Origin of the sequence: Bacillus sp. KS1 (assembly GCF_020075515.1) — a bacterium.
In the GTDB taxonomy this organism is placed as follows: Bacteria; Bacillota; Bacilli; order Bacillales; family Bacillaceae; genus Bacillus; species Bacillus velezensis.
On sequence record NZ_JACAWW010000014.1, the window covers coordinates 114871 to 170933 of the forward strand.

Sequence of the window (56063 nt, forward strand, 5' to 3'; positions counted from 1 at the left end):
ATTTATATTGATGGTGACATGATAACAAATATGTCAAAAGACCAGCTCCGGGAAGTGCGCCGGAAAAAAATCAGCATGGTCTTTCAGAAATTTGCGCTGTTTCCGCACAGAACGATTCTTGAAAATACGGAATACGGTTTAGAGCTCCAAGGCGTCGACAAAAAAGAGCGTGAGCAAAAAGCGCTTGATTCGCTTAAACTTGTCGGTCTTGAAGGCTTTGAACACCAATTCCCTGATCAGCTCAGCGGAGGAATGCAGCAGCGTGTCGGACTTGCGCGCGCATTGACGAATGATCCTGACATTCTTCTGATGGATGAAGCTTTCAGTGCGCTTGATCCGCTGATCCGCAAAGACATGCAGGATGAGCTTTTAGACCTTCATGACTCTGTCGGCAAGACGATCATCTTCATCACGCATGATCTTGATGAAGCATTGCGCATCGGCGACAGAATCGTGCTGATGAAAGACGGTAACATCGTTCAGATCGGGACGCCTGAAGAAATTCTGATGAGCCCGTCCAATGAATACGTTGAGAAATTCGTTGAGGACGTTGATTTATCCAAAGTTCTGACAGCGGGTCACATCATGAAGCGCGCTGAAACCGTGCGGATTGACAAAGGGCCTCGTGTAGCGCTGCAGCTCATGAAGAATCTCGGTATTTCTTCTATTTACGCCGTTGATAAACAGAAACAGCTTCTCGGCGTCATTCACGCGGCGGATGCGAAAAAAGCGGTGGAATCCGACTTATCGCTTCAGGATATTCTAAATACTGAATTTACGACTGTAAACGAAAGCACGTACTTGACGGAAATTTTCGATGTCGTGTCTGATGCGAATATTCCGATCGCCGTCACGGACGATAAGGACCGCATGAAAGGCATTGTCGTAAAAGGCGCATTAATCGGCGCGCTTTCAGGAAATAACGATTATATAAATGTTGAAGATTCTGCTGAACAAGCTCAGGATTCTTCTGTTCAGGGGGTGAAGTAAATGGACAGATTGCCTAGAATTCCGTTAGCAGATATCGTTGATCGGTTTGTTGACTGGCTTACCATGACGTTCGGAGGTTTCTTTGACGGAATCTCAAACGGTTTGGCCGCTTTCGTAAACGCGATTGTGAGCGGTTTGGGTTTCATCCCGTCTATTTTATTGACTGTTATTTTTGCAGCTCTCGCTTGGTGGATCAGTACGAGAGGAATTGCACTTTTTACGTTAATCGGATTCCTTGTTATTGATTATTTGGGTTATTGGTCGCCGATGCTGCAAACGTTGGCGCTTGTCGTCACATCTGTTTTGATTTCCATTATTATCGGGGTTCCGATCGGCATTTGGGCGTCTCAGAAAGAAACGGTCCGCCGCATTGTCACACCGATTCTGGATTTAATGCAGACCATGCCGGCTTTCGTATATCTGCTGCCTGCCATTTTCTTCTTTAATATCGGGGTTGTGCCAGGCGTCGTGGCATCTGTTATTTTCGCGATGCCTCCGACGATCCGCATGACGGTTCTCGGTATTAAACAGGTTCCGGCTGATCTGATTGAAGCGACGGAAGCATTCGGTTCAACGACGTCTCAGCGTCTGTTCAAGGTCCAGCTTCCGCTTGCCACAAAAACAATTCTTGCCGGTATTAACCAAAGCATCATGCTTGCTTTGTCAATGGTCGTTATCGCGGCCATGGTCGGTGCGCCGGGCCTCGGTTCTGAAGTATACAGCGCCGTCACACAGTTGAAAACCGGTGTCGGAGTGGAAGCGGGTATCGCGATCGTTATCGTAGCGATTACACTCGACCGTATCACGCAAAACATTAAAGTGAAGAAGAAGAGCAGGGGGAATGCCTGATGCTTAAGAAAATCATCGGTGTCGGCGTTACCGCTGCGCTGGCTCTTTCTTTGGCTGCCTGCGGTTCGCAGACTGATGGTAAGGCAACGGCTGCGGACCAGGTGAACAAAACCATTATCGGTATTGATCCGGGATCGGGGATCATGGCCCTGACGGATGAGGCCGTGAAGGATTACGGATTGAAAGACTGGAATGTCGTCACGGCGTCAAGTGCTGCCATGACGGCGACATTGAAGAAATCATATGACCGGAAAAAGCCGATCATCGTAACGGGCTGGACGCCGCACTGGATGTTCTCCAGATACAAGCTGAAGTTCCTTGATGATCCGAAAAAAACGTATGGAACTGCCGAGCAGATTCATACGATTACTAGAACCGGCTTCAGTAAGGAACAGCCTAACGCGGCCAAAGTTCTCAGACAGTTCAAATGGACGCAGGACGATATGGGAGAAGTCATGATTGCCGTTGAGGAAGGCGAAAAGCCGGCCAAAGCCGCAGCTGAATATGTGAAAAAACACAAAGACCAAGTGGCTCAATGGACAAAAGGCGCCCATAAAGTCAAAGGGGATAAAATCAACCTGGCTTATGTGGCATGGGACAGTGAAATCGCAAGTACGAATGTAATCGGAAAAGTATTTCAAGACCTCGGCTATGACGTGAAACTGACGCAAGTGGAGGCAGGACCGATGTGGACTGCGATTGCGACAGGCAGCGCGGATGCGTCATTGTCTGCTTGGCTTCCGAATACCCATAAGGCATATGCGTCTAAATATAAAGGCAAATATGAAGATGTAGGAACGAGTCTGACAGGCGTCAAGATGGGTCTGGTCGTTCCTCAGTACATGAAAAATGTCAATTCAATTGAAGATCTGAAGAAGTAATGAAGAAAAGCAGCCCTGTAACGGGCTGCTTTTTTTATGCTTCAAACGATTTGAGGACGGCGGCCGTTAATATCTCAACGCCAGTAAAGATGGCGCTTCGGTCAAATGTCATTTGGGGATGGTGAAGTCCCGGCTCCAGACCGCATCCCAGGCCGAGCATCGTCGTTTTCAAGTTCGGCACCTTTAACCCGTAAAAATGAAAATCCTCTCCACCGGTTGTCACAAGAGGTTCATCCAGATGTTCTTCTCCGAGAATGCTGCTGATCGCAAATGCCATGATGGCTTCCGCCTCCTTGTTTCGCTCGGCTGCCGGGAGGCTGTGTTCTTTTTGCAGTTCGATTTTTGCGCCGAATGCGGCAGCCGCCGCCTCACAGGCTCTTTCGGTTTCGGCGGTTAATTTCTCCATGGCGGCATTGGTTTGTGCGCGGAGATCAAGGCTGAACGATGCTTTTCCCGGAATGATATTGGAACTCTCTCCGCCTGCCTGAAGCTTTGTCATCTTCACGGAATGCGGGATGCCGGGATCAAGATGAATGAAGCTGAGTTTTTGGACGAGAAGAGCGGCGATTTCGATACTGTTAAGGCCGAGATGCGGTCTCGCGCCGTGGGCTTCTTCTCCGATAATCAGTCCTTCTATATGCTGGCTTGACCCATGCAGAATGGACGGTGCGCATCGGCCGTTTGCCGTTTCCTGTACGGGGCGCACGTGCACGCCGTATAAGAAGTCAACATCATCCAGTACGCCTTTTTCAATCATTTTCAGCGCTCCGCCGCCTTTTTCTTCCGCCGGCTGAAAAATAAAGCGGATGGTGCCCTTCGGAAGTTTCGGCTGACTCTTTAAAAGCATCATCGTACCGAGCGCCATCGTCATATGTGAATCATGTCCGCATGAATGGTTCGCCTGAAACACACCGTCCACTTCCTGCCACAGCGCGTCAATATCCGCCCGGACAGCCACAACGGGCGAGCCTTCTCCGATTTCGCCGACAACCCCGGTACAATCATCAAACGTGCGGGTCCGGCAGCCGGCCTCTTTCAGTTTTTCAGTCAGATATTCAGTTGTTTGATATTCTTTCCAGCTTACTTCGGGATTGGCGTGCAGGTGGTCAAAAATGTCCATAATGACTTGCTTTTCATGCGCTGTGAGTCTGTTCATGCCGTAAGTCCTCCTTCAAAAGCTGTCTGTTTTTTATTTTTTGATATTGAAAACAGGCAATCGGTCTGTATATAATATAGCACATATCTGTATTTTCTGAATAGTTTATAAATTTAAAGCGGGATGGTGATGTTATGGCTGTGCCGAAGGCCGAACCTGTATTGAAAAAGAAGAAATTGTTTGTGATGCCTGATGCTTATGTGCTGCTGTTCATTGTCGCTTTACTATGCGCGATAGCGTCGTACATCGTTCCCGCGGGAGAATTTGACAGGGTGACAAAGGGCAGTGTGACGTCCGCCGTCCCGGGAAGCTATCATTCTTTAGACCAGTCTCCTGTCAGCCCGATCGCTTTTTTTACCGCGATTCAGGAAGGGATGACAAGTTCCGCGCCGATTATTTTTTTAATCCTGTTTACGGGCGGCACCATTGCGATTTTGGAGAAAACGGGCGCCATCAATGGATTGATCAGTAATGTCATCACTACGTTCCGCACAAAACAGCTGCTGTTTATTGCGATTGTCGGATCTCTGTTTTCGATCCTCGGCACAACCGGCATCGTCGTTAATTCCGTGATCGGTTTTATTCCGATCGGCCTGATCGTCGCCCGCTCGCTGAAATGGGACGCCGTGGCCGGAGCGGCCGTCATTTATATCGGCTGCTATGCCGGGTTTAACGCGACGATTTTATCACCTTCACCGCTCGGGTTATCACAAAGCATCGCGGAGCTGCCGCTGTTTTCCGGTATCGGCCTGCGGATTGCCGTCTACATTTGTTTTCTGTTATCATCTATTTTATATATTTATCGGTATACGAGAAAACTCAGAAAAGCAAAGGACGCCAGTCTGCTGGGGAACGATTGGTTTCCTGCGGCAGGTTCACTCCCGCAGGTTTCTGAGCCGGAGGACAAGCATGTCCCGTTTACCGTCCGCCATAAATTGATTCTGGCTGTCGCGGCTTTGTCGCTTGCAGGCTTTTTGTACGGCGCGCTTACTCTTGATTGGTCTGATTCAGAGATGGCCGCCGTGTTCATTTTTATCTCAATCGTGTCAGGCCTGATTGCGGGAATGGCGGCAAATGATATCGCAAAAACGTTTATTACAGGCTGTCAGGGGCTCGTTTACGGCGCGCTGATCGTCGGAATGGCGAGAAGCATTTCCGTTATCCTGGAACATGGAAAGCTGCTTGATACGGTAGTCAATGGACTTGCGTCACTGCTGCATGGTTTCAGCCCGATGGCAGGCGCCATCGGAATGTATATTTCCAGCGCCCTGCTTCATTTTCTGATTTCATCGGGCTCAGGGGAGGCGGTCGTATTTATTCCGATCTTGGCGCCGCTTGCCGATCTGATGGGTATCACGAGACAGGTCGCGGTTGAAGCGGTTATGCTTGGGGAAGGCGTCGTAAACTGTGTCAATCCGACTTCCGGCGTGCTGATGGCCGTACTGGCTGCCAGCGGCATTCCGTACGTAAAGTGGCTTCGCTTCATGATTCCGCTGGCGCTGATTTGGTTTGTCATCGGCCTTGTGTTTATCTGCATAGGCGTCCTGATCAATTGGGGTCCTTATTAACATTTTTGTCAATGATATTTCGGTTTATCATTATGAATCGGCAAGATATAATGGGAGTTGTAAGCCATTCTTAATAGTACGGGAGGAAGTCATGAATCAGCGTCGGAACAGACTTTCAAACGTGAATGGAAAGAGTGAGAGTGTGAAAGAGAAAGAACGAATGATTTGGTCAGAAGTCGGAATGCTTGTGGGCACACTGTCTTTGCTTGACATCATCGTACGCGGACTTGTTCTGAACTGTCCGTTTAGGGAATGGGCCGGAAGCTTGGCGGTTTTCTTCATTATAATTGTTTATTATTGTATCAGGGCGGGAGCGTCGGGAATGCTCATGCCGAGAATAGACACCAAAGAAGAACTGCAAAAGCGGGTGAAGCAGCAGCGGATAGATTCAATTGCGGTCACTTTTGCGGTAGCGGCGATTACGATGTACGACAGGGGGTTTCCCCATACATTCTTTGCTTGGCTGAAAATGATCTTTCTTTTTATCGTCTGCGGAGGCATTCTGTTTCTGCTTCGGTATGTCATTGTGAAGCTGTCTTACAGAAGAGCGATAAAAGAAATAAAAAAGAAATCATCTTGACAGGTGGTTTCTTTTTTTGTTTGAAAGCGGGAAGTCTTTTTAATTGATAGGAAGATAGATTTGAATTCACTCTGTCACGTTGCTTTGATAGAGAGAGTGTGATAAGTTGAAATGTAAGCGTTAACAGAATTCTCCAGTCTTCACAACAGTTGAAAGGAGCTGAAGAAAGAGTAAGAGGAATTTTTGACTCCGCAGTCAGTCTTCAAAAATGAAATAAGGAGTGTCAAAAATGTTTGAAAAACGATTCAAAACCTCTTTACTGCCGTTATTTGCCGGATTTTTATTGCTGTTTCATTTGGTTTTGTCAGGCCCGGCGGCTGCAAACGCTGAAACTGCAAACAAATCGAATGAGGTGGCCGCGTCATCGGTCAAAAATGGGACCATCCTTCATGCTTGGAATTGGTCGTTCAATACGTTAACACAAAATATGAAAGAGATTCGTGATGCGGGTTATGCAGCCATTCAGACGTCTCCGATTAACCAAGTAAAGGAAGGGAACCAAGGAGATAAAAGCATGAGGAACTGGTACTGGCTGTATCAGCCGACATCGTACCAAATCGGCAACCGTTACTTAGGCACTGAACAAGAATTTAAGGACATGTGTGCAGCCGCGGAAAAGTATGGCGTAAAAGTCATTGTTGATGCGGTTATCAATCATACCACCAGCGATTACGCTGCGATTTCTGACGAGATTAAGCGTATTCCAAACTGGACCCACGGGAACACACAAATTAAAAATTGGTCGGATCGATGGGACGTCACTCAAAATTCATTGCTTGGGCTGTATGATTGGAATACACAGAACACTGAGGTGCAGGCCTATCTGAAACGTTTCTTGGAAAGAGCATTGAATGACGGAGCAGACGGGTTCCGCTATGATGCCGCCAAGCATATAGAGCTTCCGGATGATGGGAATTACGGCAGCCAATTTTGGCCGAATATCACAAATACATCGGCGGAGTTCCAATACGGAGAAATCCTGCAAGACAGCGCATCCAGAGATACTGCTTATGCGAATTATATGAATGTGACGGCTTCTAACTACGGGCATTCCATCAGATCCGCTTTAAAGAATCGTAATCTGAGTGTGTCGAATATCTCCCATTATGCATCTGACGTGTCTGCGGACAAGTTAGTCACATGGGTGGAATCACATGATACGTATGCCAATGATGATGAAGAGTCCACATGGATGAGTGATGACGATATTCGTTTAGGCTGGGCAGTGATTGGTTCGCGCTCAGGAAGCACGCCTCTTTTCTTTTCCCGGCCTGAGGGCGGAGGAAATGGTGTCAGGTTCCCTGGAAAAAGTCAAATAGGCGATCGCGGGAGCGCCTTATTTAAAGATCAGGCGATCACTGCGGTCAATCAATTTCACAATGAAATGGCCGGGCAGCCCGAGGAACTCTCGAATCCGAATGGGAACAATCAAATATTTATGAATCAGCGCGGCTCAAAAGGCGTTGTGCTGGCAAATGCAGGATCGTCTTCTGTCACCGTCAATACTTCAACGAAATTACCTGACGGCAGGTATGATAATAGGGCCGGCGCCGGTTCATTTCAAGTAGCGAACGGCAAACTGACAGGTACGATCAATGCCAGATCCGCGGCTGTTCTTTATCCTGACGACATTGGAAATGCGCCTCATGTCTTTCTTGAGAATTACCAAACAGAGGCAGTCCATTCTTTCAATGATCTGCTGACGGTCACCCTGCGTGCAAATGCGAAAACAACAAAAGCCGTTTACCAAATCAATAATGGTCAGGAGACAGCATTTAAGGATGGAGACCGATTAACGATCGGGAAAGAAGATCCAATCGGCACGACATACAACATCAAATTAACCGGAACGAACGGCGAGGGTGCAGCGAGAACCCAAGAATACACGTTTGTCAAAAAAGACCCGGCCCAAACCAACATCATTGGCTATCAAAATCCGGATCATTGGGGCCAGGTAAATGCTTATATCTATAAACATGATGGAGGCAGGGCCATAGAATTAACCGGATCGTGGCCGGGGAAAGCCATGACCAAGAATGCAGATGGAATGTACACGCTGACGCTGCCTGAGAATGCGGATACGGCTAACGCCAAAGTGATTTTTAACAATGGCAGCGCCCAAGTGCCCGGCCAGAACCAGCCCGGCTTTGATTATGTGCAGAATGGTTTGTATAACAACTCCGGTTTGAATGGTTATCTTCCGCATTAATGAATAGAGACATCATCACATCAAACCCTTGCTTCTGTTAGGAAATCAATCACGCTGAAAAGATGACAACATCCTAAAACGGTTCCGTTTTAGGATGTTGTCAACAATCTGGAAACCATCACCGATATTTTTTTGTCCAAAAATCAAACTTTTCTCTTGCAAAAGTTTGTGAAGTATTGCACAATATAAATGTGAAATACTTCACAAGTTAAAAATAGACACCACGAAACACTGGAGGATGAGCATACATGATGAACGAACGAGTGAACAAAGTAGCATTAATCGGAGCAGGTTTTGTTGGAAGCAGTTATGCATTTGCGTTAATTAACCAAGGGATCACAGATGAGCTTGTGATCATTGATGTAAATAGAGAAAAAGCCATGGGAGATGTCATGGATTTAAATCACGGAAAGGCGTTTGCGCCTCATCCGGTCAAAACGTCTTACGGCACATATGAGGATTGCAAGGATGCCGATATCGTGTGCATCTGTGCAGGGGCCAATCAAAAACCGGGCGAAACGAGACTTGAGCTGGTCGAAAAAAATCTCGCCATTTTTAAAAGTATTGTCGGTGAAGTAATGGCAAGCGGATTTGACGGCATCTTCCTCGTTGCCACAAACCCGGTCGACATTCTCACTTATGCGACTTGGACATTCAGCGGCCTGCCGAAAGAACGCGTCATCGGCAGCGGCACGACACTGGATTCTGCGCGATTCCGTTATATGCTGAGCGAATACTTCGGAGCCGCTCCGCAAAACGTACACGCCCACATTATCGGCGAGCACGGCGATACCGAGCTTCCTGTATGGAGTCACGCCAATATCGGCGGAGTGCCGGTGCAGCAATTGCTGGAGAAAAATGCAGCTTACAAACAGGACGAGCTGGATCAGATCGTTGACGATGTGAAAAACGCGGCCTACCATATTATCGAGAAAAAAGGCGCGACATATTACGGAGTGGCGATGAGCCTCGCCCGCATCACAAAAGCGATTTTGCGTAATGAAAACAGCATTTTAACCGTCAGCACATATCTGGACGGCCAATACGGTGTAAACGACGTCTTTATCGGCGTTCCGGCCGTCGTCAATCGGAACGGCATCGCAGGTGTGACGGAACTTGAGCTGAATGAAACAGAACAGGCTCAATTCAGCCGCAGCGCAAACGTGCTGAAAGATATTCTCGCTCCGCATTTCGCTGGGTAAACAAAAAAGCAGTACATGACAAACGCCATGTACTGCTTTTTTTAATTCGCTTTTTTCGCCATTTCCTGAGAGGTTTTTACTCTCGCTTTTCCCATAAACAAAATGGTAACGGCCGCAATGACGATCGGCGCCAGCGCAAGCGTAAATACATATGTGATGCTTTGCGACATGGCGTCAATAATGCGATCCAGAATGTGCGGCGGAATTTGAGCGCGCGTGCCGGCCTGGAAAATCTCCTGCGGATTTCCGATGTTCTGCATCGCGCCGCCCGCTCCTTTCATGCCGCTGAATGAATCTGTGAGCTTATTGGTAAACACATTCGTCTGGATGGTTCCGAAAATCGTCACACCGAGCGTCATACCGAATGATCTCAAAAACGAGTTTGTTGAGTTGGCGCTTCCGCGGTAACGCGGCTCCAGATCGTTCATGGACGCGGCAGGCAGCAGTGAGAAGTTGAAGCCGACGCCGAATCCTGAGATCAGCATGAATACCGTCAGCATCATACGCGCCGTATCCGGTGTCATATTGGAAAGCAGCAGCATTCCGATAAAGAAAGCGACCACGGAAATCAGCATTAAATTGCGGAACCGCACTTTCGTCTGGAAAATTCCGCCGATCATACTTCCGATAACAGAACCGATCATCATCGGCGTCAAAATAAAGCCCGCGCTTGTCGCGGTGCTTCCGTACACAGCCTGAACGAAGATCGGGATAAACACCGCTAAAATGACGAACGTGGCTCCGTAAAGGAACGCCAGAATCTGTGCCGTGGCAAATAAACGGTTTTTAAACATCCAAAATGAGATAATCGGTTCTTCCGCTTTTCTTTCCACAATAAAAAAGGCGATAAAGAACACGGCGAACACAGCGAACAGACCGATGATCTGCACGGAGTTCCAATCATACGTTTTTCCGCCGAGCTCAAGAGCGAACATCAGACCGACAATGGAAACCACCAGCGTAATCGCGCCGGCCCAGTCGATTTTCTGCTTCCTGTGTTCAAGGGATTCTTTATAATAACGAAGAATGAAAAACAATGATAAAATACCGATCGGCACGTTGATGTAAAACACCCAGTGCCAGCTGATGGAGTCGGTAATGAGCGCGCCTAAAAGCGGCCCGAGAACGCTGGACAGGCCGAAAACGGCACCGAACATGCCCGACATTTTGCCGCGTTTTTCCGGCGGAAATAAATCAAAAATGATCGTGAAGGCGATCGGCATCAGCGCGCCTCCGCCAATTCCCTGAATGACGCGGTAAATAATGAGCTGATCCATTGTTTGGGCGATTCCGCATAATGCAGATCCGATTAAGAAAAGAATAAGACCGAATAAAAAGAAACGTTTGCGTCCGTACATATCGGACAGTTTTCCGTAAATCGGCATACCGGCCATAACGGCTACCATGTATGATGCCGTCACCCACGCGAACTTATCGAAACTTCCGAGGTCCGCCACGATATTTCCCATCGCAGTGGCAACGATTGTATTATCCATAGCCGACATTAAAATGCCCAGTAAAAGACCGATGACGACATACTTCGTCGAGGCGTCCTTCGCGGCTGTTTGTTCCATGCTTTTTCCTCCCATACTTACTTTTGATCATTAAATTTGCTATGATCATATTAGATTTGCCGAAAATTATCTTGATCGTCAAGATAAATTGATTTTATAGGGAGGCCTGTCAGTTGTCAACAAGAAATACCAGAAGCGAGACGGAGGAAACCGCGATACAGTTATTCCGGAAGATGGCCACAAGGACGATCCTGTTTCATCAGGCGGCCGCTCAATCTCTCGGTCTGTTTCCGACCGATTTGAAATCAGCTGATATCTTAAATGAAGCAGGCCCGATGACCGCAGGCGAGCTGGGGAAAAAAACCGGCCTCAGCACAGGTTCGGTAACGGCGCTCATTGACCGGCTCGAAAAAGCGGGATATGTCATGAGGAAAAAAGACCCCGAAGACAAACGTCGGGTGATCATCGTGCCGCTGACAGCCGGAAAAGCGAATGTGAAGCAATTGTTCAGCTCCTTATCCCAGTCCACGATCAGCCTTTGCCGACAATATAAAGAAGAAGAACTGCGGCTGATATTCGATTTTTTAGGAAAAGCGACGGACATGATGGAAGACGAGCTTGAGAAATTAAAATAATGTATCATAGCACGGCCCATTCATGAATAACTTGTACAAGTTGCATGAATGAGGGGGAAGCCAATGAACATTTTTTTAAGCTACATCGTTCTCGGGCTGTCATTGTCAGCACCTGTCGGACCGGTCAATGCGGCGCAAATTGACAAAGGCATCAAAAACGGCTTTTGGCATGCATGGATTTTCGGTCTTGGCGCCATGGCCGCGGACGGGCTGTATATGATTCTGATCTATTTCGGGCTGTCTCAATTTTTGACCGCTCCTTTTGTAAAAACGTTTTTGTGGCTCTTCGGTTTTTTTGTGCTGACCTATACGGGAGTCGAAACGTTAAAAAATATAAGGGAAGCCATGAATGTCAGAAGCGGAAAAGGAAAACCGGCTTTTTACAAAACATTCGGCGCGGGATTTTTTATTTCTCTTTCCAATCCGCTGAGCATTTTATTCTGGCTCGGCATATACGGCAGCATCCTCGCAAAAACCGCTGAATCCTTCGATGCGAACCAGCTTTTGATTTACAGCTCCGGCATTCTTCTCGGCATTTTGATCTGGGATTTCTGCATGGCGATCGCTGCGAGCACTTTCAGAAATCTCCTTCATGAAACAGCGCTTCGCTGGCTGACGGGAGCGGCGGGTGTGTCTTTGATCGTTTTCGGATTTTATTTCGGCTGGCAGGGGATTCAAATGCTCATCTCATAAATAGAAGGACTGTCACCCATCGCCTATCTCCGTCATAACGTATCATGACGATACTGGAGGTGGGCCGATGGCAAGCGGGCTGTACACAAAAAGTTGCCTTGAGGAAAAGTTATTGGATCTGCCAAATTGGCAGAGAATCGCTTTTGAGCTTCTATCAGAAAAAATAGGCGATAAAGCGGATACGTTTCCGTGCATTCCCGGACGTCAGGGATTTTTGACAGATCAGCTCCGGATATCCTTTGCGGGTGATCCCCGCGAAAACGGAACCCCGGAGGAAGTGGGGGTGCTGCTGTCCGAGTACGGAAAGATCTCAAGGGATACCGGAAGATACGCGTCGCTGCTTGTGATTTTTGATACGCCTGAGGATTTAGCTGAGCATTATTCCGTTGAGGCGTATGAAGAGCTGTTCTGGTCTTTTTTAAACCGGCTGAGCGGCTGCGACCCGAATGACTGGCCGGAAGACATGCCGGAAGACCCTGAACATTATAAATGGGAGTTTTGCTTTGACGGCGAGCCGTATTTTATTCTGTGCGCGACGCCTGCGCATGAAGCGAGACAAAGCAGAAGCTTCCCGTTTTTTATGCTGGCGTTTCAGCCGAGATGGGTTTTCGAAGGATTAAATGATTCAACCGCGTTCGGACGAAACATGAGCCGGCTGATCAGAAAACGCTTAGAGGCGTATGATGAAGCCCCTCTTCATCCCCGATTGGGGTGGTACGGAGGAAAAGACAATTTAGAATGGAAGCAATATTTCCTCCGTGATGATGAGACGCAAGTGTCAAAGTGTCCCTTTTCTTATTTGAAAAGACTGTTTAAACCGACGAAATAAGCTATGATCCGGCAGGGCTGTGTCCCTGCTTTTTTTGTACGATCCATGTCACGATCGCAATGACGGCGAGAAAACAAAGGCTGACCAGAAAACCGGGCCGGCTCGATTTCTCAAACAGCGTCCCGGAGACGGCCGCGACAATCAGCACAAGGGCGATAAAAATCTGTGCGGTTCCCATCTTTGTCGTTTCGAGCAGTTTCTTGCCCGAGAACAAAATGAACAGCCACGTATAAAGAAGCATCAGACCCGCCGCGGTTGTCATGTGTTCATATATATTTTTCGGCAGCACCAATGACAGGATGATGGAGACGATGAGTCCGGCAAACGTCAATCCGAGCGCAGGCCAGCAGATTTTTTTGTTTTCCTTTAACCTGAAGCATTTCGGCGCATCCCCGTCATCGGCCATTGTACAAAGCAATGTCGTCACGGCAAACAGCGAGGCGACGAGTGTGGAAAATCCCGCAATAATAAAAATCCCGTTAAAAATATCAAGAATGATATCTAAATGAAAACCCTTCAGCGATGTAATAAACGGGCTGTCCTGCTCGGTGAATTTGCCCAGCGGCACTAACAGCAGCGCCAGGCCGAGAGAAATGACGTAAATCACCGCAAGTACGGCAAGCATCAGCCGGCCTGATTTTGAGGCTTCCTCCGGTTTTTTCAAGTGTACGGTCATCAGCCCCAAGACTTCAATTCCTCCGAAGGCGTAAAACGCATAAATCAGTCCCGTCCATAACCCCATCGCTCCGTGCGGGAACAAATCCTTTGATTCGTTCGGCACCTGCACATCCGGTTTATGAGAAAATATACCGCACAGCGCCAATATGGCGATGACGATAAACATAAAAATCGCCGCCGTCTTGACAACAGCGAGCACATTTTCCGTTTTTTGAAAAACGGACAGCCCCGTAAATATAATCAAGAGACCGAGCACCGCATAGATGGAGGCGAAAATCCACAGCGGCACATTCGGAAACCAATGCTTCGTAAACAGCGAGATCGCTGTCAGCTGGCTTCCCGTGATCAGCATCTCGGACGACCAGTACACCCATCCGTTGCTGAAACCGGCCCAATTGCCGAAAGCCTTTCTCGCATAAGCGCAAAAAGACCCCTTTTCGGGCTGTTTAGCCGAAAGCTTCGCGAGCTGTTCAAAGACAAAATAGGTGCCAAGCCCGGCAATAAGAAATGAGATCAGCGCGGAATATCCGCTTTTGACAATAGCGATGCTGGACCCGAGAAAAAATCCTGTCCCGATTGTGCAGCCGACGCCGATTAAGGAGAGCTGCCACCAAGCGAGATTCCCTTTAGGCTGGTCCTGTGATTTACCCATGAAGTTCAACCCCTTTATCAAAGCTTAGATTGCGGCCGTCAGAAGGGGAATATACATCCAATAAATTGCTTTACATGAAACAAACGGCCGGAGTTCATAATAGAAGAAAAAAAGGAGCAGTCTGATGACACAGCAATTTATCGTACCTCCGAAAAAAGGGCTCGGCCTGAAGGTTCACAAAGGGCAGATTATAAAAGTAGTCGATGTGGAAGGGCAGCAGGTGGCTGATTTTACGGCGTATCATGCCAAGGACTTCTATGAACATCTTGATCAGGGCGCGACGATTGATGCCAACCAGTCCATTCATGTAAAAACGGGTGATCATATTTATTCGAATTTATACAAGCCGATGCTGACGCTGATTGAGGATACAGTCGGCAAGCATGACCTGCTGCTTCCCGCCTGCCGTCCGGATATGAACAGGCTTTTATACGGAAAGCATAAAGATGAGCTCCAGGATACGTGCTATGACAATATGAGCGGAGCGCTTGAACCATTCGGGGTGCCGCGGCCGCATATGCATTACCCATTCGCCATTTTTATGAACACGGTGCTCGATGAGAAAGGGAACTTATCAGTCGAAACGCCTCTATCTGACGCGGGTGATTATGTACGGCTCCGTGCGGAAATGGATCTCGTCGTGGCGTTTTCATCCTGTCCGATCGAAAAAGGAAAATGCAACGGAGACAGCATCACGGCGCTGCGGGTGGAAATCAGCTGATCCCGGTGTATTTGATTCACTTAAAATCTGCACCTGTGCTATATTTAACAGAGAGTCGTACATAGTGGCATGATTCATTTTCAGCATGAACGGGAAATGGATTATAAAGAAACAATGCAGGAGGAGTGATTGGGATGAGCATCCAGAAACAAATTATGAATGATCTCCATGTAAAGCCCTCAATTGATCCGAAACAAGAAATTGAGGACAGAGTGAACTTTCTGAAACAATATTTGAAAAAAACAGGTGCCAAAGGCTTTGTGCTCGGCATCAGCGGGGGGCAGGATTCCACGCTTGCGGGACGCCTCGCCCAATTGGCGGCGGAGAGCATCAGAGAAGAAGGCGGAAATGCGGAATTTATCGCCGTCCGGCTTCCGCACGGCACACAGCAGGATGAGGATGACGCCCAATTGGCGCTCAAATTCATTAAACCTGATAAATCATGGACATTTGATATTAAGTCCGCTGTCAGCGCGTTCGCTGATCAGTACAAAAAAGACACGGGCGATCAGCTGTCTGACTTTAACAAAGGAAATGTAAAGGCCAGAATGAGAATGATCGCTCAATATGCCATCGGCGGACAAGAGGGGCTGCTTGTCATCGGAACCGACCATGCGGCCGAGGCGGTGACCGGTTTCTTTACGAAATACGGTGACGGCGGAGCTGATCTGCTGCCGCTGACCGGATTAACGAAACGACAGGGCAGACGTTTATTAGAAGAGCTCGGTGCGCCGGAGCGCCTGTATTTGAAATTACCGACGGCCGATCTGCTTGATGAAAAACCGCAGCAGACTGATGAGACCGAACTCGGCATCACATACAATGACATTGATGATTATTTAGAAGGCAAGGACGTATCTTCCGAAGTGATTGAGGCGCTGGAAAAACGCTACCTCAGTACGGAGCACAAGCGCCAGGTGCCGGCATCGATGTTTGATGATTGGTGGAAATAGAATGAAAAAAACCTCCCTTTTGAAAGGGAGGTTTTTTGTTTATCTCATTTTTATTTATCTACACTTTCATAAATCCCTACCCAATACCCTTTACTGCTGTCATAGTATTTGCTTTTGAAAATCCACTTTGTTCCATCTAAAACGAAAGAAGCAGCGAAGTTGCCGTTAGGGCTTTGAACGAGCTTGATGGCATTAATGCCGGCATCTGCTTTCGTTGAGATTGGGCTGTTTTCCGCAGATGAAGATGCTGTTGGTGATGCGGCAAAGGCAGGAGCGGCAGACATCAGTAAGGCAAGAGACAGCGCAGAACCGGTTAACACTTTTTTGAATTTCATTTCGAGCACTCCCTTTTCAAATGAAATGTATTACAGTGTTAATAATTAGATGATTATCCATAAAATTCCTTCTGTGTTTCTAAAATTTTTTTCTTAATTTGAAAAAACATCCCCTCTGAAGGGATGTTTTTTATTTCTTAAAGCAGTGCCTGATCTCATTCAGAGATTCTTTCATATGCGCTTCAGCATGATGACCGAAGTATTCGAGTGACACAAATCCGCCGTATTGCCTGTTCAACAGTTCTTTCAGAAAGGGTTCCTGCCGTAAATCGCCTTGCAGAACAGACACCGGCTTGCTGAGATACCAGTTGTCAAAATTCCAGTGATAGTTTTTCAGATGAATGTGGCTGACGGTATGATACAGTTTTTCTAAAGCGGACATTTGGTCAACGTGATTAACGTGTAGGTTGGAGCCGTCAAAAATGGTGCGGACCCGCGGATGTCCGACATCCTCCAAAAATGCCAGCGCCGCCTCCGGTGTATCCGCGTACGTATCGTAATGAATCTCAAGCCCGATATCGACTTCATAGTCATCTGCGAGCCGTGCCGCCTGCTGAAATTGATCAACCGCACGCTGCCACTTTTCCGGTGATGTCCGATGCGAAGGAAGATTGCCGGCAAAGACTCTGATCAAGGGACTGCGCAGCTGTCGTGCCGCGCTTAATGCCCTTTGAACATCTTTTAACGCCTGCCTTTCATCCTGAGTGGCGAAGTCAGTGTACAAACTGACGGCAGGCACCCCGATACCTTCCTCCTGAAGCTGCTGATCAAGCCTGTCGAGGGGGCCGATTTCCTCTATATATTGTTTAGCGTGTCCGTACCACAGTTCGATTCCCTCAAAGGAGTGCTCCTTCGCGAAAGAAATGACGTCGAAAATATGCTTTTTTTTAAATCCTGTCGTGCAAAAACTCAGTTTCATCGGTAATCCTCCCGTAACTGTCTATCATATGTGTACTTTTTCCCCGGGTGCGATACGGATAAACAGGTGAAAAGGGCAGACACTTTTTTATAAGCGGGGTGTGTCTGCATCAGGTCAGTGCGGCACACAAATTGTTTAGCGCTTTTTTGCGTCAAAGTATTAAATAATTGACCGAAGTGTTGTACAATTAATTTCATTCGAGTAAGGGGGAGAAGCCATTGAAAAATGAAACGGAGCTGACGGACTTCAGTCCCGTCCGCAATAAACCGACTCGCGCTCGTTATGTGATACTGATTCTTTTGTTTTTTATCACTGCGATTAATTATATAGACCGTGCCAGTGTATCCATCGCCGCCCCGTCCATTCAGACATCGCTGAACATAAGCCCCGCGCTTTTGGGCGTCGTCTTTTCCGCATTCAGCTGGACTTATACGGGAATGCAGATTCCCGGCGGGCTCATTTTGGACAAATTCGGGTCAAAACGGACGTACGGCGTTTCTTTATTGATCTGGTCGGTTTTCACCGGAGTGCAGACTTTTGCGGCCAGTTTCGGATTTTTATTCGGCTGCCGCCTGATTATCGGGCTGGCTGAATCGCCTGCGTTTCCGGCAAACAACCGGATTGTCACGACATGGTTTCCAAGGCGGGAACGCGCTTTTGCGACGGGTGCTTATACGGCGGGGGAATATGTGGGGCTGGCGTTCGCCACACCGGTTTTATTCTGGGTGTTAACGGCATTTGACTGGCGCGCCGTCTTTATTTCCTCAGGGGTGCTCGGGCTTGTTTTCTCCATTTTCTGGTTCAAAATGTATCACGAGCCGAATCGGTCCCGGAAAGTGAACCGGGAAGAGCTTGATTATATTAGAGAAGGCGGCGGACTGACAGAGGTGTCAGAATCAGCCGGCAGGATCACGTGGCCGGATTTCGTCCAGCTTCTCAAATACCGCAAGCTTGTCGGCTTGTATATCGGCCAGTTCGCCGTAGCCTCCACGCTGTTCTTCTTTTTGACATGGTTTCCGACTTATCTGGCGGAGGCAAAGCACATGGCTTTCTTAAAAGTCGGCTTCGCCGCATCAATTCCGTATATCGCCGCCTTTTTCGGTGTATTGTTCGGCGGATATTGGTCTGACGGAATGATGAAACGGGGCGTGTCGGTGAACGTTGCCCGGAAAACGCCCGTCATCCTCGGTCTTCTGCTGACAGGCTCCATCGTGCTCGCGAATGTTACGGATTCTGCTCCTGCGGTTTTGACGATCTTATCCATTGCTTCTTTTGCGCAGGGCATGTCCAATATATCCTGGACGATGCTGAGTGAGGTGGCGCCAAGCGAGACAATCGGATTGGCTGGAGGCGTGTTTAACTTTTTCGCCAATATGGCCGGTATTATCACCCCGCTTATCATCGGGTTTATCGTTTCTGCGACCGGTTCATATAACGGAGCGATTCTGTTTGTCGGCGCTGTCGCATTTATCGGGGCATTTTCTTATATTTTCATTGTCGGAAAGGTGGAACGCATTACGCTCCGATAGAAAGAAAAAACTCATCTCTTCTTAATAAAGGATGGGTTTTCTTTCATTGCATTATCTCTATATTTCAATATTGAGTTATCATATAATAAACATAACTTTTTCATTTCTTAGGAGGATTTCGCCGAAGATGAACGCAAAACGTGCCATTCCCGTAAGAGAAAGAAATATCGTACTGATCGGATTCATGGGTGTCGGAAAGACAACAATCGGCCAGCTGGTCGCTAAGAAATTATACAGAGACTTCATTGATATTGATCTGCAGATTGAGAAAGATTTCAATATGTCCATCCCGGAAATGTTTGAGAAAAAAGGTGAAGCCTTTTTCCGTCAGACCGAAAAGGATTATATATTAGATATCTGCCGCAATACGAAATTCAAAATTGTGTCGCTTGGGGGCGGTTCGTTTAAACAAGAGGAAATCAGACAGTGCTGCCTTGAAAACTGTCTCGTGCTCCATCTTGATCTATCATGGGAGAATTGGAAGCAGCGGGCTGATCTGCTGATTGAAAGCCGTCCCGTTCTGCATAACCGTTCCATGGATGAAATGCAGCAGCTCTTTAACGAGCGCCAAAGCATCTATGATAAACATAATTCAAAAGTGGCGACGGATAATCTGGAACCAGAAGAAATAGCCGATTATATCGTAGAAACGTTAAAAATCGGCTGGGACCTGTATCAGCCGATGTAAAAAGATCCGTGACGCTGTGAGCGCACGGCTTTTTTGTTTTTAAACAAACGTTTATTAAAATGTTTAGAAAATGAGTGTAAAATCGTGTTAAGATAGAGTCAGAAAATTAAATCTTATAAAACAAAGGAGAATAATCGGATATGCAATTATACGACTTGCCGCTCGACCAACTGCAAACCTATAAACCAAATAAAACCGCTCCTCATGACTTTTCGGATTTTTGGGCATCATCATTACATGAGCTTGCAAAGGAAGAGGCAAAGCCTGAATTGAGGGCTGAAAGCTACCCGGCTGACGGCGTGAAAGTATTCCGGCTGACATACCGAAGCTTCGGCAAGGCGGAAATTGAGGGATGGTACGCCGTTCCCGACCGGCAAGGACCGCATCCGGCCATCGTGAAATATCACGGCTATAACGCGAGCTATGACGGGGATATACATGACATCGTAAATTGGGCGCTACACGGATATGCCGCATTCGGCATGCTTGTCCGCGGTCAGCACAGCAGCACAGATACAAGCGTCTCACCGCACGGACACGTTCCCGGCTGGATGACAAAAGGGATTTTAGATAAAGATACATATTATTACCGCGGCGTGTACTTAGATGCCGTCCGGGCTTTGGAAGTCATCAGCAGCTTTGATGAAGTGGATGAAACGAGGATCGCCGTCATCGGCGGGAGCCAGGGAGGCGGCCTTTCAATCGCCGCGGCGGCACTATCTGACATTCCGAGAGCGGTTGCGGCCGATTATCCTTATTTAAGCAATTTTGAGCGGGCCATTGATGTCGCTCTTGATGAGCCGTATCTTGAGATTAACTCCTTTTTCAGAAAGAACGGCAGCCCTGAAACGGAGAAGGCCGCGATGAATACACTGGCCTATTTTGATATCATGAATCTGGCGGACCGCGTAAAAGTTCCGGTGCTCATGTCCATCGGGCTGATTGACCGCGTGACTCCGCCGTCGACGGTGTTTGCCGCTTACAATCATCTGGAAACGGAAAAAGAATTGAAGGTTTACCGGTATTTCGGACATGAATACATACCTTCTTTCCATACGGAAAAGCTGGCCTTTCTGAAAGCGCATCTGAAAGGCTGACGATAGCGAAAAGCCCAAGTACTTGGGCTTTTTTCAGGAATGATCACGGAAAAGGACGGATACAGATGAAACAAAAGATCATCGAAGAATTAAAACGAATTGAAGCACAGCACGGCGTCAAGGTGCTTTATGCCGTAGAATCAGGGAGCCGCGCATGGGGATTTCCGTCAAGCGACAGCGACTACGATGTACGGTTTCTCTATGTGCCGAAAAAAGAATGGTACTTTTCGATCGAACCGCATAGGGATGTCATAGAAGAGCCGATTCATGACATGCTTGACATCAGCGGCTGGGAACTGAGAAAAGCGCTGCGGCTTTTTAAAAAATCAAATCCGCCTCTTTTGGAATGGTTCTCTTCTAAGATGATCTATTATGAAGCTTTCTCAGCGGCTGAAAAGCTTCGAAAACTGAAAAACCGCGCCTTTTCGCCTGAAGCCGGCATCTATCATTATCTCAATATGGCAAAACGGAATGAAAAAACGGAATTGCGGGGCAGTGAAGTGAAGATTAAAAAGTATTTTTATGTTCTGCGTCCTCTCCTTGCCTGCAGATGGATTGAAACGTTCGGCTCCGTACCGCCGATGTCATTTCCCGTACTGGCCGATGCCTTATTGACGGATGAAGCGCTCATTTCTGAAATCAATACACTGCTTACAAGGAAAAAAAGCGGTCAGGAGCTGGCTCCGGAACCGAGAAATACGATGATTCATGCGTTTATAGAAGAAGAAATAGAACGCATCGGGCACTATGTCAAAACGATCAAAACGCCGAAACCTGACATAACGGAGGAACTGAATCAGCTATTGATTCAGACCGTCGAAGAGGCGTGGGGGTAAAAAGGCGGAAATTGACGATTGCCGTCATTTCCGTCCGCCATTTTTCGGCATAATCCGCCTGCTATCTAAGAAGCTGATTGTGGTAAAACCACAAAAATTTATCAGAATCTTTGTATTTTTAGAATATTGTGAGAGGATGTTTTGTCCATTTACAATAGACTCATACAAATACTTCTTAGATTGCGGGGTGTTAAGGTTGGAAGTGATTACAAGAGATTTTTTCTTATTTTTATCCAAGAGCAGCTTTCTCAATAAGATGGCGCGAAGCTGGGGAAGCCGTGTGGCAGCCGGCAAAATCATCGGAGGAATGGATTTCCGCAGTTCTATCCCGACAATCCGACATTTGAACAGCCAGGGGCTGTCAGTTACTGTCGATCATTTGGGGGAATTTGTCAACAGTGGTGATGTCGCGAAAGAACGCACCGAGGAGTGCATGCAGACCATCGCCTTAATCGCTGATGAACAGCTGAATTCCCAAGTGTCATTAAAAATGACGTCTTTAGGTCTTGATATAGATCTCGATCTTGTCTATGAAAATATGACGAAAATCCTCCAGACGGCTGAAAAACATAAAGTCATGGTGACGATTGACATGGAAGATGAAACGAGATGCCAGAAAACGCTGGATATCTTTAAAGACTTCCGGAGCCGGTATGAATATGTAAGCACCGTGGTGCAGGCTTATCTGTACAGAACGGAGAAGGATCTTGATGACCTCAGCCCGCTGAATCCGTTTCTGCGGCTTGTCAAAGGGGCCTATAAAGAATCGGAAAAGGTGGCCTATCCTGAAAAAAGCGACGTTGATGAAAATTATAAAAGACTCATCCGCAAACAGCTTTTAAAAGGACATTATACGGCAGTTGCCACGCATGATGACAAAATGATCGAGTTTACAAAACAGCTTGCCAAAGAGCACGGCATTCCAAACGACCGTTTTGAGTTTCAGATGCTGTACGGCATGCGCTCGCAAACCCAGCTCAGCCTGGTGGAAGAAGGATACCGCATGAGAGTCTACCTGCCTTACGGGGATGACTGGTACGGCTATTTCATGAGACGGCTCGCCGAACGCCCCTCAAACATCGCATTCGCCTTTAAAGGAATGACTAAGAAGTAAAAAAGGGAGAGATGACAATGACTACACCTTATAAACACGAACCATTCACGAATTTCCAAGATCAATCGAACGTTGAAGAATTTAAGAAAGCGCTTGCGACGGTAAATGAGTATCTGGGAAAAGATTATCCGCTCGTCATCAACGGTGAAAAGGTAGAGACGGAAGCGAAAATCGTTTCAATCAATCCGGCTGATAAAGAAGAAGTCGTCGGAAAAGTGTCAAAGGCGTCTCAGGAGCACGCGGAGCAGGCGATTGAAGCAGCTGCGAAAGCGTTCGAAGAGTGGAGATACACATCCCCTGAAGAAAGAGCGGCCGTTTTGTTCCGCGCAGCTGCCAAAGTCCGCCGCAGAAAGCACGAATTCTCCGCCCTGCTTGTCAAGGAAGCGGGAAAACCTTGGAACGAAGCTGATGCAGATACGGCTGAAGCCATCGACTTTATGGAGTATTATGCACGCCAAATGATCGAACTGGCAAAAGGCAAGCCGGTCAACAGCCGTGAGGGCGAGAAAAACCAATATGTGTACACGCCGACTGGAGTGACAGTTGTTATTCCGCCGTGGAACTTCTTGTTTGCGATCATGGCAGGAACAACAGTGGCGCCGATCGTTACTGGAAACACAGTGGTTCTAAAACCTGCGAGTGCTACACCTGTTATTGCAGCAAAATTTGTTGAGGTGCTTGAAGAGTCCGGATTGCCAAAAGGCGTAGTCAACTTTGTGCCGGGAAGCGGAGCAGAAGTAGGCGATTATCTTGTTGACCATCCGAAAACAAGCCTTATCACATTTACAGGATCACGTGAAGTCGGTACGAGAATTTTCGAACGCGCGGCAAAAGTGCAGCCGGGACAGCAACACTTAAAGCGTGTCATTGCTGAAATGGGCGGTAAAGATACGGTTGTCGTTGACGAAGATGCGGACATTGAATTAGCGGCTCAATCGATCTTTACATCTGCATTCGGCTTCGCCGGACAAAAATGTTCTGCAGGTTCACGTGCAGTTGTCCATGAAAAAGTGTATGATCAAGTATTAGAGCGTGTCATTGAAATTACGGAATCAAAAGTAACTGCTAAACCTGACAGTGCAGATGTTTATATGGGGCCTGTCATCGACCAAGGTTCTTATGATAAAATTATGAGCTATATTGAGATCGGAAAACAGGAAGGGCGTTTAGTAAGCGGCGGCACTGGTGATGATTCGAAAGGATACTTCATCAAACCGACGATCTTCGCTGACCTTGATCCGAAAGCAAGACTCATGCAGGAAGAAATTTTCGGGCCTGTCGTGGCGTTTTCTAAAGTGTCAAACTTTGATGAAGCTTTAGAAGTGGCCAACAATACTGAATATGGTTTGACAGGCGCGGTCATTACAAATAACCGCAAACATATTGAACGGGCGAAACAGGAATTCCATGTCGGCAACCTGTACTTCAACCGTAATTGTACGGGAGCGATTGTCGGCTACCATCCGTTCGGCGGCTTCAAAATGTCCGGCACTGATTCAAAAGCGGGCGGCCCGGATTACTTGGCTCTCCACATGCAGGCGAAAACAATCAGTGAAATGTTTTAAGAGGGACTGAATGGGCATCCTCCTCGCGGGGGGTGTCCATTTCACCATAAACATATAAAGCGGAGGAGGAAATGCCATAGCAAACATTCAGTTGATTATTTCCATTTGTATTTATATGTCGGGCATGCTGTTTATCGGCTATTACGCCTACAGACGGACGTCAAATCTGACGGATTACATGCTCGGGGGGCGTTCTTTAGGCCCTGCCGTCACAGCGCTCAGCGCGGGAGCGGCGGATATGAGCGGATGGCTCTTGATGGGGCTTCCGGGCGCCATGTTCTCGACGGGATTAAGCGGCGCTTGGATTGTGTTCGGACTTGTTCTCGGAGCGTGGGCGAACTGGCTTTTCGTGGCGCCGAGGCTGAGAACGTATACCGAAAAAGCGGGGAATTCCATCACCATTCCGGGTTTCCTTGAAAATCGTTTCGGTGATCATACGAAGCTTCTCAGACTGTTTTCAGGTCTTGTTATTCTTATCTTTTTCACTTTTTACGTATCATCCGGCATGGTCTCAGGAGGCGTCTTATTCAACAGCATTTTAGGGTTGAAGTACCACACGGGGCTGTGGGTCGTGACAGGCGTCGTTGTCGCCTACACCTTGTTCGGAGGCTTTTTGGCGGTAAGCTGGACGGACTTTGTCCAAGGGATCATTATGTTTGCGGCGCTTATTCTCGTGCCGATTGTGGCAATTTTTCATACGGGCGGACCGGGGGAAACCGTTGCCGATATCCGTTCCGTCAACCCGGAACTGTTTAATATGTTCAAAGGGACCACCGTCCTTGGCATTATTTCTTTATTTGCGTGGGGGCTCGGCTATTTCGGGCAGCCGCATATTATTGTGCGCTTTATGGCGATCACATCTGTGAAAGAAATCAAACGCGCCAGACGGATCGGAATGGGATGGATGATTTTGTCTGCACTAGGCGCGCTGTTTACGGGTCTTGCGGGAATCGCGTATTATCACCAGCACGGACTGAAGCTGGCTGATCCGGAAACCATTTTTATTCAGCTCGGCAACATTCTGTTCCACCCGATTATTACGGGATTTCTCATTTCTGCGATTTTAGCGGCCATTATGAGTACGATTTCGTCTCAGCTGCTCGTTACGTCCAGTTCTTTAGTAGAGGATTTGTATAAGTCCATGTTCAGGCGTTCGGCTTCTGATAAGGAACTCGTATTTCTGGGGAGAATGGCAGTCCTTGCGGTGTCAATCATCGCTTTGGTGCTCGCTTGGGAGAAAAACAACACGATACTTGGTCTTGTCAGCTATGCATGGGCGGGATTCGGCGCGTCATTCGGGCCGGTCGTACTGCTCAGTTTATTTTGGAAACGGATGACGAAATGGGGGGCACTCGCCGGCATGATTGCGGGAGCGATTACCGTAATCATTTGGGCGAATGCCGGTCTTTCAGACTTTTTGTACGAAATCATTCCGGGCTTTGCTGTAAGCCTTGCCGCTGTATTTGTCGTCAGCTTATTGACACAGGCTCCGTCAAAAGATGTCACAGATCAGTTTCATGAGTACCGTGATACACTTTCTCAATAAAAGCAAGGAACGAGAGGAAGAAGGGACCGCCCTTTTTCCTCTTTTCACGATACAGGCTTTCGGATCATGCCGTTTTGGGAATATGTGAATTTTTTTCTATACAAAAAGTAACCCCGCAGAGTATGATAAAGATAAAAAGAGCATAGGAGAAATAGGTATGGAAGAGCTTTTAGAGAGAGTTTTTTCATTTACGGACATTGATAAATTAATTGATTTCATCAGTTATGAATTGCAGAAGCCCGTTATTCTGGAAAGCGCGGATTTCTTTTTGCTTGCCTATAATTCTTATTACATTAATCACTTCGACTCCGCCAACCAGCAGACGATATTTTCAAAAAAATGCCCCGTGCAGATTTTTGAAAGGTTTCTGAAGGACGGGGTGATCGAAAAGCTGAAAACCGTTCCTGAACCGTTCCGTGTCGAAAAAATAGACAGTATCGGACTGAATCAGAGAGTGGTTGTAAGCGCAAAACATAAAGGGGAAGTGATGGGCTACATCTGGATTCAGGAGCTCGACCGAAACTTGACGGACGAGGAGCTCGATTTTTTATATGAAACTTCATTCCATGTCGGAAAAATCATCTATAAAACGAACCGGCTGAAACAGGAAAAAGAAGAAAGAGCGGAAGACCTGGTGAAACGGGCGATCTTTCAGCAATTCTCCTCTGAAAAGGAGTTCAGGCGGGAAGCGGAAAAGATGAACGCCGTGCTGCCGTCGGTTTTTTCGGTAGTCGTCCTGCACGCCGCAAATGGGGATGGGGAGGCAGTCGAAGATGTGAAGGAAAATATCAAATCGTACTTGAATTTGCGGGATAAAGTCAGTCACGTCTTAACCATTGATTCCAATATTGTCATCGTCGTCGCAAGCTTCTCGCAAAAAAGCTCCGGCACTTCGGCAGCATCTGAATTCATCCACAAACTGCTGACTCATTTTCACTTTCAGAAGATCCCCACTCCCATCTATATCGGAATCGGCAATGAATACAGCAGCATCCTGAAGCTCGGCAAAAGTTATATAGAAGCCCTTGAAGTCATAAAGGCCGCCGAAATTACCGGAAACCAGGAAAATATCCCGTACGAATACAGTAAGCTAGGGATTTACCGCTATCTTGAAAGCATCGAAGAAAAAAACGCCTCACTGGAATATGTAAACGATGATTTAGCGTTATTAAAAGCCAAAGACAGAGAAAGCAGTACCGAACTGCTGAAAACGTTAGAAATCTATCTCCTCAATAACTGCAAAACAAAACCAGCCGCAGAACAGCTTTTTATTCATCAAAACACATTGAACTACCGTATCAAACAGATTCTTGACATGACATCAATTAATTTAAACGACTTCAGGACAAGGTGCCAGCTGTATCTCGATATCATGCTGATGAAAAAGAGATAAAAAAGAAACCAGTCGCCGTACTGGTTTCGAAATCTTCTGTGAAGATATGGGTATCATACTTTTAATGGTGATCCGAACAGTCGCTTTTACAATAGGGATCGAATCAGAATCAAACGGAAGGAAAGCAGCTTCATAAACAAACATTTGGAACGTTCCAGAATGTATGACGCCAATCACCTATTAAAATGCTGATCAAATAGAATTCAGCTGAAGAAAAGATGATTGTGCTGTCATAATAAAACCTCTTCTCATGTTTACTAGAAAAAAGCATCGCTTGTTTGACGGACAAGAGTTTTTGCGCTTTATTTAGGGGGCTAAAAAATTGAGTATGATTCTATCTGTTTCAGCTGCTTCTTTTCCGAGCCAAATCAGGTGTCCCCATGAGTGAAGCAAATAGAGAGTGGCGTCAGGAATATGTTTTTTTGCGTAATATGCATGTGATTTGTCGATTAGTCCATCATAAACACTTTGCATGATTAGTACGGGGCATGAGATGGTCTGCAGCTCTGTTGAAGTGATAGCGGCGGTTTGTGATAGGTCAAGCAGAAATCCTTCACCTGAGCGCTGCCGGCTGTTCATTTCCCGAAATGCTTCTATGTCTTTTTCATCCATCAGGGACTTGATTCGCTGAAACGCAAGTGTGCTGAATTGCGGACTCATAAGTTGAAATATCAAACGGGGGAAGGCGTTATTCAAAGCTGAAATTAGCTTCCATACCCACTTTTCCATCGGCGGGCGAAAGAGCATTCTTCCTATTTTAAATTCAATGTCTTTTGAGGTAAGCCATTTTTTTGTAATTGCGGATTGCAGGATTAATGTATTGACCCTTTTCGGATATTGGGAGGCAAAGCATATGCCGCTGGGGCCTCCTGCTGAGATGGCGATTACATGGATGCTTTCGATTTCTAAATAATCTAATAATTTCACGTAGAAACGGCAGGCGTCGGCAAGACTTTTTCCAATTTCTTTTGACGTTTGGCCATAGCCGGGCCTTGATGGTGTGATGATGCAGTATCCCTGCTCAATTAATGCCGTGTATCCGAATTCCTCGTAACAATTTGAATGCCCGCCATGCATGACAAGAATGGGGGCTCCCTCACCAGTAACAGAATATTCTAGTGTATACCCTTCGAAAGTGATCGTTTCGACTCGTCTTTTCATCTATTCCTCCGACTTGTTTTTTGCTTATTATAGGGTTTTCAACCTTTTATCACAAGGAGAAGAGCAGAAATGAATAAACACTTCTCCTCAATATGTGTTATACTTTCATTGATATTGATTCTCAATTAAAAGTGTTTGAAGTATAGATATAAACGGGAGGCAGAACGATGGCGGAAAATCATGAGGTGTATGACGTCACGATTATAGGCGGAGGCCCGATCGGCCTGTTTGCGGCTTTTTATTGCGGGATGCGCGAGCTGAAAACGAAAGTGATCGAGTTTTTGCCGCGGCTCGGAGGGAAAGTGTCTATGTTTTTCCCTGAAAAAATCATCCGTGATATCGGCGGAATACCCGGGATTGCCGGAGAACAGCTGATTAAGCAGCTGAAGGAACAGGCTGCGACATTTAAGCCGGATATCGTGTTGAATCAGCGGGTGACCGGATTTGAACGGCTGGAAGACGGAACCATTGTGCTGGAAAGTTCCAAAGGGGAAAAGCACTATACGCGCACGGTGATTTTGGCCGTCGGCATGGGGACGCTTGAGGTCAATGAACTTGACAGCGCGGATGCGAGCCGTTATTCGGGAAAGAACCTTCATTATAAGGTGGAGAAGCTTGATTCGTTTCGAGATAAGCATGTCGTGATTTCCGGAGGGGGAGATACCGCGGTTGACTGGGCGAATGAGCTGGAACCGATTGCGGCGTCTGTTACCGTCTTGCACCGCAGGGAGGAGTTCGGCGGTTTGGAAAGCAGCGTCGCGAAAATGAAGCGGTCTTCCGTGCGGGTGCTTGCGCCGTATCGTCTGAAGCATCTCAACGGCACCGGAGAACGGATCGAGAGCGTCACCGTTTGCCAAACTGAGTCCGGACTTTCTGAAGACATCAAGCTTGATGAGCTCATTATCAACCACGGGTTTAAAATTGATCTCGGTCCGATGAAGGACTGGGGGCTTGAGATAGAAGAAGGCAGGATTAAAGCTGACAGACATATGCGGACGAATCTTCCGGGCGTGTTTGTCGCCGGTGACGCCGCCCATTATGAAAGCAAGCTCAGATTGATTGCCGGCGGTTTCACGGAGGGGCCGACCGCCGTGAACAGCGCCAAAGCCTATTTGGACCCGCAGGCGGAACAGATGGCGATGTATTCGACTCATCATAAAAAATTAGTGACACAATAAAAAAGGGCTGACCCCCGATGTTGAGCCTGGGGGTCAGAAAAAGCATTCCGGCGTATCAGCTGTGAACGAGCATGTCTTTCATTTCATTTCGTATAAACGCAAATAACTGTTCCTGATTTTTCACGGCGGTAAACCCGCAGCCGGCGGGGACGTCTTCGCCCATGCAGATGACGGGAGGGCGGTTTGCTGACGGATCCGGTGATATGCCGATTTGTTTTCCGGCGCTGATCAAATGCTGAGCGGATTCTTTGCCCGTACAGATAATCATTTGCAGAGGAGACTCACTGATCGTGCGTTCGATCATGGAAGTGAACCGCTCATCCGCGATATGCTCATGGGTGATATAAAAAGAGCATGATTTTGAGTCTGACAAGTTTTCTGCTGCTTGACGGCTTCCTACAATGAGCGAATGCGGAGAATCAATTTGACATTCGGATAGGAGAAAGCCCCGTTTTGTCAGTTCCGTCTTTGCGGCCTCAGTCGCTGCATTCAGGCTTGCGGTCACCCGGCGGATGTCGATCTGCTTGAAAGCCAGTGTGTCAAAGAATTCGCATACCGCAAGGCGTGATGTGAAAGATATATGTTCAAAGGTGCTGATCTGTTTCAGGATGTTTTCGTTTGCGGGCATTTTTTTAACGATCCGCTTCGGCCACTCAATAACATCGGCGCCATACTCGCGCAGCTTGTCTGTCAATGTATGTTCTTCATCGCCATGAGTGACAACCATGATATGCCGCCCGATGAACGGTTTGCTTTCAAACCAGCTGTGTGTTTGAAAATTGACAATATCACCGATGACGATAATGGCAGGGTTGGTGATGTTTTGGCTTTGAACTTTTTCATGGATGTCCTGAAGCGTTCCTTTAACGCTCCGCTGCCGCCCCCACGTCCCCCATTGAATGACGAGTACGGGAACGGAAGGGGATTTTCCGTACTCCATAAGCTGCCGGCATATAAACGACAGATTTTTAACGCCCATGTAAAACACAAGCGTTTGAACGCTTCGGGCAAGCCCTTCCCAGTCGAGATTCGGCCTGCCTTGCAATGATGTATCATGAGCGGTGATCATCGCGAAGGACGAAGCGAAATCACGATGGGTGACGGGGACTCCCGCATACAGCGGCGCTGCGATTCCCGAGGTGATGCCGGGCACCATTTCGTAGCGGATGCCGTGCTGATGAAGCGCCTCCGCTTCTTCGCCGACTCTGCCGAACACACTTGGGTCTCCGCCTTTCAAGCGGACGACGGTGCAGCCCTCCGCCGCTTTTTCAATCAGCAGGGCATTTATCTCAGACTGTTTCATAAAATGACGGTCGGGCAGCTTTCCGCAATAAATGAACCGGCAGTCCGGTGAGGCATATTCAAGAAACTTTGGGTTTGCGAGCCGGTCATACAAAATGATATCCGCTTTCTCCAGAGCCTGTTTTCCTTTTACGGTGATCAGCCCCGGGTCTCCTGGTCCGGCACCGACAAAATATACGATTCCGTTTTTCATGATGGCGTCATCCCTTCAGCAATTTAAAAAATGAAGGACCACTTGGAAAAGTGATCCGGTCTTTGATCAATACAGGAGGTATACATTCTCTCCTTCGATCAGTGTTTCGTATGTTTTGACACAGCCATGATCCGGCTCTTGGACTTTTCCGTCTTCTAAGGAAATCTTCCAGTCATGCATCGGACAGAAGACGTATTCTCCGCTGACGATGCCTTCAGCCAGGACGCCCCCTTTATGGGGACAGCGGTTTTCGACGGCGCGGACGCTCCCGTCAGAAAGCTTAAATACGGCAAGCTCTTTATCTTCTATATATACGGTTTTTCCTAACTCCTCGGGTAATTCGTTTACATTGCCTATGCAAACCTTTGTCATATCTTTATTAACCATGTCCGTTCCCCCTTACTGTTTTATGAAGTCGTGACGACATTTTCGAATAGATCTTTAGAAGCTTTTTTATCTTTAAGGAAGTATTGCCACGGATCTTTGTGGACAGAGAGTGTCTCATTCATTCTGTCGTTGAGCTCCTGCCGTTTTTCCGGATCGTTTAATACGGATTGGACATGAGATAAACCGACGCGCTCAAGCCATGCGGATGTCCGCTCCAGATAGTTTGCCGTTTCTCTGTAGTACTGAAGGTAAGCACCCGCGTATTCTAAGACTTCTTCATTCGTTTTTACTTTCATCAGCAAATCACCGGTGCGCAAATGGGTTCCGCCGTTTCCGCCGACATAAAGCTCCCAGCCTCCGTCGATGCCGACAACGCCAAGGTCCTTAATGCCTGATTCCGCACAGTTCCGCGGGCAGGCGGACACGGCCATTTTAACCTTATGAGGCGTATTGAGCCCTTCGAATTTTTTCTCAAGCGCAATACCCAGTGCCATGGAGTCTTGTGTGCCGAAGCGGCAGAATTGTTCGCCTACGCACGTTTTTACCGTGCGGAGTGTTTTTCCGTACGCGTAGCCTGACGGCATATCAAGCTCGGCCCATACTTTCGGAAGATCTTCTTTTTTTACGCCGATGAGATCAATTCGCTGGCCGCCGGTCATTTTAACGAGCGGGATTTCATACTTGTCGACGACATCGGCGATCTTGCGGAGATCTTGAGAGTTGGTTACGCCCCCGTACATCCGGGGAACGACTGAGTATGTTCCGTCCTTTTGAATATTGGCGTGCATCCGTTCGTTCACAAAACGGGATGTTCTGTCATCCTCGTATGCAGCCGGATTAATCATGCCTAAGTAGTAGTTGAGGGCAGGCCGGCATTTGGAGCAGCCTTCCGGCGTTTTCCAGCCGAGCACGTTCATGATTTCTCTCGTATGTGAGAGCCCTTTGGCTTTGATTTCTTCTACGACTTCATCTCTCGACAGTGAGGTGCAGCCGCAAATCGCTTCTTTTTGCGCGGATGAGTCAAATTCTGAGCCCAGTGTATATTGAAGAATGTCTTCTACGAGCGGTTTACAGCCTCCGCAGGAACGGGATGCCCCGGTGCATGCTTTGATTTCGTCCGTTGATGTGCAGCCTTTTTCCTGAATGGCTTGAATAATCGCACCTTTTGAAACGCCGTTGCAGCCGCAGATGATTTCATCGTCGCTCATCGCCGCGGTCATGCTTGCGCCTGCTTCCTGATCAAGAGGCTGTAAGATTGATATTTTGGAGGTTTCAGAGATATCTGCTTCTTTTTGAATCATAGAAAACAGGCGGTTGCCTTCGCTGCTGTCTCCGAACAAAACAGCGCCGACAATTTGATTGCCCCTCAGGATGATTTTTTTATAAATGCCGTCCTGTTCATCGAACACTTTTATTGCCTTTTTGTCCTCTGATTCATCAAAGTCGCCGGCAGAGAAGACCTCGACGCCTGATACCTTTAATTGAGTGGAGAGAACGGAGCCTTCGTACGGTTTTGTTTCAATGCCGCAAATATGTTTGGCAAGCACTTTTGCCTGTTCATAGAGCGGCGCCACAAGACCGTATGCGATTCCGCGGTGCTCGGCACATTCACCGACCGCGTAAATGTGCGGAATTTCAGTCTGCATATAATCGTTGACAATGATTCCGCGGTTTACCGGGATGCCGCTTTCTGTGCCAAGCTGTGTATTCGGGCGGATGCCGACCGCCATGACGACCAGATCAGCTTCGATACTTGTGCCGTCTTTAAAGCGTACGCCTTCGACACGGTCAGTACCGAGAATTTCTTCGGTTTGTTTTTCAAGGAAAAAGGTCATGCCTTGTTTTTCTAACTCGTTTTGCAGCAGGCGTCCCGCCGCTGCGTCAAGCTGGCGCTCCATCAGGAATGGGGCGAGGTGGATGACAGACACGTCCATGCCGAGATTCAGCAGTCCGCGCGCGGCTTCCAAACCCAGCAGTCCGCCGCCGATGACGGCTGCTTTTTTATATTGTTTTGACGCGGCGAGCATCGTGTCGGTATCTTTTATGTCCCGGAATGCCGTGACGCCTTGTTTGTCTGCGCCCGGAATCGGAAGGATAAAAGGGACAGAGCCTGTCGCCAGAATGAGTTCATCGTAAGGCTGGATTCTGTCTGCATCGGTGATGACGGTTTGGTTTTCCGTGTCGACTTTGATGACTGTTTCACCGGTATACAGCTGAATGTTGTTTTCTTTGTACCAGTTCCAATCGTTTAACGTAATGTCTTGAATGTCGGTATCGCCTTGCAGCACTTTTGACAGAAGGATTCGGTTATAGTTGGGATGAGGTTCGGCCCCGAATATTGTAATCTCAAATTCGTCTTTTGAAACACGCAGTATTTCTTCAATCGCTCTTACCCCGGCCATTCCATTTCCAACAAGGACTAGCTGTTTTTTTCCCATCAGATGATCCGCTCCTTATCTTTGTTTTTTTCAGCGTAGCACAGCAAAAACAAATATTTAAGATGCATGTTATGAAATGTAACAAAAAATACGAAAAAATCTAAAAATTTTATGAAAATTAGATAGGGCTGATTCGTACCGCACACATCTTAAAACCGGGCATTTTACAGTCCGGATCCAAGGCTTCACCAATTAAATCGTTGACGTTTTGCGTGTCAGACCAATGGATGGGGACAAACAATGTGTCTTTTCGTACGTTCTCCGACCATCTGCTCCGGACCGTGATGCTGCCCCGGGGGGATTCTATCTTCACGAGAACACGGTCTTCGATATGATAGTCGGCCGCCGTTTTTGGGTGGATTTCCACAAAGGATTCGAAATGTCTTGCAGCCAGGGCGGAGCTTTTTCTCGTTTGGACACCCGTTAAGTAGTGAGACATCACCCTTCCCGTGGTTAAATAAAGCGGATAGCCGGCGCTCGGTTTCTCTTTCGGGACGGCCGGTTCATTTGGAATCACGCTTAATTCAGCTCTGTGATCGCGATGGGCAAATGAATGCTCAAACAATCGCCCGGTTCCGGGGTGATCCGCTTCAGGACATGGCCACTGAATACCGCCTTCCCGCCTGAGCCTGTCATAGGTGATGCCAGCGTAATCAGCAATTCCGCCGCGGCTCGCTTCTCTCAGTTCGTTAAAGATTTCCTCCGCCGACGTATAGGGAAAATAATGAGCTTTACCAAGAGCCGAGGCAATGTCACAGATAATCTGCCAATCATGTTTCGCTTCTCCGGGGCAGGTGCGGCTCGCTTCTCTTAATGTCACGCGGCCTTCTACATTTGTCATCGTGCCTTCGTCTTCCAAATAAGAGGAGGCGGGTAAAATCACATCTGCGAATGCCGCGGTCTCAGAAATAAATAAATCAACTGCGACAAAGAATCTCAGTTTCTTGATTGCTTGTTTGACGAAATTCGCATTTGGACCGGAAACAGCTGGATTGGAACACATGAGAAACAGTCCTTTGATGTCGCCGCTATCTATTTTTTCTATCATTTCATAGGCTGAGACGCCTTTTCGCGGCAGCTCATCCTGATGAATCCCCCACACCTTCGCAATATACGCCCGGTGTTCTTCAATTTCGATAGAACGGTAGCCCGGAAGCTGATCCGCTTTTTGGCCATGTTCTCGCGCGCCTTGTCCGTTGCCTTGACCGGTAATCGCCCCGTAACCTGAGAAGGGCTTGCCGATTTTTCCAGTGATCAGCACCATATTTAAGAAAGCTTTCACCGCCGCGGTACCGTCAGTCTGCTGTTCGATCCCCCGCGCTGTAAACAGCATGCCGGATGTTTCCTTGGCAAACTTCACGGCGGCCTTTCGCATATGCTCCAAAGGAACACTTGTCTGCTCGGAAATCTCTTTCAGATCCAAAGCGTCGGTATGCCGTTTGAGCTTATCGAATCCGTTTGTGCGTGTGCGGATAAAGTCTTTGTCTGTAAGCTGTTCGTCAATGCAGATTTTGACGAGTCCGTTTGCCAGGGCGGCGTCTGTGCCGGGCTTGATTTTCAGGTGAAGATCGGCTATTTTGGTCGTCGCCGTTTCCCGGGGATCAATGGCGATAATGTAAGCCCCGTTTTCTTTCGCTTTATCAAAATACGGCATGATCGTCGGCTGGCATTCCGCGATATTGGTGCCTGCCAGGATGATGACACGTGTATGCGGAATGTCCGATAATGGATTCGTCAGGCCCCTGTCCGCGCCGAATGTCTGGCCGGCCGCCGTTGCTGCGGCAGACATACAGAGCCGCCCGTTGTAATCGATGTATTTCGTCTGTAAGCCGACCCGTGCGAACTTTCCAAGCAGATAGGCTTCTTCATTTGTAATTGAGGCGCTCCCGTAGACGGCCATCGCATCATTACCGTGTTCGGTTTGAATCAGATTGATTTGTTCCTTAATGCGATTCAGTGCTTCAGCCCAAGAGACAGGCACAAATTCACCGTTTTTTTTAAGCAGGGGGCGTGTAATGCGGGTAGAGTGCACGGCATGCTGATGGGCATTCATGCCTTTTGTACATAAACGGCCATGTGTCGTCGGATTATCAATGCCGATTGCAGTGTATTTCTTCCGTGCCGCGAAGGTTTGTTCCGTAAGCTGCATTTTGCATTGCATGCTGCAGAACGGGCATTGCGTCTCATATGTTTTTTCCGATTGAATATCTTGCAGTTTGTCACGGAAATAACGGAGCATCGGTTCAGTCAAAAAGCTTCATCCTTTCGTATGGCGTTTTCCCGGCAGACAGATTTTGCAGCAGGGATATGTCTGAACTGAGATTTTTCAGAAGCTGTGTCCGCATATCTTCTTCAAACAGCATTTCTCTGATATGGACGAGGCCGAGTCTGTCAACCCATTGATAAATCGCTTCGTTGTAGTGAGCCGTTTCGCGATAATACTGAATAAGGCCTTTCATCATAGCGGCGGTACTGTCTTCGTTATTCGTCACACAAAAAAGGCTGCCGGCGCGGGCTTGTTTTCCGCGGACGCCCCCGATATAAATCTCCCAGCAAGTTTGTGTCTGAAGTGCGCCGATATCCTGAATGTAAGCATCGGTGCAATTGTTTTCACATGACAAGCTGACGGATACATAAGCGGGTACGGCAAGCATGTCGGTATCTCGTTCAATCCTGCTTGCCAGCTCTTGAAAGGAGCGATGCTGTCCGCACGTACATGCTCTGATTTGAATCGTCCAGCGGTGCCGGGGGGAGAAAACCGGCATGTTCAGTGCTTTTCTGATGCTTGCAAGGTCATTTGGCCTGATTCCGGAAAGCCTCAGTCGGTGACTGTCAGTCATCGAAACGCCGGGGATGCCGTATGTTTCAATGACGTCTGCGATGTTTTTGAGCTCTGCCGCACTTGTCAGTCCGCCGTACATTTGCGGAATCAGGGTGCATGTCTCTTCTGCCGATATTTCATTGAATTGCATAAAATCAGGCCGCGTCCTTTCCAGGTAATAGTGAAGCGCCGGAATACAAATGCGGCAGCCGTTTTCTGTTTTCCAGCCGATCTCTTTCATTACCTCGGAAGCATCAGTGAACGGACGGCGCCGAAGTTCCGCGATGACTTCTTCTTCCGTCAAATCGGTGCAGCCGCAAAACGAAGGCTGGCGGGAGGGTTTTGTGTAATCATCGCTCGCCATATACTTCAGCAAGTCTTCAACGAGCGGCCTGCATCCTCCGCAAGACCCGGACGCTTTTGTCATGTGCTTTACTTCCTCCGCGGTTTTTAAGCCATATTTGTTCACCGCTTCTTCAATGGAGCCCTTGGTCACTGAGCTGCATTGGCAAATGGTTTCATGGGAAGGCATGGATTCAAAGGATATACCGCCTTGATCCGGTTCCATGAGCTGCCTTTTCACGATGGAAATATCTCTTTGCTTCACAAGACTGTCGAGAAGCCGCTGTTTACCGCGCGTGTCCCCGAATAAAATAAAGCCGGCCGGTTTATCGTCCTCAAAGAGCGCTTTTTTGTAGATGCCTGCATGCTCATCATGGAACAATATGCCGGCTGTGTGCTCATCCTCGTGCACCTTTCCTGCCGACCATACATCAATACCAGCTATTTTTAAGGCTGCAGATTGTGCAAAGCCTTGAAACCCTTCGCACGGGACGCCGCATAGATGCTGCGCGAGCACTTTTCCCTGTTCATAAAGCGGCGCCGCCAATCCGTATACAATCCCGTCATGCTCCGCGCATTCACCGACGGCATACACATTCGGTTTGTTCGTCTGCATGAATTGATTGACGATGATTCCTCGGTTCACTGAAAGTCCGGCAGATGAAGCCAATCGGATATTGGGCCTCACACCGGCGGCCATGACAATCAGGTCTGCTTCTATGGAAGAACCGTCTTTGAAACGGATGCCTTCCGCCCGTGAGTTTCCTGTAATGGATGCCGTGTCTTTCTCTAAAAGAAAGACTAAGCCTTTTCGCTCCAGTTCTTTTTGCAGCAGATGGGATGCCGTTTGATCAAGCTGTTTTTGCATAATAGCGGAAGAGTGGTGAATGACGCTGACGTCCATGCCGAGCTGCCGTAAGCCGGCGGCCGCTTCAAGACCTAATAAACCGGCGCCGATGACCGCCGCCTTTTGATACCGGCCGGCCGCATTGATAAGGGATTGGCAGTCTTCTATTGTCCGAAAGCCGCAGACCCCTTCTTTCTCTGCTCCGGGTATGGGGAGAATATAAGGAGAGGAGCCAGTTGCAAGGATGATTTGATCGTAAGTCATGCTGCGCTTTCGATCCGTTGTGACAACCTGCCGTTCTGTATCAATGTGTACAACCGTTTCTCCCGTGTAAAGCGTAATTACGTTTTTCTCGTACCATTCGCGGCTATTCAGCGTAATGTCATCAAGCGAAACCTCACCTTGTAAAACGGAGGATAAGAGAATGCGATTGTAATTGGGATGAGGTTCGCTTCCGAAAATGACAATCTCAAACATGTCACGGTTCATCTTTAAAATATGTTCAATACAGCGGATTCCGGCCATTCCGTTCCCTGCTGCAATTAATCGTTGTTTCTTCATTCGCCAAACCTCCTTTGCAGCTGCCTGTAAGATTGCTTCTCTATGAGAAATTATGGCACATTGCCTGATTAACGCATTAAATGTGTCGCATTATCTTACACATGTCTTTTCCGGTGAATGCCGGTCATATATTCTTGATTCAGCAATTTGAAATGATAGAAGACCGGAAAGGAGAATGTTATGAAGCTGTCGGAATTAAAAACAAGCGGTCATCCGCTCACTCTGCTCTGTTCCTTCTTATATTTTGATGTGAGTTTTATGATTTGGGTAATGCTGGGGGCGCTCGGCGTTTATATTTCTCAGGATTTCGGGTTATCTTCTTTTGAAAAAGGGTTTGTCGTGGCTCTGCCGATCTTATCAGGATCTGTGTTTCGGATCATTTTAGGTGTGTTAACGGACAGGATCGGGCCGAAGAAAACAGCCGTGATCGGGATGCTGATCACGATGATCCCGCTGCTTTGGGGGGCATTCGGCGGCCGTTCTTTGACTGAGCTGTATGCGATCGGCATTCTGCTGGGCGTAGCGGGCGCAAGTTTTGCTGTTGCGCTTCCGATGGCGAGCCGGTGGTATCCGCCTCACTTGCAGGGGCTTGCGATGGGGATAGCAGGTGCCGGCAACAGCGGCACTTTGTTTGCGACATTGTTCGGTCCCCGGCTTGCGGAACAGTTTGGGTGGCACAGTGTAATGGGAATTGCGCTTCTTCCGTTGATGATCGTTTTTATTCTGTTTATCGTCATGGCGAAGGACTCTCCTGCACAGCCCGCGCCGCAGCCGCTTAAAAACTACCTTCACGTTTTCAGGCAGAAGGAGACATGGTGTTTCTGTCTTCTGTACGGCGTCACTTTCGGAGGTTTTGTGGGACTATCAAGTTTTTTGGCGATTTTTTTCGTTGATCAATATCAATTGTCAAAAATCCATGCCGGTGATTTCGTCACAATATGTGTCGCAGCGGGCAGTTTTTTTCGCCCTGCAGGAGGCTGGATTTCAGACCGTGCGGGAGGTGCGAAAGTTCTCGCTGTACTGTTTGTCATCGCGGCTCTGTGTATGGCGGGAGTCAGCAGCCTGCCTCCGCTTTCAACGGTTGTCGTTCTGCTGTTTATCGGAATGATGGCGCTCGGTATGGGCAACGGAGCGGTATTTCAGCTTGTCCCTCAGCACTTTGCAAAAGAAATCGGAATGGTGACGGGGATCGTCGGAGCAGCCGGCGGCATAGGGGGTTTTTTCCTTCCGAATATTTTAGGATCATTGAAGCAGATGACGGGAACTTATGCGATCGGTTTTATCTCTTTTTCATGTATCGCATTGCTAGCATTTGTGCTTGTTCTGGCCGCAGGCTATTTTTGGAGAAAAAGCTATGGCACTGAAAACAGTCCTGCGGATGTTTAAGTTTGGGTGGAAGACACGTATGACAGCGTGTCTTTTTTATGATTGATTATTTTCCACTTGATTTTAAACGGAGAATATATCAGAATAAATAGTAACGATTACGATTTATAACAATGTACATCATGATGAAAATAAGGCAGGTGCGGGATATAAATCGTAATCATTCTATTTTGTCAGGAGGCTATTTTATGAAAAAAATTCCGGTTACAGTATTGAGCGGCTATCTTGGTGCCGGAAAGACGACCGTTTTGAATCATATTTTACAAAACCGCAACGGTTTAAAAATTGCCGTCATCGTCAATGACATGAGCGAAGTAAATATAGACGCGGGCTTGGTGAAGCAGGGAGGAGGCTTGTCAAGGACGGATGAGAAACTCGTAGAATTATCCAACGGCTGTATCTGCTGTACGCTGCGTGAAGATTTATTAGTCGAAGTTGAGAAACTCGCGAAAGACGGCAGATTTGATTATATAGTGATTGAATCAACAGGGATCAGCGAACCGATTCCCGTTGCCCAGACATTTTCTTATATAGATGAAGAAATGGGCATTGATCTGACAACTTTCTGCAGGCTGGACACAATGGTGACCGTGGTGGATGCAAACCGCTTCTGGCATGATTTCCAGTCCGGTGACAGCCTTCTTGACCGGAAGGAAGCGGCGGGAGAAGAGGATGAACGGGTGATTGCCGATTTATTAATTGACCAAATCGAGTTTTGTGATGTGCTCATTTTAAATAAATGCGACATGGTGGGCGAAAAAGAGCTTGAACAGCTGGAAACGGTTCTTCGCGCATTACAGCCCCGTGCCAGACTGATCCGGTCCGTCCGCGGAGAAGTGCCCGCCGAATACATATTGAATACCGGTTTATTTGAGTTTGAGGAAGCGAGTTCATCAGCAGGATGGATAAAGGAACTGACGGCAGGTCATGAAGCGCACACTCCGGAAACGGAAGAGTACGGCATCACTTCGTTTGTGTACTCGCGGCGTCTGCCGTTTCATACCGCTCGTTTTGACAGCTGGCTGCATCAATCAATGCCTGACAACATTGTGCGCGCAAAAGGAATTGCTTGGTGCGCAACCCGCAACAGCCTTGCGCTGCTGATGTCTCAGGCGGGTCCGGCGGTTTCGATTGAGCCTGTTTCTTATTGGGTGGCGGCAATGCCGAAACTTGAGCAGGAGCAGATTAAACAGCAGGAACCGGAGATTCTGGAAGATTGGGACGACCAATTCGGAGACCGTCATACGAACCTGGTGTTTATCGGAACAGATTTAGATGAAGCGGCCATTACAAAGGAATTGGATCAGTGCCTGCTCACGCCGTCTGAGTTCGATTCCGATTGGTCGCAGCTTGAAGATCCTTTTCAATGGGATATTCAGCGGGCCGAATAACATACCGGCCAAGTTTAGAAGCAGGTGAAAAGGGAAGGAGTGATGAAAAAGGAGCTGACCAAGTGTGAAAGCACTGACATACCAAGGAAAAGAACATATGGAAGTGAAAGAAGTCCCGGCACCCGCCATTCAAGATGAGAGAGATGTCATCGTTCGAATCACCGCAACCGGGATATGCGGTTCAGACCTTCATCTATATAAAAACGGAATACCCGCAGATCCGGGTTATATCGTCGGGCACGAGCCGATGGGAATCGTTGAAGAAACGGGCAGTCAAGTCAAAAAGCTGAAAAAAGGCGACCGGGTCGTGATTCCTTTTAACATCGGCTGCGGAGAATGCCATTATTGCAAGCACCAGATGGAAAGCCAGTGTGATGAATCTAATCCAAATCCTCATACAGATGCCGGCGGCTTATTCGGTTTTTCGGAGTTTAACGGTAATTATCCCGGCGGGCAGGCTGAATATTTACGTGTTCCTTATGCTGATTTCTCTTCTTTTCTGGTTCCGGCAGACAGTGAGCTTGAAGATGAGCAGGTGCTGCTTCTGTCAGATGTCATGCCGACCGCCTTTTGGAGCGTTCAGCACAGCGGAGTGAAAAAAGGAGATACAGTCGTTATTCTGGGATCAGGTCCGATCGGTTTAATGGCGCAAAAATTCGCGTGGAAAAAAGGAGCAAAGCGGGTTATCGCAGTCGATCAAGTCCCGCATCGCCTTGAACATGCGAGACGCATAAACGGAGCAGAGACCTTCAATTTTTCAGAACATGATGAGATCGGGAAACTGCTGCATGAACAAACGTCAGGGGGCGCGGATGTAGTGATTGATTGTGTCGGAATGGACGGCACGCCGCTTTCAAAAGAAAAAACAGAGCAAAAACCGAATCAGTTCGGAACAATCAGTCCGATTCTTACAGCATCAGAAGCCGTTAAGAAGTTCGGAACCGTGCAGCTCACGGGCGCATATATTTCTGAAGCGGACGGCTTTCCGCTCGGTGATTTTTTCACACGCAACGTTTCTTTAAAAATGGGTCAGGCACCCGTTATTCATCTGATGCCGATGCTGTATCAAATGATCGAACAAAATGAAATTGATCCGACGGACATCATTACACACAAAATGAGTCTTGCGGAAGCTCCTGCTGCATATGATATATTTGACAAAAAAGAAGATGGCAACATTAAAGTGATTTTAAAGCCATAGCGAGGAGAAACACGATGAATATTTACAGACCGGCGGGATTTTGGATCAGATTGGGAGCCGTGGTACTCGACTATTTAATTACTTCAGTGCCTTTGGCGATTATTTTTATGCTGGCAACAGGAAAAGATCCGAATGAGAGCGCAATGATCAGCATTATTTTGACTCTTTATGGTATTTTGCTCCCTGTCTACTGGAACGGTTATGTTATCGGCAAAAAGATCTGCGGTATCCGCATCGTCAAAAAAGATGGAACTCAGGTAGGCTTTCTCACTATGATTTTGAGAGTGCTTGTGGGCGGGCTGATATATGGGGTGACGTTTGGAATCGGTGTGATCGTGAGCGCATTCATGGTCGGAATGAGAGAAGACAAACGGTCAATCCACGATTTTGTAGCGGGAACGTATGTCACGTACGCGCTGCCGGACGAATCGATTGAAAAGAGCGAATAATTTCGCTCTTTTTTTTTGCATAAAAAATGGATGAGGGAGAAACATATAACAAACGTTAAAGGAGGAAAGAATCATGAAAAAAGCTGCATTGTCTTTAGCTGCGTTTTTCATTACAGCAATGGTTTTCACAATGCCGATACACGCCGCCGGAACAAAAATGCCTTCAACCATGTCACTCACGGAACAGCAGAAAAAAGAAATTGAATCACTTGAAAAAGAAGTGCTCGAAAAACGAAAACATGTCATATCCAAATATGTTGAGTACGGGGTCCTGCCGAAAGAAAAAGCAGAACACATTAAACAGCATATGGACAGGCGCTTTAACATGATGAAACAAAATGGGTTTGTCCCGAAGCCTCCGCCTCATAAATTGGAAAAGCGGCATCATCATTCTTAAGCATCCGGCAAGCCGGATGCTTTTTTGTTTTTATCGGGATTGCTCTGAAACGCGTTTCATAACGTATGATATCAATATTATACGCACACATGATACATAAAAAACAGGGCCTGTTCCCTGATACATTTCTATGGGGGTCAGCCTCGGCTGCCTATCAGGCTGAAGGAGCCTGGAATAAAGACGGTAAAGGACCTTCAGTATGGTTGAACAGTGCAGAGTGGCTATTAGTGACGGAGTTCATCTCATCGGCTACTGCAGCTGGTCATTCACAGATCTGTTAAGCTGGCTGAACGGCTATCAAAAACGCTACGGTTTTGTCTATATCAATCGAGATGAAGAAGATGAAAAGGATTTGAAACGGATCAGGAAAAAAAGTTTTTATTGGTACCGGAATGTAATTGAAACAGACGGTAAAAGTTTATAAAAGTTCCCTGAGAGAAATATGATTCTCTCAGGGATTTCTTTTACATTACGGCTGCATCAATAATATACGTATCCGCATGAAGATCGGATATTTCGGCAGGCACTGAATAACAGGTAAGGCTGTATCGGCCTTTCGGAATATGAAAGAAAAGCCGCTTTGACATCACGCTTTCAATCTCAATTCCATCTTTTACAGCCTCAAAGGGAACAGTCGCTTTTTTCTCATAGGATGGTACCGGTTCACTTGTGTTAAGCCTGAGAACGATAAATGCCCTCGTATTTCTCCTTGCCTCAAATGAAACAGCTCTGTCAGCTTCCGCATATCCTTTTTCAATGGCTTCATCGGTCCAATCGATAACAGGCGGTTCTGAATCTTTTTGGAAGATTGTAAATTGATGATAAGAAATGGCCAGTTCTTGCGGTTTCCATGATTTAATCAATGCGCTGTTCCTCCTGTTTTTTACTTGATTTTAAATAATACTCTCGTTCCGTCGGGATCATTGGTAAGCTGATGTCCGACCCAAGAGCCGGCTCCGCGGTTGTCTGCCGGAGAAATATATTCTACGGAGGCGTTGTTTCCGCCCTGTTTACAAACCGCCATCGGCCATTCATCCCTATCGTATCCCGTTTTTACAGGTACATGTTTAAGAGATTGCTCACGCCGCTTATGTACTCCGTCTCTGTCAATGGTGCATATGCTGGAATGCCCTTCTTTTATCGCGTCCTTAATATGCTTTGCTGTTTCCGGATATCGATCGGACGGAAATAGGATTACCTTGTCGTAATCACTCTTCTGAACGGTTTGCTCGTTATCTGAGAAAAGATCACCCTTGATCAGGGCCGCGACTGCTCCGGCAATGATGATAAGAACAAGCAGCAGTGCTTTTAATGTTTTCAAGAGTATCAATCACCTCCAGTTTTAATTGCTGTAAAGCTGGTCCAAGAATAAAGCAGAATCGGCCGGCTGTAAAGCTGTTAAAATATATTTCTCAGCCGCAATTCAGCTGAATATCTGTAAAACCATCCGCACAAATCAACTTTATTCATTAAAAATTCGATCAGAAAGTGTTTTTTGCCGTTTCCCTATTCAGAATGAGCGGTTGCGGCCGTATCGTCAATTGACTTATTATAGCGATAAGCTCACCGGCAGGATATCTTCGTCTGCGAGTGTCCGACCCGAAAATCTTGGCCTGTATGACCGTGCGCAACAAGACGATAAAAAGACGGCCATCTGATAAGAAGGCCGTCAGCAAATCATTCCAGATTCGCATGCTTTGTAAACATGTCTGCTGAATTCAATTCTTTTTTCTCCATGATTTTTAGAATAACCGCATCGTAAAACAGCAGAAGAGTTTGTTCGAATAAAGAACCCATCGGCTGAATCGTCTTTCTGTCTCCGCCGGTCTCTTCCTTAGGAGAGCCGGGAATCGTTATTGTAAGATCCGCAAGTTTGCCGAGACTTGAGCCGGGGTTAATCGTTAATGCAGTGACGATACCGTTAAGACTTTTGGCTTTTTCAGCCGTATGAAGCAGACTTTTTGTTCCGCCTGAGCCTGAGCCGATGATGACGAGACCGCCTTCTTGGAGGGGAGGGGTAAGCGTCTCACCGACGATGTAAGCGTTCAGGCCGATGTGCATCATCCTCATGGCGAACGCTTTAGCCATAAAGCCGGAACGTCCCGCTCCGGACGTGAAGATTTGATCTGCCGATAAAATCTGATCTGCAAGCTTGTCAGCTTCACTGTCGGATATTAATGCTGCGGTGCGGGATATTTCATTTAGTATTTCATGTAAGTATTCAGTCGTTTTCATGATCCTTGTGTGATCAGCTGTTTCATTTTAGCAGCAGCATCCGCTTTATTGTCAGCTCCCGTAATGCCTCCGCCGACAATGATTAAATCTGGGTTTTGTTTGATGGCTTCAGGAAGCGTATCAAGTTTAATGCCTCCGGCAATTGCGGTTTTAGCGCTCTTGACCGCTTTTTTAATCGCCGTCAGTTCCTCGAATGAATTTTTTCCTTCTGCTTGAAGATCATAACCTGTGTGAACACAAATATAATCAACACCGAGCTGGTCAATTTCTTTTGCCCGTGTTTCAAGGTTTTTTACGTTAATCATGTCGACGAGAATTTTTTTCTGCTGTTTTTTTGCTTCGGCAACCGCCCCTTTGATCGTTGAGTCGTCTGTCGCCCCTAAAACGGTGATGATGTCGGCTCCCGCTTCTGCCGCTTTCATGATCTCGTAACCGCCTGCATCCATGATTTTAAGATCGGCAAGCACTTTCAAGTGAGGAAAGGCTGTTTTCATTTCCTGCACGGCTTTCAGTCCTTCATTAATGACAACGGGAGTGCCGATTTCTACAACATCTATATATTGTTCGACCTCTTTCACAAGTTCAATTGCTTCCGGGATATTTACTAAGTCTAATGCCAGCTGTAATTCCACTTTATATCCACTCCTCTTTTTTATGTATTTCCATTCTATAAAGTGCCCCGCATGTTGAGAAGTACGCACTTTGAAGTCTAATAGTTACTTTGAGGATACTGTCCCCGCATGCAATGCGCTTTGTTTCAGCAAAACAGCGTGGTAGTATAAACTGATGAAAGTTGTGTGAAAAAGTAAGCGTGTATGAATAGATGATGACCGTACAAAAAGTAAGAAGAAGGAGAATTGTCCGTGAGCCGAATGGATGAGAAAACGTTTAATTGCGAAAAGGAATTGACGCTTGCCGTGATAGGCGGGAAGTGGAAAATGCTGATTATGTGGCACTTGGGAAAAGAAGGGACGAAGCGGTTTAATGAGCTGAAAGCTTTAATTCCGGATATTACGCACAAAATTCTTGTGAATCAGCTCAGGGAGCTGGAGCAGGATCTGATCGTTCACAGGGAAGTTTACCCTGTCGTCCCTCCGAAAGTGGAGTATTCTTTAACGGCGCAAGGAGAAAGCCTTATGCCGATTCTGGACGCCATGTATAAGTGGGGAAAAGATTATATGGAATTAATCAACATTGATAAAACTGCAATAAAGGAATCTTTTTGAAGTGCTCTATATAAAATAGAGTGCTTTTTTTGCGGTTTAATGAAATCATATTGCGAACATTCGGGCCGTCTGTTTCGGTTCTTGCGCTGTTTTTTCCGGGTCAGCTTACGTACGTAAATTTTTTTTATTTCTGCCATAACTGGATATTCGACAGATTTTCATTATAGTTTAAAGATTTTTAATTTTACGTAAATAATATTTTTGAAAATAAATTGCGGGATGCCGCAAAATACCCTCTGGATTTGTCGGATTTTTTTTCGGTGTGCCGCATGAAACTTTTCACCCATTTTTCGGTGATAAAAACAATATTTTCATATAAAGTGAACGTAAGTAGATATATAGAAATACATGCAGAAATAGGTAAACCTTTCGTGCTTACAATCAATGGCTTTTTGTCTTGATTTCTCATAAATTTGATGCCGCATTTCGGACTGCGCGGGTGAACGGATGACGGATTTCGGCGGTGATTGAATCGGGATCGTTTTTGAGGTAAGTGGTTCTTTTGGCTTGAGAATGAGTTAGGGACATAGAGGGAGGCTGTTTCTAAGGGAGAATTGACAACTATATCTTAAAAAGGGGAGGCGCACACATATGGAAATAACTTTTTATCCTTTAACAAATGCTCAAAAACGTATCTGGTATACAGAAAAATTCTATCCGAACACAAGTATTTCAAATCTTGCGGGGTTCGGGAAACTCATTTCTGAAGACGGCGTACAGGCTCATTACGTTGAGAAAGCGATACAGGAATTCGTCCGGCGGTATGAGTCGATGAGAATCCGTCTGCGGCTTGATGATGAGGGGGAGCCCGTTCAATATGTGAGCGAATACCGTCCGCTCTCCATCGGGCACACGGATATCAGGCAAGCCGGCTGCTCTGCGGACGAGCTGTCAAAATGGGGGCGTGAAGAAGCTGGCAAGCCTCTGGCGTTATATGATCAGGATTTATTCCGTTTTTCCGTGCACACGATCAGTGAAAATGAGGTCTGGTTTTACGCTAATGTGCATCACATTATTTCAGACGGGATTTCCATGACGATTCTGGGCAATGCGATTACTGATATTTATTTGGAGCTTTCAGGCGGGACAAGTGAGGAACAGACGGAGATTCCTTCTTTTATCGAGCACGTGCTGACAGAGCAGGAATATGTGCAGTCAAAGCGGTTTAAGAAGGATCGGGACTTTTGGAACGGGCAGTTTGAGACCGTGCCGGAGCTTGTGTCCCTGAAACGGAGCCGGGCAGATGCGGGTCTTGATGCGAAACGGTTTTCTCAAGAAATTCCTCATGACTTATATGGCCGCATTCATTCATTCTGCGAGGAGCATAAAGTCAGCGTACTGTCTCTGTTCCAGTCAGCTCTGATCACTTATCTCTACAAAGTGACCGGCCGGGATGACGTTGTCACGGGTACGTTTATGGGAAACCGGACGAATGCGAAAGAAAAGCAGATGCTCGGGATGTTCGTATCTACGGTGCCTGTGCGGACAAGCGTTGACGGAGGACAGTCATTCTTGGAATTCGTTAAAGGCCGGATGAAGGATCTGATGAAAATTCTCCGCCACCAAAAGTATCCGTATAACCTGCTTGTCAATGATTTGCGCGCTTCGAAAAGTTCGCTGAGCAGATTGTTTACGGTGGCTCTGGAGTACCAGGTGATGCAGTGGCAGAAAAAAGAGAATCTGTCCTTCCTGACAGACCCTATTTTCAGCGGAAGCGGTACAAATGATATTTCAATTCATGTGAAGGAACGATGGGACACCGGGAAATTGACAATTGATTTTGACTATCGCAGCGACATTTTCAAGGGGGAAGAGATTGAATCTGTTTCTGAACGTTTGATCACGCTGATTGAAGATGCGATCTCATCTCCTGATCGCATAATTGATGAACTTACTCTTCTTTCTGAATCCGAGAAAGAGCGGCTGCTGAAACGGGCCTCCGGCAATCCGGTGAATTACCGCAAGGAGATGACGATACCGGGGCTGTTTGAAGAGAAAGTGAAGTCACTGTCTGACAAACCCGCAGTTGTGTATGAAGGCCGAACATTGTCCTATCGCACATTGCATGAACAATCAGGCCGTATTGCCGGACGCCTTCTTCAAGCCGGGATATCAGCCGATTCTCCTGTCGCGGTGCTGCTTGGCCGATCTGAGCGTGCCATTGCGGCAATATTGGGAATTTTGAAAGCGGGCGGCGCTTATGTGCCGATAGATCCTGACTTTCCGGCGGATCGGATTCAGTACATTTTAGAGGACAGCGGAGCGAAGGCTGTTCTGACAGAGGCCGGAATACAGGTGCCTGCAGCGGATGCCGAACGGATTGATTTTGACGAGGCTGTTCAGTTTGAAACGGCTGCGGACGGTGTCAGCACACAATCAGACCGGCTGGCTTACATCATCTACACGTCAGGTACAACGGGGCGGCCGAAAGGCGTGATGATTGAGCACCGGCAAGTTCATCATCTGGTGCAATCACTGCAGCAGGAGATTTATCAATGCGGTGAGCAGACGTTAAGAATGGCGCTTTTGGCTCCGTTTCATTTTGATGCGTCCGTCAAACAGATTTTTGCCTCGCTTCTTTTGGGACAGACGCTTTATATCGTGCCGAAAACGACTGTAACGAATGGCTCGGCACTGCTGGACTATTATCGTCAAAACCGGATTGAAGCCACTGACGGAACGCCTGCGCATCTGCAGATGATGGTTGCGGCGGGAGATGTCAGCGGCGTTGAACTGCGCCACATGCTCATTGGGGGAGAGGGCCTGTCCGCGGCTGTTGCCGAGCAGCTGATGACGCTCTTTCATCAATCGGGCAGGGCGCCGCGTCTGACGAATGTCTACGGGCCGACAGAGACGTGTGTCGATGCGTCCGTGCATCAGGTGTCAGCCGATAACGGAATGAATCAACAGGCGGCGTACGTTCCGATCGGAAAACCGCTCGGCAACGCCCGTCTGTATATATTGGATAAGCACCAGCGGCTTCAGCCCGACGGCACGGCCGGTGAGCTGTATATCGCGGGTGACGGTGTAGGCCGCGGCTATTTAAATCTGCCGGATTTGACCGCAGAGAAGTTTTTGCAGGATCCGTTTAACGGAAGCGGCCGCATGTACCGCACGGGTGATATGGCGCGCTGGCTGCCGGATGGGACGATCGAATATATCGGACGTGAAGATGATCAGGTGAAAGTCCGCGGCTACCGCATTGAGCTGGGAGAAATTGAAACGGTGCTCAGAAAAGCTCCGGGCGCAGCGCAGGCCGTCGTGCTGGCACGGCCGGATCAGCAGGGCAGCTTAGATGTCTGCGCATATATCGTTCAGGAAAAAGGAACCGAGTTTCACCCTGCCGAGTACAGAGAATATGTGTCAAAGCACCTTCCTGATTACATGGTGCCCGCTTACTTTACAAAAACGGACGAAATTCCGCTCACGCCGAGCGGGAAGGCGGACCGCAAAAAGCTGTTTGCGCTCGATGTGCAGGCTGTCAGCTCGTCCGAATATGCCGCGCCGAGAAATGAAACGGAGGAAACGCTCACCGTCATCTGGCAGGAAGTCCTCGGAATGGACAAGGCGGGCATTTATGATCATTTCTTCGAGTCAGGCGGTCATTCATTAAAGGCCATGACGCTTCTGACGAAAATTCATAAGCAAATGGGCGTCGAAATTCCGCTGCAATACTTGTTTGAGCATCCGACGATTGCGGCGCTTGCCGATTATGCGGAAAACCGAAACGAAGGACCGGCATTCAGTGCAATTGAGCCGGCTGAGAAGCAGGCGAGCTATCCGCTTTCGCTCGCTCAGCAGCGGACTTATATCGCGAGCCAATTTGAAGACGCGGGAGTCGGATATAACATGCCGGCTGCGGCCATGATTGAGGGCGCTTTAGACCGCGAAAAGCTTGAGCGTGCATTTTCTGCCTTAATCAGCAGGCATGAAGCGCTCAGAACATCGTTTCAATCAGAGGACGGCACGCCGAGACAGGTGATTCACGAACATGTTCCGTTTCATATTGAAATGATCGAAGCGCGCGGAAGAACGAATGAACAGGTCATGAAGGACTTTGTGCGCCGTTTTGATTTATCTGAGGCGCCGCTGTTCAGAATCGGCCTGCAAACGCTCGATCACAATCGCCATATGCTGCTGTTTGATATGCATCACCTGATTTCTGACGGGGTGTCTATTTCCATCATGCTGAAGGAACTGGCTGACATCTACGGCGGAAATCAGCTGCCTGAATTGCGCATTCAATATAAAGATTATGCCGTATGGCAGGCGGAACGGGCGAAAGAAGGCTACAAGAAGGAGCGGGCGTACTGGAAAGAAGTCTTCAGCGGCGAACTGCCGGTGCTTCAGCTGCTCCCTGATTATCCGCGGCCGCAGGTGCAAAGCTTTGAAGGTGACCGCGTGTCCGCCAAGCTGCCGAAAATGCTGCGGGAACGGCTGCAGAAGCTTGCCGAGAAAAACGGAGCCACCCTTTACATGGTGCTGTTATCAGCTTACTATACGCTGCTTTCTAAGTATTCGGGACAGGAAGATATCATCGTGGGAACACCGTCAGCGGGAAGAAATCACTCTGATACCGAGGGGCTTATCGGGATGTTTGTCAACACGCTTGCACTGCGAAGCTCCGTGAAGCAGGATCAGACATTTGCCGGCTTGTTAGGTCATGTGCGCAAGCAGGTGCTGGACGCGTTTTCTCACCAGGACTATCCGTTTGAGTGGCTGACCGAGGAGCTGAATGTGCCCCGGGATATGAGCAGGCATCCGATATTTGACACGATGTTCAGTCTGCAAAATGCTTCGGATGGTATTCCGGAGATCGGTAATCTGACGCTGTCTCTTCATGAAACAAACTTCAACATCGCCAAATTCGACCTGACCATGCAGGCTCGGGAAACAGCGGAAGGCATTGCGCTTGATTTGGATTATTGCACGAAGCTGTTTAAGCGCTCAACTGCGGATCGCATGCTTGCGCACTATGTCCGTCTGCTGGAGAGCGCGGCAGCTCAGCCGGATGCGAAAATCAGCGAATATGATCTGCTTTCTGAACGGGAGGCTTTGACTCAATTACAGCGGTTCAATCCGGAGCGCACGGCGTACCCGAAAGAGCAAACGATCGTGCAGATCTTTGAAGAACAGGTCCGAAAGAACCCTGACCGGACGGCTCTTCAGTTCGAAGGGAAAACCCTGTCGTATCAGCAGCTGAATGAACGCGCCAACAGGCTTGCGCGGCATATTCTTTCGGTCGGAGGCGGCGGAAAAACCGCGGCTGTTCTGTGTGAACGGTCAATGGATATGATTGTTTCCATTATGGCTGTGTTAAAAGCGGGGTCCGCCTATGTGCCGATTGATCCTGAGCATCCGGTTCAGCGGATTCAGCATTTCTTCCGCGACAGCGGGGCGAATGTGCTCATGACTCAGCAAAGTCTCAAGCCGCTTGCGGAAAAGGCCGGTTTTCAAGGCGTCATTGTGCTTGCTGATGATGAGGCGAGCTATGAAAAGGACTCTCGCAATCCAGCATTGCCGTTTGATTCCAAAACGATTGCCAATCTCACTTATACATCTGGCACGACGGGAACGCCGAAAGGAAATATCGTCACACATGCCAACATTTTGCGGACGGTAAAAAACACGAACTATTTGACCGTTTCTGAAGAGGACACAGTGCTCGGTCTGTCAAACTACGTCTTTGACGCTTTTATGTTTGATATGTTCGGTTCGCTGTTAAACGGTGCAAAGCTTGTGATCGTCCCGAAAGATACGGTGCTGGATATGTCACGTCTGTCCCGTGTGATCAAACGGGAGAATGTCAGCATTCTGATGATTACGACGGCCCTGTTCCACCTGCTTGTTGATATGGAGCCGTCCTGTCTGACGACGCTTCGGAAAATCATGTTCGGGGGCGAAAGAGCGTCTGTAGAACATGTCAAAAAGGCGCTGGCGGCAGTCGGAAAAGGAAGACTGCTTCATATGTACGGCCCGTCGGAAAGCACGGTGTTTGCGACATACCATCCGGTGGATGTCATTGAAGAGGATACGCTCTCCGTTCCGATCGGGAAACCGGTCAGCAATACGGAAGTCTTTATTATGAACTCAGCCGGACGCATTCAGCCGGCGGGTATCGCGGGAGAGCTGTGCGTCAGCGGGGAAGGTCTCGTAGAAGGCTACTACAACCGCCCTGAACTGACGGAAGAAAAATTTGTAAAGCATCCGTTTAAGGAAGGTGAACGGATGTATAAAACGGGCGACTTGGCCAGATGGCTTCCGAATGGCGATATCGAGTTTATCGGACGTATCGACCATCAGGTGAAAATTCGCGGTCAGCGGATTGAGCTTGGCGAAATTGAGCATCAGCTTCAAAGTCATGACCAGATTCAGGAATGCATTGTGCTCGCTGTGGATCAGGGCGCGGGTGACAAACTTCTTTGCGCGTATGTTGTCGGCCTCAGGGAAATCTCTTCCCGGGAGCTGAGGGAGCATACGGCGAAGGATCTTCCGGCTTATATGATTCCGTCCGTCTTTATTCAATTGGATGAACTGCCTCTTACAGGGAACGGAAAAATCGATAGGCGGGCGCTGCCGATGCCGGATGTGACCGCAGCGAATGCCGTGTCATATACGGCGCCGCGCAATGAAACAGAACAAAAACTGGCGGATATTTGGGCTGAGGTGCTGCAAATGGAGCGGGTCGGCGTCCATGATCAGTTCTTTGAGATCGGGGGCCACTCGTTAGCGGGGATGAAACTGCTGGCCCTTATCCAGAAGACATTCGGCGTGCAGCTTACCTTAAAGGATCTGTTCACTTCTCCGACGGCTGCGGGGCTGGCGCAGCTGATTGAAGGGGCTGAGCGGAAAACGGCAGAGAGCATCGCACCGGCGGCCGAGCGGGAAACGTATCCAGTTTCTTCACCGCAGAAGCGGATGTTCGTGCTTCAGCAGCTGGAAGGCGCTGAAACAAGCTATAACATGCCGTCTGTGCTCCGCTTAAAAGGAAAGCTTGATACAGAAAAGCTGAAATCCGTCATGAAACAGCTGACAGAACGCCATGAAGCCTTCAGAACGACATTTGACATAAAGGATGGAGAAACGGTTCAGCGCATATGGGCGGAAGCTGATATCGACATGGAATATTATGAAGCCTCTGAAGAAGATGCTGAACGGATTATTCAGAGCTTTATCCGGCCGTTCCGCCTGGATCAGCTTCCTCTCGTCAGAACGGGACTGGTCAAGCTGGCTGAACATGACCACCTGCTGCTGTTTGATATGCACCATATCATTTCGGACGGCGCTTCAGTCGGCGTGCTGATAGATGAACTGTCCCGCTTGTATGGCGGCGAAACGCTTGATCCGCTGCGGATCCATTATAAAGACTATGCGGTATGGCAGCAGAAATTTATTCAATCAGAGCAGTACCGCAAGCAGGAGGAGCATTGGCTTCGGGAGCTTGACGGCGAGCTTCCGGTATTGACGCTGCCGGCTGATTACAGCCGTCCGGCCGTGCAAACCTTTGAAGGAGACAAGCTGGTCTTTTCTCTGACTGGGGAACAGACGTCGGCTCTTCGCAGTCTTGCGAAACAAACGGATTCTACCATGTACATGGTGCTGCTGGCGTCATACAGCGCCTTTCTCTCAAAACTGAGCGGACAGCATGACATCATTGTCGGTTCGCCGGTTGCGGGACGGTCACATGCGGATCTCGCAAACGTCATCGGTGTTTTTGTGAATACACTCGCGCTTCGTACGTATCCGGAAGCGGACAAAACGTTCACGGACTATCTTAATGAAGTGAAACAAACCGCTTTACATGCATTTGACGCGCAGGATTATCCGCTTGAAGACCTTCTGCAAAAGGTTGAGGTGCAGCGTGATACGAGCAGAAATCCGCTGTTTGATGCGGTATTTTCAATGCAAAATGCAAATGCGGAAGATCTGGTCATGGAAGGAATTGAGCTGAAGCACCATCCGTTTGACAGAAAAACAGCCAAGTTTGACCTGACAATGACGGCTGAGGACACAGACGAAGGCTTAACGTTTGTGCTTGAATATAACACCGCGCTGTTTAAACCGGAAACGGCAGAGACATGGAAGCATTACTGGCTTCAACTGTTAGAAGCCGCAGCGGAAAATCCGGCTGCGAAGCTTTCTGAGCTTTCATTGGTGAATAAAACAGAAAAACAAGCCCTCCTTGACGCATGGAAAGGAAAAACAATTTCTGTGCCGCGGGACAAAACGGTTCACCGTCTCTTTGAAGAAACGGCCGCCCGCCACGCGAACCGGCCGGCCGCGGCATATAACGGCGCGAAATGGACGTACGGCGAGCTGAACGCAAGGGCGAACCGGATCGCGCGCATTCTCATGGACTGCGGCGTCACGGCTGACGAACGTGTCGGCATTTTGACGAAACCGTCCTTGGAAATGGCCGCGGGCGTACTCGGCGTCCTGAAAGCGGGCGCGGCATTTGTGCCGATTGACCCCGACTACCCGGAAGAGCGGATCAGCTACATTCTGCAGGACAGCGGCGCCAAGCTTCTTCTCACACAGGAAGCGCTGGACGTGCCGGAAAGCTACAAAGGAGAAACGATTCTGCTTGACGGCGGACGCTCCATTCTGAGCCTGCCGCTTGATGAAAACGATGAAGCGAACCCGCAGACAGAAACAACGGCGGATCATCTCGCTTATATGATTTACACGTCAGGAACGACCGGACAGCCGAAGGGTGTCATGGTCGAACACCATGCGCTGGTGAACCTGTGCTTCTGGCATCACGACGCATTCGCCATGACGGCGGATGATAAAAGCGCCAAATACGCGGGCTTCGGTTTTGACGCCTCCATTTGGGAAATGTTCCCGGCATGGATCATCGGCGCGGAGCTTCACGTCATTGACGAAGCGATCCGGCTGGATATCACCCGCTTAAATCACTATTTCGAGGAGAACGGCGTGACCATCACCTTCCTGCCGACGCAGCTGGCCGAACAATTTATGGAGCTGGAAAATACCTCTCTCCGTATGCTTCTCGTCGGCGGTGACAAGCTGAAGCGGGCGGTGAAACAGCCGTACACGATCGTCAACAACTACGGCCCGACGGAAAACACCGTCGTCGCGACAAGCGGCGTCATCAATCCGGAGGAAGGATCGCTTTCGATCGGACGGGCGATTGCCAATACGAGAGTTTATATTCTCGGCGACGGCGATCAGGTGCAGCCGGAAGGCATTGCCGGTGAATTGTGTGTGGCCGGCCGCGGTCTTGCGCGCGGATACCTGAACCGTGAAGAAGAAACGGCGAAGCGGTTTACCGCAGATCCGTTCGTGCCCGGCGAGCGCATGTACCGGACCGGCGACCTCGTCAAATGGAACGCGCAGTGCGGCATTGAATACATCGGCCGTATCGACCAGCAGGTCAAAGTGCGGGGCTACCG

At 48.0% G+C, this 56063-nt stretch carries 44 protein-coding genes and 2 pseudogenes (1 of these 46 running past the window's edge); 30 read left to right on the forward strand and 16 right to left on the reverse strand.

All coding sequences use genetic code 11. The features are described from left to right. The 3 genes in view from opuAA to HWY38_RS07265 are tightly spaced (each overlapping or abutting the next) and all read left to right on the forward strand, a layout consistent with a single transcriptional unit that may run on beyond the window. Nucleotides 1-990, forward strand: partial view of a glycine/proline betaine ABC transporter ATP-binding protein OpuAA gene (gene opuAA, locus HWY38_RS07255; protein ID WP_015416756.1) — the 3' portion only. It extends 267 nt beyond the left edge of the window; only the last 990 of its 1257 coding nucleotides appear in the window; its start codon lies off the left edge, out of view; its stop codon occupies nt 988-990. Further along, the gene (gene opuAB / locus HWY38_RS07260) at nt 991-1839 is read left to right on the forward strand and encodes a glycine/proline betaine ABC transporter permease subunit OpuAB (protein ID WP_003156639.1); all 849 of its coding nucleotides are present in this window, start codon (nt 991-993) and stop codon (nt 1837-1839) included. It begins immediately after the preceding gene. After that, nucleotides 1839-2720 (forward strand): glycine betaine ABC transporter substrate-binding protein, encoded by an 882-nt coding sequence (locus HWY38_RS07265; protein ID WP_224181555.1) that lies wholly within the window; start codon nt 1839-1841, stop codon nt 2718-2720. Before opuAB ends, HWY38_RS07265 begins: the two co-directional genes overlap by 1 nt. Nucleotides 2721-2754: 34 nt before the next feature. On the opposite strand, the gene HWY38_RS07270 is transcribed toward HWY38_RS07265, so the two are convergent. Beyond that, a complete protein-coding gene (locus tag HWY38_RS07270) occupies nt 2755-3876 on the reverse strand; it encodes a M20 peptidase aminoacylase family protein (protein ID WP_072588771.1) in 1122 nt (373 codons plus the stop codon). Nucleotides 3877-4010: 134 nt separating this feature from the next. On the opposite strand from HWY38_RS07270, the gene HWY38_RS07275 reads away from it, so the two are divergent. The 4 genes from HWY38_RS07275 to HWY38_RS07290 all read left to right on the forward strand — a co-directional run bounded on the left by HWY38_RS07275 (nt 4011) and on the right by HWY38_RS07290 (nt 9435). Beyond that, nucleotides 4011-5444, forward strand: a complete 1434-nt coding sequence (locus tag HWY38_RS07275; protein ID WP_130571642.1) for a YfcC family protein — start codon at nt 4011-4013, stop codon at nt 5442-5444. Between the two features lie 91 nt (nt 5445-5535). Continuing rightward, entirely contained in the window at nt 5536-6024 is a 489-nt protein-coding gene (locus tag HWY38_RS07280; RefSeq protein WP_015416759.1) for a DUF6773 family protein, read from the forward strand. Between the two features lie 229 nt (nt 6025-6253). Then, the gene (gene amyE / locus HWY38_RS07285) at nt 6254-8233 is read left to right on the forward strand and encodes an alpha-amylase (RefSeq protein WP_224181556.1); all 1980 of its coding nucleotides are present in this window, start codon (nt 6254-6256) and stop codon (nt 8231-8233) included. Between the two features lie 248 nt (nt 8234-8481). Next, nucleotides 8482-9435, forward strand: a complete 954-nt coding sequence (locus tag HWY38_RS07290; RefSeq protein ID WP_007609256.1) for an L-lactate dehydrogenase — start codon at nt 8482-8484, stop codon at nt 9433-9435. Nucleotides 9436-9476: 41 nt separating this feature from the next. On the opposite strand, the gene HWY38_RS07295 is transcribed toward HWY38_RS07290, so the two are convergent. Further along, nucleotides 9477-11009 (reverse strand): MDR family MFS transporter, encoded by a 1533-nt coding sequence (locus HWY38_RS07295; RefSeq protein ID WP_224181557.1) that lies wholly within the window; start codon nt 11007-11009, stop codon nt 9477-9479. 113 nt (nt 11010-11122) lie between these two features. On the opposite strand from HWY38_RS07295, the gene HWY38_RS07300 reads away from it, so the two are divergent. From HWY38_RS07300 to HWY38_RS07310, 3 genes are all read left to right on the forward strand, one after another. Next, nucleotides 11123-11584, forward strand: coding sequence for a MarR family transcriptional regulator (locus HWY38_RS07300; RefSeq protein WP_003156626.1), 462 nt, complete (start codon nt 11123-11125; stop codon nt 11582-11584). A 63-nt stretch (nt 11585-11647) separates the two neighbouring features. Beyond that, on the forward strand, nt 11648-12277 hold the full coding sequence (locus tag HWY38_RS07305; protein ID WP_043021494.1) for a LysE family translocator: 630 nt from the start codon (nt 11648-11650) through the stop codon (nt 12275-12277). A 67-nt stretch (nt 12278-12344) separates the two neighbouring features. Continuing rightward, the gene (locus HWY38_RS07310; protein WP_224181558.1) at nt 12345-13106 is read left to right on the forward strand and encodes a YqcI/YcgG family protein; all 762 of its coding nucleotides are present in this window, start codon (nt 12345-12347) and stop codon (nt 13104-13106) included. A gap of 1 nt (nt 13107) precedes the next feature. On the opposite strand, the gene HWY38_RS07315 is transcribed toward HWY38_RS07310, so the two are convergent. Next, complete coding sequence (locus HWY38_RS07315) at nt 13108-14436, reverse strand: amino acid permease (protein ID WP_044802731.1); 1329 nt, start codon at nt 14434-14436, stop codon at nt 13108-13110. 124 nt (nt 14437-14560) lie between these two features. On the opposite strand from HWY38_RS07315, the gene HWY38_RS07320 reads away from it, so the two are divergent. Together HWY38_RS07320 and nadE are read left to right on the forward strand one after the other, a co-directional pair. After that, nucleotides 14561-15157 carry a DUF1989 domain-containing protein gene (locus tag HWY38_RS07320; protein WP_011996295.1) on the forward strand — a complete coding sequence of 199 codons (597 nt, stop codon included), beginning with the start codon at nt 14561-14563 and terminating at the stop codon, nt 15155-15157. Between the two features lie 134 nt (nt 15158-15291). Beyond that, the gene (gene nadE / locus HWY38_RS07325; protein ID WP_007409061.1) at nt 15292-16110 is read left to right on the forward strand and encodes an ammonia-dependent NAD(+) synthetase; all 819 of its coding nucleotides are present in this window, start codon (nt 15292-15294) and stop codon (nt 16108-16110) included. Nucleotides 16111-16160: 50 nt separating this feature from the next. On the opposite strand, the gene HWY38_RS07330 is transcribed toward nadE, so the two are convergent. Together HWY38_RS07330 and HWY38_RS07335 are read right to left on the reverse strand one after the other, a co-directional pair. After that, entirely contained in the window at nt 16161-16445 is a 285-nt protein-coding gene (locus HWY38_RS07330; RefSeq protein ID WP_151295792.1) for an antimicrobial peptide LCI, read from the reverse strand. A 130-nt stretch (nt 16446-16575) separates the two neighbouring features. Beyond that, nucleotides 16576-17364, reverse strand: a complete 789-nt coding sequence (locus HWY38_RS07335) for a sugar phosphate isomerase/epimerase family protein (protein ID WP_224181559.1) — start codon at nt 17362-17364, stop codon at nt 16576-16578. Between the two features lie 218 nt (nt 17365-17582). Here HWY38_RS07335 and HWY38_RS07340 point away from each other — a divergent pair, with 218 nt between their 5' ends. From HWY38_RS07340 to HWY38_RS07375, 8 genes are all read left to right on the forward strand, one after another. Beyond that, nucleotides 17583-18893, forward strand: a complete 1311-nt coding sequence (locus tag HWY38_RS07340) for an MFS transporter (protein ID WP_224181560.1) — start codon at nt 17583-17585, stop codon at nt 18891-18893. A 127-nt stretch (nt 18894-19020) separates the two neighbouring features. Next, nucleotides 19021-19581 (forward strand): shikimate kinase, encoded by a 561-nt coding sequence (locus HWY38_RS07345; RefSeq protein ID WP_003156609.1) that lies wholly within the window; start codon nt 19021-19023, stop codon nt 19579-19581. Nucleotides 19582-19721: 140 nt separating this feature from the next. Next, nucleotides 19722-20678 (forward strand): cephalosporin C deacetylase, encoded by a 957-nt coding sequence (gene cah / locus HWY38_RS07350; protein WP_224181561.1) that lies wholly within the window; start codon nt 19722-19724, stop codon nt 20676-20678. A gap of 65 nt (nt 20679-20743) precedes the next feature. Further along, nucleotides 20744-21514, forward strand: a complete 771-nt coding sequence (locus HWY38_RS07355; protein ID WP_224181562.1) for a nucleotidyltransferase domain-containing protein — start codon at nt 20744-20746, stop codon at nt 21512-21514. Between the two features lie 202 nt (nt 21515-21716). Continuing rightward, entirely contained in the window at nt 21717-22628 is a 912-nt protein-coding gene (locus HWY38_RS07360) for a proline dehydrogenase family protein (RefSeq protein ID WP_087920787.1), read from the forward strand. Nucleotides 22629-22645: 17 nt separating this feature from the next. Beyond that, nucleotides 22646-24193 (forward strand): L-glutamate gamma-semialdehyde dehydrogenase, encoded by a 1548-nt coding sequence (pruA, locus tag HWY38_RS07365; RefSeq protein WP_101669969.1) that lies wholly within the window; start codon nt 22646-22648, stop codon nt 24191-24193. Between the two features lie 91 nt (nt 24194-24284). Next, nucleotides 24285-25739 (forward strand): sodium/proline symporter PutP, encoded by a 1455-nt coding sequence (putP, locus tag HWY38_RS07370; RefSeq protein WP_224181563.1) that lies wholly within the window; start codon nt 24285-24287, stop codon nt 25737-25739. A 157-nt stretch (nt 25740-25896) separates the two neighbouring features. Continuing rightward, nucleotides 25897-27132, forward strand: a complete 1236-nt coding sequence (locus HWY38_RS07375; RefSeq protein ID WP_003156600.1) for a PucR family transcriptional regulator — start codon at nt 25897-25899, stop codon at nt 27130-27132. Nucleotides 27133-27261: 129 nt separating this feature from the next. Here HWY38_RS07375 and HWY38_RS19250 read toward each other — a convergent pair. Together HWY38_RS19250 and HWY38_RS07380 are read right to left on the reverse strand one after the other, a co-directional pair. After that, nucleotides 27262-27366: pseudogene (locus HWY38_RS19250) on the reverse strand (permease); the annotation flags it as partial. 72 nt (nt 27367-27438) lie between these two features. After that, on the reverse strand, nt 27439-28293 hold the full coding sequence (locus tag HWY38_RS07380; RefSeq protein ID WP_224181564.1) for an alpha/beta fold hydrolase: 855 nt from the start codon (nt 28291-28293) through the stop codon (nt 27439-27441). Between the two features lie 167 nt (nt 28294-28460). On the opposite strand from HWY38_RS07380, the gene HWY38_RS07385 reads away from it, so the two are divergent. Continuing rightward, nucleotides 28461-29471, forward strand: coding sequence for an NAD(P)/FAD-dependent oxidoreductase (locus tag HWY38_RS07385; RefSeq protein WP_224181565.1), 1011 nt, complete (start codon nt 28461-28463; stop codon nt 29469-29471). A 55-nt stretch (nt 29472-29526) separates the two neighbouring features. Here the strand turns inward: HWY38_RS07385 and cobA are convergent, their stop codons facing one another. From cobA to nirB, 5 genes are all read right to left on the reverse strand, one after another. Then, nucleotides 29527-30966 carry a uroporphyrinogen-III C-methyltransferase gene (gene cobA, locus HWY38_RS07390; protein WP_224181566.1) on the reverse strand — a complete coding sequence of 480 codons (1440 nt, stop codon included), beginning with the start codon at nt 30964-30966 and terminating at the stop codon, nt 29527-29529. Nucleotides 30967-31032: 66 nt separating this feature from the next. Beyond that, on the reverse strand, nt 31033-31353 hold the full coding sequence (nirD, locus tag HWY38_RS07395) for a nitrite reductase small subunit NirD (RefSeq protein ID WP_003156597.1): 321 nt from the start codon (nt 31351-31353) through the stop codon (nt 31033-31035). A 20-nt stretch (nt 31354-31373) separates the two neighbouring features. Next, nucleotides 31374-33791, reverse strand: a complete 2418-nt coding sequence (nasD, locus tag HWY38_RS07400; RefSeq protein WP_088037493.1) for an NADPH-nitrite reductase — start codon at nt 33789-33791, stop codon at nt 31374-31376. A gap of 118 nt (nt 33792-33909) precedes the next feature. Next, nucleotides 33910-36042: an assimilatory nitrate reductase catalytic subunit NasC gene (nasC, locus tag HWY38_RS07405; RefSeq protein ID WP_224181567.1), complete on the reverse strand. Its 2133-nt coding sequence runs from the start codon at nt 36040-36042 to the stop codon at nt 33910-33912. Beyond that, entirely contained in the window at nt 36035-38362 is a 2328-nt protein-coding gene (nirB, locus tag HWY38_RS07410) for a nitrite reductase large subunit NirB (RefSeq protein ID WP_224181568.1), read from the reverse strand. Before nirB ends, nasC begins: the two co-directional genes overlap by 8 nt. Before the next feature lie 180 nt (nt 38363-38542). Here nirB and HWY38_RS07415 point away from each other — a divergent pair, with 180 nt between their 5' ends. The 7 genes and pseudogenes from HWY38_RS07415 to HWY38_RS07445 form a co-directional block, all read left to right on the forward strand. Next, a complete protein-coding gene (locus HWY38_RS07415) occupies nt 38543-39748 on the forward strand; it encodes an MFS transporter (RefSeq protein ID WP_032872798.1) in 1206 nt (401 codons plus the stop codon). A gap of 188 nt (nt 39749-39936) precedes the next feature. After that, a complete protein-coding gene (locus HWY38_RS07420; protein WP_095273256.1) occupies nt 39937-41139 on the forward strand; it encodes a GTP-binding protein in 1203 nt (400 codons plus the stop codon). A 64-nt stretch (nt 41140-41203) separates the two neighbouring features. After that, entirely contained in the window at nt 41204-42340 is a 1137-nt protein-coding gene (locus HWY38_RS07425) for a zinc-dependent alcohol dehydrogenase (RefSeq protein ID WP_007609290.1), read from the forward strand. 14 nt (nt 42341-42354) lie between these two features. Further along, nucleotides 42355-42789 (forward strand): RDD family protein, encoded by a 435-nt coding sequence (locus tag HWY38_RS07430; protein WP_021494203.1) that lies wholly within the window; start codon nt 42355-42357, stop codon nt 42787-42789. 118 nt (nt 42790-42907) lie between these two features. Then, the gene (locus HWY38_RS07435) at nt 42908-43186 is read left to right on the forward strand and encodes a YckD family protein (protein ID WP_411908468.1); all 279 of its coding nucleotides are present in this window, start codon (nt 42908-42910) and stop codon (nt 43184-43186) included. An 89-nt stretch (nt 43187-43275) separates the two neighbouring features. Then, nucleotides 43276-43467, forward strand: a complete 192-nt coding sequence (locus HWY38_RS19255; protein WP_224181578.1) for a family 1 glycosylhydrolase — start codon at nt 43276-43278, stop codon at nt 43465-43467. Then, nucleotides 43383-43610 (forward strand): annotated as a pseudogene (locus tag HWY38_RS07445) (family 1 glycosylhydrolase); the annotation flags it as partial. The gene HWY38_RS19255 and the pseudogene HWY38_RS07445, both read left to right, overlap by 85 nt. 40 nt (nt 43611-43650) lie before the next feature. Here the strand turns inward: HWY38_RS07445 and comJ are convergent. The 4 genes from comJ to hxlA form a co-directional block, all read right to left on the reverse strand. Then, nucleotides 43651-44049 (reverse strand): competence protein ComJ, encoded by a 399-nt coding sequence (gene comJ / locus HWY38_RS07450; RefSeq protein ID WP_224181569.1) that lies wholly within the window; start codon nt 44047-44049, stop codon nt 43651-43653. A gap of 20 nt (nt 44050-44069) precedes the next feature. Continuing rightward, nucleotides 44070-44507, reverse strand: coding sequence for a NucA/NucB deoxyribonuclease domain-containing protein (locus HWY38_RS07455; protein WP_003156588.1), 438 nt, complete (start codon nt 44505-44507; stop codon nt 44070-44072). Nucleotides 44508-44863: 356 nt separating this feature from the next. Continuing rightward, on the reverse strand, nt 44864-45421 hold the full coding sequence (gene hxlB, locus HWY38_RS07460; protein ID WP_224181570.1) for a 6-phospho-3-hexuloisomerase: 558 nt from the start codon (nt 45419-45421) through the stop codon (nt 44864-44866). Further along, entirely contained in the window at nt 45418-46053 is a 636-nt protein-coding gene (gene hxlA, locus HWY38_RS07465) for a 3-hexulose-6-phosphate synthase (protein WP_014416875.1), read from the reverse strand. Before hxlA ends, hxlB begins: the two co-directional genes overlap by 4 nt. 231 nt (nt 46054-46284) lie before the next feature. Here hxlA and HWY38_RS07470 point away from each other — a divergent pair, with 231 nt between their 5' ends. Continuing rightward, on the forward strand, nt 46285-46647 hold the full coding sequence (locus HWY38_RS07470) for a winged helix-turn-helix transcriptional regulator (protein WP_007409352.1): 363 nt from the start codon (nt 46285-46287) through the stop codon (nt 46645-46647). 591 nt (nt 46648-47238) lie between these two features. Continuing rightward, nucleotides 47239-56063 (forward strand): surfactin non-ribosomal peptide synthetase SrfAA (gene srfAA / locus HWY38_RS07475; RefSeq protein ID WP_224181571.1); only part of this gene is annotated, 8825 nt, incomplete at its 3' end.

Bases quoted from the DNA above. Each gene is read 5' to 3' on its own strand.
- HWY38_RS07375 (WP_003156600.1), top strand. From the start codon at position 25,897: ATGGAAGAGCTTTTAGAGAGAGTTTTTTCATTTACGGACATTGATAAA.
- HWY38_RS07415 (WP_032872798.1), top strand. From the start codon at position 38,543: ATGAAGCTGTCGGAATTAAAAACAAGCGGTCATCCGCTCACTCTGCTC.
- HWY38_RS07385 (WP_224181565.1), top strand. From the start codon at position 28,461: ATGGCGGAAAATCATGAGGTGTATGACGTCACGATTATAGGCGGAGGC.
- HWY38_RS07330 (WP_151295792.1), bottom strand. From the start codon at position 16,445: ATGAAATTCAAAAAAGTGTTAACCGGTTCTGCGCTGTCTCTTGCCTTA.
- cobA (WP_224181566.1), bottom strand. From the start codon at position 30,966: ATGAAAAACGGAATCGTATATTTTGTCGGTGCCGGACCAGGAGACCCG.
- HWY38_RS07270 (WP_072588771.1), bottom strand. From the start codon at position 3,876: ATGAACAGACTCACAGCGCATGAAAAGCAAGTCATTATGGACATTTTT.
- hxlB (WP_224181570.1), bottom strand. From the start codon at position 45,421: ATGAAAACGACTGAATACTTACATGAAATACTAAATGAAATATCCCGC.
- HWY38_RS07295 (WP_224181557.1), bottom strand. From the start codon at position 11,009: ATGGAACAAACAGCCGCGAAGGACGCCTCGACGAAGTATGTCGTCATC.
- HWY38_RS07310 (WP_224181558.1), top strand. From the start codon at position 12,345: ATGGCAAGCGGGCTGTACACAAAAAGTTGCCTTGAGGAAAAGTTATTG.
- nadE (WP_007409061.1), top strand. From the start codon at position 15,292: ATGAGCATCCAGAAACAAATTATGAATGATCTCCATGTAAAGCCCTCA.
- HWY38_RS07435 (WP_411908468.1), top strand. From the start codon at position 42,908: ATGGTTTTCACAATGCCGATACACGCCGCCGGAACAAAAATGCCTTCA.
- amyE (WP_224181556.1), top strand. From the start codon at position 6,254: ATGTTTGAAAAACGATTCAAAACCTCTTTACTGCCGTTATTTGCCGGA.
- HWY38_RS07355 (WP_224181562.1), top strand. From the start codon at position 20,744: ATGAAACAAAAGATCATCGAAGAATTAAAACGAATTGAAGCACAGCAC.
- HWY38_RS07265 (WP_224181555.1), top strand. From the start codon at position 1,839: ATGCTTAAGAAAATCATCGGTGTCGGCGTTACCGCTGCGCTGGCTCTT.
- HWY38_RS07380 (WP_224181564.1), bottom strand. From the start codon at position 28,293: ATGAAAAGACGAGTCGAAACGATCACTTTCGAAGGGTATACACTAGAA.
- HWY38_RS07280 (WP_015416759.1), top strand. From the start codon at position 5,536: ATGAATCAGCGTCGGAACAGACTTTCAAACGTGAATGGAAAGAGTGAG.
- HWY38_RS07345 (WP_003156609.1), top strand. From the start codon at position 19,021: ATGAACGCAAAACGTGCCATTCCCGTAAGAGAAAGAAATATCGTACTG.
- cah (WP_224181561.1), top strand. From the start codon at position 19,722: ATGCAATTATACGACTTGCCGCTCGACCAACTGCAAACCTATAAACCA.
- HWY38_RS07320 (WP_011996295.1), top strand. From the start codon at position 14,561: ATGACACAGCAATTTATCGTACCTCCGAAAAAAGGGCTCGGCCTGAAG.
- nasD (WP_088037493.1), bottom strand. From the start codon at position 33,791: ATGGGAAAAAAACAGCTAGTCCTTGTTGGAAATGGAATGGCCGGGGTA.
- HWY38_RS07430 (WP_021494203.1), top strand. From the start codon at position 42,355: ATGAATATTTACAGACCGGCGGGATTTTGGATCAGATTGGGAGCCGTG.
- HWY38_RS07305 (WP_043021494.1), top strand. From the start codon at position 11,648: ATGAACATTTTTTTAAGCTACATCGTTCTCGGGCTGTCATTGTCAGCA.
- pruA (WP_101669969.1), top strand. From the start codon at position 22,646: ATGACTACACCTTATAAACACGAACCATTCACGAATTTCCAAGATCAA.
- nirD (WP_003156597.1), bottom strand. From the start codon at position 31,353: ATGGTTAATAAAGATATGACAAAGGTTTGCATAGGCAATGTAAACGAA.
- HWY38_RS07420 (WP_095273256.1), top strand. From the start codon at position 39,937: ATGAAAAAAATTCCGGTTACAGTATTGAGCGGCTATCTTGGTGCCGGA.
- HWY38_RS19255 (WP_224181578.1), top strand. From the start codon at position 43,276: ATGATACATAAAAAACAGGGCCTGTTCCCTGATACATTTCTATGGGGG.
- HWY38_RS07335 (WP_224181559.1), bottom strand. From the start codon at position 17,364: ATGAAACTGAGTTTTTGCACGACAGGATTTAAAAAAAAGCATATTTTC.
- HWY38_RS07275 (WP_130571642.1), top strand. From the start codon at position 4,011: ATGGCTGTGCCGAAGGCCGAACCTGTATTGAAAAAGAAGAAATTGTTT.
- HWY38_RS07315 (WP_044802731.1), bottom strand. From the start codon at position 14,436: ATGGGTAAATCACAGGACCAGCCTAAAGGGAATCTCGCTTGGTGGCAG.
- nirB (WP_224181568.1), bottom strand. From the start codon at position 38,362: ATGAAGAAACAACGATTAATTGCAGCAGGGAACGGAATGGCCGGAATC.
- opuAB (WP_003156639.1), top strand. From the start codon at position 991: ATGGACAGATTGCCTAGAATTCCGTTAGCAGATATCGTTGATCGGTTT.
- HWY38_RS07290 (WP_007609256.1), top strand. From the start codon at position 8,482: ATGATGAACGAACGAGTGAACAAAGTAGCATTAATCGGAGCAGGTTTT.